Annotated in this window: 52 protein-coding genes and 3 tRNA genes (1 of these 55 cut by a window edge); 21 read left to right on the top strand and 34 right to left on the bottom strand. The window is 59.6% G+C overall.

Annotated features, from left to right (window positions below; translation table 11 throughout):
• Positions 1-25: the 5' portion of an ArnT family glycosyltransferase gene (locus AC5S27_RS02845; protein WP_493933069.1), read on the bottom strand. 1,985 nt of this gene lie to the left of the window's left edge; only the first 25 of its 2,010 coding nucleotides appear in the window; its start codon is at positions 23-25; the stop codon falls past the left edge of the window.
• Positions 26-275: 250 nt separating this feature from the next.
• Here AC5S27_RS02845 and AC5S27_RS02840 point away from each other — a divergent pair, with 250 nt between their 5' ends.
• The 4 genes from AC5S27_RS02840 (at position 276) to AC5S27_RS02825 (ending at position 5,130) form a co-directional block, all read left to right on the top strand.
• On the top strand, positions 276-776 hold the full coding sequence (locus tag AC5S27_RS02840; protein WP_493933068.1) for a DUF5818 domain-containing protein: 501 nt from the start codon (positions 276-278) through the stop codon (positions 774-776).
• A 562-nt stretch (positions 777-1,338) separates the two neighbouring features.
• Complete coding sequence (locus tag AC5S27_RS02835) at positions 1,339-2,229, top strand: ferritin-like domain-containing protein (RefSeq protein WP_493933067.1); 891 nt, start codon at positions 1,339-1,341, stop codon at positions 2,227-2,229.
• 12 nt (positions 2,230-2,241) lie between these two features.
• Complete coding sequence (locus AC5S27_RS02830) at positions 2,242-3,198, top strand: ferritin-like domain-containing protein (protein ID WP_493933066.1); 957 nt, start codon at positions 2,242-2,244, stop codon at positions 3,196-3,198.
• A gap of 258 nt (positions 3,199-3,456) precedes the next feature.
• Positions 3,457-5,130, top strand: a complete 1,674-nt coding sequence (locus AC5S27_RS02825; protein ID WP_493933065.1) for a Ppx/GppA phosphatase family protein — start codon at positions 3,457-3,459, stop codon at positions 5,128-5,130.
• On the opposite strand, the gene sixA is transcribed toward AC5S27_RS02825, so the two are convergent.
• Complete coding sequence (sixA, locus tag AC5S27_RS02820) at positions 5,082-5,630, bottom strand: phosphohistidine phosphatase SixA (protein ID WP_493933064.1); 549 nt, start codon at positions 5,628-5,630, stop codon at positions 5,082-5,084. The two genes, AC5S27_RS02825 and sixA, sit on opposite strands and share 49 nt — an antisense overlap.
• A 196-nt stretch (positions 5,631-5,826) precedes the next feature.
• Between sixA and AC5S27_RS02815 the strand changes: the two genes are divergently transcribed.
• Entirely contained in the window at positions 5,827-7,026 is a 1,200-nt protein-coding gene (locus tag AC5S27_RS02815; RefSeq protein ID WP_493933063.1) for a pyridoxal phosphate-dependent aminotransferase, read from the top strand.
• Positions 7,027-7,134: 108 nt separating this feature from the next.
• Here AC5S27_RS02815 and AC5S27_RS02810 read toward each other — a convergent pair whose 3' ends face one another.
• From AC5S27_RS02810 to AC5S27_RS02800, 3 genes are all read right to left on the bottom strand, one after another.
• Positions 7,135-8,013: an SCO family protein gene (locus AC5S27_RS02810; RefSeq protein WP_493933062.1), complete on the bottom strand. Its 879-nt coding sequence runs from the start codon at positions 8,011-8,013 to the stop codon at positions 7,135-7,137.
• Entirely contained in the window at positions 8,010-10,604 is a 2,595-nt protein-coding gene (locus AC5S27_RS02805) for an FG-GAP-like repeat-containing protein (protein ID WP_493937259.1), read from the bottom strand. The genes AC5S27_RS02810 and AC5S27_RS02805 overlap by 4 nt, the downstream gene beginning before the upstream one ends.
• 425 nt (positions 10,605-11,029) lie before the next feature.
• Positions 11,030-12,331, bottom strand: a complete 1,302-nt coding sequence (locus tag AC5S27_RS02800) for a GlcNAc-transferase family protein (RefSeq protein ID WP_493933061.1) — start codon at positions 12,329-12,331, stop codon at positions 11,030-11,032.
• 271 nt (positions 12,332-12,602) lie between these two features.
• Between AC5S27_RS02800 and AC5S27_RS02795 the strand changes: the two genes are divergently transcribed.
• Together AC5S27_RS02795 and AC5S27_RS02790 are read left to right on the top strand one after the other, a co-directional pair.
• Positions 12,603-13,604, top strand: a complete 1,002-nt coding sequence (locus tag AC5S27_RS02795; protein ID WP_493933060.1) for a ferritin-like domain-containing protein — start codon at positions 12,603-12,605, stop codon at positions 13,602-13,604.
• Positions 13,605-13,618: 14 nt separating this feature from the next.
• Complete coding sequence (locus AC5S27_RS02790; protein ID WP_493933059.1) at positions 13,619-14,611, top strand: ferritin-like domain-containing protein; 993 nt, start codon at positions 13,619-13,621, stop codon at positions 14,609-14,611.
• Between the two features lie 127 nt (positions 14,612-14,738).
• Here AC5S27_RS02790 and AC5S27_RS02785 read toward each other — a convergent pair whose 3' ends face one another.
• From AC5S27_RS02785 to AC5S27_RS02745, 9 genes are all read right to left on the bottom strand, one after another.
• On the bottom strand, positions 14,739-17,171 hold the full coding sequence (locus AC5S27_RS02785) for a hypothetical protein (RefSeq protein ID WP_493933058.1): 2,433 nt from the start codon (positions 17,169-17,171) through the stop codon (positions 14,739-14,741).
• Complete coding sequence (locus tag AC5S27_RS02780; protein ID WP_493933057.1) at positions 17,168-17,875, bottom strand: DUF3142 domain-containing protein; 708 nt, start codon at positions 17,873-17,875, stop codon at positions 17,168-17,170. The genes AC5S27_RS02785 and AC5S27_RS02780 overlap by 4 nt, the downstream gene beginning before the upstream one ends.
• 266 nt (positions 17,876-18,141) lie before the next feature.
• Positions 18,142-18,216: transfer RNA gene (locus AC5S27_RS02775), tRNA-Cys, on the bottom strand.
• A 79-nt stretch (positions 18,217-18,295) separates the two neighbouring features.
• Positions 18,296-18,370 (bottom strand) — tRNA-Gly (locus AC5S27_RS02770).
• 93 nt (positions 18,371-18,463) lie between these two features.
• A complete protein-coding gene (locus AC5S27_RS02765; RefSeq protein WP_493933056.1) occupies positions 18,464-19,198 on the bottom strand; it encodes an ABC transporter ATP-binding protein in 735 nt (244 codons plus the stop codon).
• Between the two features lie 77 nt (positions 19,199-19,275).
• The gene (locus AC5S27_RS02760) at positions 19,276-19,776 is read right to left on the bottom strand and encodes a hypothetical protein (protein ID WP_493933055.1); all 501 of its coding nucleotides are present in this window, start codon (positions 19,774-19,776) and stop codon (positions 19,276-19,278) included.
• 139 nt (positions 19,777-19,915) lie between these two features.
• The gene (locus AC5S27_RS02755) at positions 19,916-20,611 is read right to left on the bottom strand and encodes a hypothetical protein (RefSeq protein WP_493933054.1); all 696 of its coding nucleotides are present in this window, start codon (positions 20,609-20,611) and stop codon (positions 19,916-19,918) included.
• Positions 20,612-20,708: 97 nt separating this feature from the next.
• Entirely contained in the window at positions 20,709-21,962 is a 1,254-nt protein-coding gene (locus tag AC5S27_RS02750; protein ID WP_493933053.1) for a multidrug effflux MFS transporter, read from the bottom strand.
• A 32-nt stretch (positions 21,963-21,994) separates the two neighbouring features.
• Positions 21,995-22,492, bottom strand: coding sequence for a heme-degrading domain-containing protein (locus AC5S27_RS02745; protein WP_493933052.1), 498 nt, complete (start codon positions 22,490-22,492; stop codon positions 21,995-21,997).
• Positions 22,493-22,670: 178 nt separating this feature from the next.
• On the opposite strand from AC5S27_RS02745, the gene AC5S27_RS02740 reads away from it, so the two are divergent.
• Both AC5S27_RS02740 and AC5S27_RS02735 read left to right on the top strand, forming a co-directional pair.
• Positions 22,671-23,861, top strand: a complete 1,191-nt coding sequence (locus AC5S27_RS02740) for an ATP-binding protein (RefSeq protein ID WP_493933051.1) — start codon at positions 22,671-22,673, stop codon at positions 23,859-23,861.
• 38 nt (positions 23,862-23,899) lie between these two features.
• On the top strand, positions 23,900-24,805 hold the full coding sequence (locus AC5S27_RS02735; protein ID WP_493933050.1) for a metallophosphoesterase: 906 nt from the start codon (positions 23,900-23,902) through the stop codon (positions 24,803-24,805).
• A gap of 22 nt (positions 24,806-24,827) precedes the next feature.
• Here the strand turns inward: AC5S27_RS02735 and AC5S27_RS02730 are convergent, their stop codons facing one another.
• Complete coding sequence (locus AC5S27_RS02730) at positions 24,828-26,174, bottom strand: Gfo/Idh/MocA family protein (protein ID WP_493933049.1); 1,347 nt, start codon at positions 26,172-26,174, stop codon at positions 24,828-24,830.
• A gap of 934 nt (positions 26,175-27,108) precedes the next feature.
• Between AC5S27_RS02730 and AC5S27_RS02725 the strand changes: the two genes are divergently transcribed.
• The 3 genes from AC5S27_RS02725 (at position 27,109) to AC5S27_RS02715 (ending at position 28,551) form a co-directional block, all read left to right on the top strand.
• The gene (locus AC5S27_RS02725; RefSeq protein ID WP_493933048.1) at positions 27,109-27,555 is read left to right on the top strand and encodes a cytochrome c-type biogenesis protein; all 447 of its coding nucleotides are present in this window, start codon (positions 27,109-27,111) and stop codon (positions 27,553-27,555) included.
• A gap of 76 nt (positions 27,556-27,631) precedes the next feature.
• The gene (locus AC5S27_RS02720; protein WP_493933047.1) at positions 27,632-28,225 is read left to right on the top strand and encodes a c-type cytochrome; all 594 of its coding nucleotides are present in this window, start codon (positions 27,632-27,634) and stop codon (positions 28,223-28,225) included.
• A 23-nt stretch (positions 28,226-28,248) separates the two neighbouring features.
• Positions 28,249-28,551, top strand: a complete 303-nt coding sequence (locus AC5S27_RS02715; protein ID WP_493933046.1) for a hypothetical protein — start codon at positions 28,249-28,251, stop codon at positions 28,549-28,551.
• 6 nt (positions 28,552-28,557) lie between these two features.
• Here the strand turns inward: AC5S27_RS02715 and AC5S27_RS02710 are convergent, their stop codons facing one another.
• The 5 genes from AC5S27_RS02710 to trpB all read right to left on the bottom strand — a co-directional run bounded on the left by AC5S27_RS02710 (position 28,558) and on the right by trpB (position 33,077).
• Positions 28,558-29,448 carry a prephenate dehydrogenase gene (locus AC5S27_RS02710; RefSeq protein WP_493933045.1) on the bottom strand — a complete coding sequence of 297 codons (891 nt, stop codon included), beginning with the start codon at positions 29,446-29,448 and terminating at the stop codon, positions 28,558-28,560.
• A gap of 15 nt (positions 29,449-29,463) precedes the next feature.
• Complete coding sequence (aroF, locus tag AC5S27_RS02705) at positions 29,464-30,510, bottom strand: 3-deoxy-7-phosphoheptulonate synthase (RefSeq protein ID WP_493933044.1); 1,047 nt, start codon at positions 30,508-30,510, stop codon at positions 29,464-29,466.
• Positions 30,507-30,848 carry a chorismate mutase gene (locus AC5S27_RS02700; protein WP_493933043.1) on the bottom strand — a complete coding sequence of 114 codons (342 nt, stop codon included), beginning with the start codon at positions 30,846-30,848 and terminating at the stop codon, positions 30,507-30,509. Before AC5S27_RS02700 ends, aroF begins: the two co-directional genes overlap by 4 nt.
• A gap of 132 nt (positions 30,849-30,980) precedes the next feature.
• Entirely contained in the window at positions 30,981-31,829 is an 849-nt protein-coding gene (gene trpA / locus AC5S27_RS02695; protein ID WP_493933042.1) for a tryptophan synthase subunit alpha, read from the bottom strand.
• A 21-nt stretch (positions 31,830-31,850) separates the two neighbouring features.
• Entirely contained in the window at positions 31,851-33,077 is a 1,227-nt protein-coding gene (gene trpB, locus AC5S27_RS02690; RefSeq protein ID WP_493933041.1) for a tryptophan synthase subunit beta, read from the bottom strand.
• A gap of 141 nt (positions 33,078-33,218) precedes the next feature.
• Between trpB and AC5S27_RS02685 the strand changes: the two genes are divergently transcribed.
• Positions 33,219-34,175 (top strand): universal stress protein, encoded by a 957-nt coding sequence (locus tag AC5S27_RS02685; RefSeq protein WP_493933040.1) that lies wholly within the window; start codon positions 33,219-33,221, stop codon positions 34,173-34,175.
• A 90-nt stretch (positions 34,176-34,265) separates the two neighbouring features.
• Complete coding sequence (locus tag AC5S27_RS02680; RefSeq protein WP_493933039.1) at positions 34,266-35,288, top strand: zinc-dependent alcohol dehydrogenase; 1,023 nt, start codon at positions 34,266-34,268, stop codon at positions 35,286-35,288.
• Between the two features lie 9 nt (positions 35,289-35,297).
• On the opposite strand, the gene AC5S27_RS02675 is transcribed toward AC5S27_RS02680, so the two are convergent.
• From AC5S27_RS02675 to AC5S27_RS02645, 7 genes are all read right to left on the bottom strand, one after another.
• Entirely contained in the window at positions 35,298-35,960 is a 663-nt protein-coding gene (locus AC5S27_RS02675) for a phosphoribosylanthranilate isomerase (RefSeq protein WP_493933038.1), read from the bottom strand.
• Between the two features lie 20 nt (positions 35,961-35,980).
• Complete coding sequence (locus AC5S27_RS02670; protein ID WP_493933037.1) at positions 35,981-36,418, bottom strand: type II toxin-antitoxin system VapC family toxin; 438 nt, start codon at positions 36,416-36,418, stop codon at positions 35,981-35,983.
• 2 nt (positions 36,419-36,420) lie between these two features.
• Complete coding sequence (locus tag AC5S27_RS02665) at positions 36,421-36,636, bottom strand: FitA-like ribbon-helix-helix domain-containing protein (protein ID WP_493933036.1); 216 nt, start codon at positions 36,634-36,636, stop codon at positions 36,421-36,423.
• Positions 36,637-36,705: 69 nt separating this feature from the next.
• Positions 36,706-37,512 (bottom strand): indole-3-glycerol phosphate synthase TrpC, encoded by an 807-nt coding sequence (trpC, locus tag AC5S27_RS02660; protein ID WP_493933035.1) that lies wholly within the window; start codon positions 37,510-37,512, stop codon positions 36,706-36,708.
• Between the two features lie 182 nt (positions 37,513-37,694).
• A tRNA-Leu gene (locus AC5S27_RS02655) sits at positions 37,695-37,781 on the bottom strand.
• Between the two features lie 144 nt (positions 37,782-37,925).
• Complete coding sequence (locus tag AC5S27_RS02650; RefSeq protein ID WP_493933034.1) at positions 37,926-38,357, bottom strand: OsmC family protein; 432 nt, start codon at positions 38,355-38,357, stop codon at positions 37,926-37,928.
• 9 nt (positions 38,358-38,366) lie between these two features.
• Positions 38,367-38,582, bottom strand: a complete 216-nt coding sequence (locus AC5S27_RS02645; protein WP_493933033.1) for a hypothetical protein — start codon at positions 38,580-38,582, stop codon at positions 38,367-38,369.
• Positions 38,583-38,905: 323 nt separating this feature from the next.
• Here AC5S27_RS02645 and AC5S27_RS02640 point away from each other — a divergent pair, with 323 nt between their 5' ends.
• The gene (locus AC5S27_RS02640) at positions 38,906-39,688 is read left to right on the top strand and encodes a hypothetical protein (RefSeq protein WP_493933032.1); all 783 of its coding nucleotides are present in this window, start codon (positions 38,906-38,908) and stop codon (positions 39,686-39,688) included.
• A 4-nt stretch (positions 39,689-39,692) separates the two neighbouring features.
• Here AC5S27_RS02640 and AC5S27_RS02635 read toward each other — a convergent pair whose 3' ends face one another.
• On the bottom strand, positions 39,693-40,760 hold the full coding sequence (locus AC5S27_RS02635; RefSeq protein WP_493933031.1) for an A/G-specific adenine glycosylase: 1,068 nt from the start codon (positions 40,758-40,760) through the stop codon (positions 39,693-39,695).
• A gap of 323 nt (positions 40,761-41,083) precedes the next feature.
• On the opposite strand from AC5S27_RS02635, the gene AC5S27_RS02630 reads away from it, so the two are divergent.
• Positions 41,084-42,025, top strand: coding sequence for a hypothetical protein (locus AC5S27_RS02630; RefSeq protein ID WP_493933030.1), 942 nt, complete (start codon positions 41,084-41,086; stop codon positions 42,023-42,025).
• A 78-nt stretch (positions 42,026-42,103) separates the two neighbouring features.
• Here the strand turns inward: AC5S27_RS02630 and AC5S27_RS02625 are convergent, their stop codons facing one another.
• Both AC5S27_RS02625 and AC5S27_RS02620 read right to left on the bottom strand, forming a co-directional pair.
• The gene (locus tag AC5S27_RS02625; RefSeq protein WP_493933029.1) at positions 42,104-44,197 is read right to left on the bottom strand and encodes a radical SAM protein; all 2,094 of its coding nucleotides are present in this window, start codon (positions 44,195-44,197) and stop codon (positions 42,104-42,106) included.
• A gap of 342 nt (positions 44,198-44,539) precedes the next feature.
• The gene (locus tag AC5S27_RS02620) at positions 44,540-45,448 is read right to left on the bottom strand and encodes a hypothetical protein (protein ID WP_493933028.1); all 909 of its coding nucleotides are present in this window, start codon (positions 45,446-45,448) and stop codon (positions 44,540-44,542) included.
• A 184-nt stretch (positions 45,449-45,632) separates the two neighbouring features.
• Between AC5S27_RS02620 and AC5S27_RS02615 the strand changes: the two genes are divergently transcribed.
• The gene (locus tag AC5S27_RS02615; RefSeq protein ID WP_493933027.1) at positions 45,633-46,010 is read left to right on the top strand and encodes a hypothetical protein; all 378 of its coding nucleotides are present in this window, start codon (positions 45,633-45,635) and stop codon (positions 46,008-46,010) included.
• Positions 46,007-46,771, top strand: coding sequence for a septal ring lytic transglycosylase RlpA family protein (locus tag AC5S27_RS02610; RefSeq protein ID WP_493933026.1), 765 nt, complete (start codon positions 46,007-46,009; stop codon positions 46,769-46,771). Before AC5S27_RS02615 ends, AC5S27_RS02610 begins: the two co-directional genes overlap by 4 nt.
• A 35-nt stretch (positions 46,772-46,806) precedes the next feature.
• Here the strand turns inward: AC5S27_RS02610 and AC5S27_RS02605 are convergent, their stop codons facing one another.
• Together AC5S27_RS02605 and AC5S27_RS02600 are read right to left on the bottom strand one after the other, a co-directional pair.
• Positions 46,807-48,462, bottom strand: a complete 1,656-nt coding sequence (locus AC5S27_RS02605) for a metallopeptidase TldD-related protein (RefSeq protein ID WP_493933025.1) — start codon at positions 48,460-48,462, stop codon at positions 46,807-46,809.
• A complete protein-coding gene (locus AC5S27_RS02600; RefSeq protein WP_493933024.1) occupies positions 48,463-50,238 on the bottom strand; it encodes a metallopeptidase TldD-related protein in 1,776 nt (591 codons plus the stop codon).
• 101 nt (positions 50,239-50,339) lie between these two features.
• Here AC5S27_RS02600 and AC5S27_RS02595 point away from each other — a divergent pair, with 101 nt between their 5' ends.
• Positions 50,340-51,686 (top strand): M48 family metallopeptidase, encoded by a 1,347-nt coding sequence (locus AC5S27_RS02595; RefSeq protein WP_493933023.1) that lies wholly within the window; start codon positions 50,340-50,342, stop codon positions 51,684-51,686.
• Positions 51,687-51,741: 55 nt separating this feature from the next.
• A complete protein-coding gene (locus tag AC5S27_RS02590; RefSeq protein ID WP_493933022.1) occupies positions 51,742-52,080 on the top strand; it encodes a histidine triad nucleotide-binding protein in 339 nt (112 codons plus the stop codon).
• A gap of 68 nt (positions 52,081-52,148) precedes the next feature.
• Here the strand turns inward: AC5S27_RS02590 and AC5S27_RS02585 are convergent, their stop codons facing one another.
• Both AC5S27_RS02585 and mutM read right to left on the bottom strand, forming a co-directional pair.
• Entirely contained in the window at positions 52,149-53,129 is a 981-nt protein-coding gene (locus AC5S27_RS02585) for a response regulator (protein ID WP_493933021.1), read from the bottom strand.
• A gap of 1,237 nt (positions 53,130-54,366) precedes the next feature.
• Positions 54,367-55,206: a bifunctional DNA-formamidopyrimidine glycosylase/DNA-(apurinic or apyrimidinic site) lyase gene (gene mutM / locus AC5S27_RS02580; protein ID WP_493933020.1), complete on the bottom strand. Its 840-nt coding sequence runs from the start codon at positions 55,204-55,206 to the stop codon at positions 54,367-54,369.
• Between the two features lie 210 nt (positions 55,207-55,416).
• Between mutM and AC5S27_RS02575 the strand changes: the two genes are divergently transcribed.
• Complete coding sequence (locus AC5S27_RS02575; protein ID WP_493933019.1) at positions 55,417-56,751, top strand: adenylosuccinate synthase; 1,335 nt, start codon at positions 55,417-55,419, stop codon at positions 56,749-56,751.
• Positions 56,752-56,781: the final 30 nt, after the last annotated feature.

The raw sequence follows: 56,781 nt of genomic DNA, 5'->3' as shown, positions 1-56,781 counted from the left end.
AAACCGGTTTTGTCGTATCTGTCATGGGGTTTTGCTTGGTGAGGCTTAACGAATAAGGATATCAGCCCGCCAACTGGGGGTTTTCAGTGATTGGGAGGCGCGGATGCGGTAACAGGGAGTTCTTACACCCTTTGCTATGCAAAATCTTCGCATCGAAGACTGAAGTAGACGAGGGTTTGCCGTCTAACTGTTTGTTTTGGCGCAATTTGCGGTTCGGCCCACTGGTTGCAATGAGTTGTGATGCAAGAGATGTGCTTTTGCCGAGGTACGAGCCGATGCGAAATTCAATTGAGAATCGAAATCGAGTTCTTCGGGCCCAGGGCGCGACTGCACTGGTGACGTTCACACTGATGCTGGGGATGGCGGGCAGGATGCTGCAGTCTCGTCCGGCGGGTGCGGATGCGGCAAGTCATGATGCTGGGCTGGCGATTGCCGATCATGCGATCGAGGTTGCCAATCGCAGGGAGATGCCACGACCTGCTCAGGGCCCGTCAGCGATCCGGGCGCATGGACCTTCGGGGATCCGGGCAGATTCTGCTGGCGAGAAGGCCGCGGCTCAGGCCTTCCATGGAACGGTCGTGCGGGAGGGCTCGGACTATTTGTTGCGCGACACTTCGGGCGAGGAGTACCGGCTGGACGCGGTGAACAGTGCCCAGGCGTTCGAGGGGCGGCCGGTCAAGGTGAGCGGACAACTGGAGGAGTCGGCACGATTGATTCATGTACAGGAGATTGAAGAGCCGGGCCGCGATGGCGCAATGGCCTATCCGGCGCCGTAGCGGTAAGCATAGCTGGGGCTGCTTTCGAAGCGAGGGGCATTTGCCTCTCGCTTTTTTCGTCGTGCGGTGCACGATACTGCCTCGGATCGTAGGTTGGCGACGAATTTTTCATGGGTTAAAGTCTGATGTTTGACATGAGCGAAACAGAACAGCACGTCGCATGTTGGGGTGGTAACTCATGGCTAACGGGGTTCTTCCCCTATCAGGACCGTTCAAACAACGAATCTGAATCTGCAGTGGGTTGAAATCCATGTTGGGTAACTGTGCATGCCCCGATCAGAAACGCTGGTCAGGAAGGCTGGGCGAAATTTCCTGTTGGGGCAAATCTGAATCGGATGTAGCGGCGTATCCAGTAAATCGAAGTCAGTCCGGGCTGTGCCCGGGCTCAAATTTATCCCACACGAAGGCGAGGTTACTTAACGGAGGTGACAGAAATCATTTCTGTAGCTAAACTTCGTTCGCAACACAATTGGCCAAAACAGAGTTGACATGTCAGCAAAGGTCAGCGCCTGTCAGAAAATGCAATACCCGTTGAAACCCCCGAAATGAAAGAGGTGTATTGGTGCATAAGGCAAATGAATTGCTCAGCAGCGCGGTAACTCGGCGCAATTTTCTGGTAGGTGCCGGCTCAGCCGCTACACTTACCGCTGTGGGGTGTGGTCATCACGACACGACTAGCCTCCCCACAACTCCTCCCACCACTCCCGATATCACTGACACCGATATTTTGAACTTCGCCTTGAACCTTGAGTATCTTGAGGCGTCGTACTATCTTTACGCGGCAACCGGATCAGGGTTGTCGGCGGCGGATATGGGCTCCAACGCAGGAACGGTTACGGGCGGAGCGCAGGTTCCGTTTGCCACCAAGATCCAGCAGGAGTATGCGTACGAGATTGCTCAGGATGAGTTGAATCACGTGCGCTTTCTGCGGTCGGCTCTGGGAACGACAGCCGTGTCGATGCCGGATATCGATTTGAAGAACAGCTTCAACACCGCAGCTGCTGCCGCGGGGATTGGTTCGACATTCAATCCGTTTGCGAGTTACGAGACGTTCCTGCTGGGTGCGTTCATCTTTGAAGACGTGGGTGTAACTGCTTATACGGGGGCTGCGCCGCTTTTGACGGACAAGAATTTCCTCAATGCGGCGGCGGGTATCCAGGCAGTGGAGGCTTATCACGCGGGCGAGATTCGCACGCTGGTGCATGCGGCTGGACAGACGTATGTCAACCTGGCCAACAAGATCTCTGCGCTGCGCGCCACGCTTGGCGGCGGCAACGAGACGACGTTGTCGGGCACATCGATTGTGGCGTCTGACCCGACGAATGCCATTGCCTTCTCGCGCACGACAGATCAGGTTCTGCAGATTGTGTACGGCATGGTCGGCGGCAATGTGGCTTCGGGTCTGTTCTTCCCGCTTGGCTTGAACGGCACCATCAAATCCACCACCCCCTAAGGACGGAGAATCATGGCAACGACAGAGACTCAAATTCTAGATGAAGTAATCTCCAGCCGCCGCAAGATGATCATGACGCTTGGCGGCGCCGCCCTCGCGGGAGTGTTCCTGGCGGATACGCCGAAGGCCAATGCTGCGACGCTGACGGACACGGACATCCTTAACTTTGCGCTGAACCTGGAGTATCTCGAGGCGCAGTTCTACACGCTGGCGTACTCGGGCGCGTTTATTGATACGTTCCATGTCAGTAACGGTCCTGGAACGACCTCCCAGGGCGGCGGCACTGTGACCACCAAGCCGGGGGGTCCGGCAGCCTGCAAGGTTCCGTTCGTAAGTTCGAATGTGGCTGCGTATGCGTATGAAATTGCCGGGGAAGAGCGAAAGCACGTTTCCTTCCTGCGCAGTGCCCTGGGTTCTGCTGCGGTGGGGCAGCCGAACATTGATCTCTATAACAGCTTCAACGCAGCAGCCGCGGCGGCGGGCATTGGACCGGCATTCGATCCATTCGCCAGCGACGTGAATTTCCTGCTTGGTTCTTACATCTTCGAAGACGTGGGTGTGACGGCCTATCACGGAGCAGCGGGGCTGATTACCGACAAGTCTATCCTGGGCGCCGGAGTTGGCATCCACGCGGTGGAAGCGTACCACGCAGGCTTGATCAGGACGACGCTCTGGGCGATGGATCAGGCGGATCCAACGCTGGGGATTGCAGCGACGGCAACCAAGATCAGCAATCTGCGGGCGACGCTCGATGGCACCGGCAACGATGACATCGGTCTTACAACGACAATGGATAGTCTGAATGGCACTTCGGCGAGCTATCAGGCTTCGACGATTGTCAATGCTCCGCTGGACACCAGCATTGCTCCGGGCCGGACCGCGGCACAGGTGTTGTCGATTGTCTATGCCAATGCTGCAGGTAATCCGGGTGGATTCTTCCCGAACGGCTTGAACGGGACCATCAAGTAGTGTCGTCACGGAACCGGCCCGGGGCCAGGCATTAAGCCATCCGGGCCGAGGGGCTCTCCCCCAATTCTGCCCCAGGCCAGAGAACGGGCATGAGAACAGGCCAGGGGAATTCACGCAGGCTGTTCTGGCTGGACCTTATGGGCCCAGCCGGGGCGGCCTGCTTTTTCTTTTGGCGATCATCTTGGGCGATGCGGGTATTGTATTGTTGCCATAGGCTGCGTGATGGGTGCGATCTGAAAGCGCGGCGAGACTTCTTCCATGCCTACTCTTGCCGCTACGCTGGCTGCCATTGATATCGGTTCCAACTCCTGCCGCCTGAAGATTGCGCGGGTGGTTGCGCATCGTTTGAAAACGCTGCATGAAGACCGCGAGGTGACGCGGCTGGGATCAAGTGTCTTTCAGACCGGACTGGTTTCTCCGGAGGCGATGGCGCTGACGCTGAAGGCGCTGAAGCGATTTCAGCGGGCGGTGCAGGCGCATGGTGTGGACCAGATTCGCGTGGTGGCGACGGCGGCGATGCGCGATGCGCGGAATGCGCAGGCGTTTCTGACCTGGGCCAAGGCGGAGACAGGCTGGACGATCGAGATCATCTCCGGGCTCGAAGAGGGCCGGCTGATCCATCGCGGAGTGATGACCAACGAGCCAGGCACGAATGGCCGGGTGATCCTGGTGGATGTAGGTGGTGGAAGCTGCGAGATTACGCTCAGCGAGCACAAGCGTATCAAGGACACGGTGAGCCTGCCGCTGGGCGCGGTGCGGCTGACGCAGGAGTTTATTCCGACCGATCCGCCGACGGAAGAGGGATTGGCGCGGATGAAGCAGTTCATCGTGCGGGAGCTGAGGCGGGCGCATCGGCGGATACAGCCGGAGCATGTGCCGCTGGTGATCGCTACTTCCGGGACGGCGGCGGCGCTGGCTGAGGCGCATATGACGCTGGTGAAGCCGGAGACGGCGGCGAAGAGCCGCGGTGCGGCTTTGAAGGGTGGCGCAAAGGCCGGGATCAAAGCTGGTACGAGGGCTGCCGGGATCCGGCGCAAAGTTGTTGCCAAACCGATCGCCAAGTCAGCCTCCAAAGCTGCCGAGGTAACTCCGCTAGGGATTACGACGCAGCAGCAGGTACGGCGGCTGGCTACCAAGTTGCGCAAGATGACCATGGCACAGCGTTCGGCGGTTCCGGGGATTGGACCGAAGCGCGCGGAGATTATTGTGGCCGGGGCGTTTGTGTATGCGGAGCTGCTGGAGGTGTTTGATCTGGATGGGTTCCGCTATTCGGACCTGGGACTGCGGGATGGCATTCTGGCGCAGATGCTGGCAGAGCAGGATGATCGAGCGACCGCGCATCAGCAGTTTGAGCAGGAGCGGTGGGAGAGCGTGCTGGCGACGGCGAAGCGCTACGGCGTGAATCTGCGCCAGGCGGAGCCGGTGAGGGCGCATGCGGAGCAGCTCTTTCGCGACCTGGCGGCGCTGCACAAGCTACCTGCCGAGTATGAGAACTGGCTGGCTGCTGCGGCCATCCTGAATGAGACGGGCAAGTTTCTGAATCACCAGGGGCATCATCGTCACTCGCAGTACATTATTTCGAGCTCGGAGATTTATGGGTACACGCTGCCGCAGCGGACGATTATCTCTGCGATTGCGCGGTACCTGGGCAAGACGCGTCCGCAGCCGGGGGACCGGGCGATGCGAAATATTCCGCCTGCGGAGCATGCCAATGTGGCCAAGAGCGTGGTGCTGCTGCGGCTGGCGCGGGCGCTGAACCAGGATCGCGCTTCCGACGTGCTGCGAGTGGCGGCGCGGGTCTATCCCAAGCGAGTGCTGCTGGAGTTGGAGCCGGGGCGCACGGGTGCGGAGCTGGAGCTGTGGTCGCTGCGCAAAGAGGCGGCTTACTTCCGCGAAGTTTTTGGCCGGGAACTCTTTGTCACGCTGCTGTAGATGACGCGAGCCAGGCGCGGGTCGATCAGCCACTGCAATTGAGCGGGCCGTTTGGCCATGTCGATGCGCACCATCGCGCCTTTGCGCAGGCGGATGCTGCCGCCTCCCGTGGGAGCGTGCCCGTTGCCGTTGCCACTCACGAGGCGCGCGATGAACTGGTGCAGATTGGGATTGTGTCCGACGACCAGTACGCCTTCACGGTCATAGTGCTCGGAAATGAGCTGCTGAAAAGCTGCGAAATCTGCTTCGAATCCGAGTGCCGGTGAGGTGAGGATGGGAGCGTCAAAGGCGATCTCCGTTCCCACAAACTGGGCGGTCTGACGGGCGCGCTTGAGTGGGCTGGAGATGATGACATCGATCTGCGCCTTGAGGCCTGTGAGCACGCCGGCCATCAACATGCACTGTTGCTTGCCTTCTTTGATCAGACCACGCTTGGCGTCCAGAACGGGATTTTCGCGAGAAACGCCCGCGTCTGCGTGGCGCATGATGTAGAGGTTCATAAGGTTCTTTGCAGTGGAATGTTAGGGTTAAGACCACTCCATAACCGTTATTTTAACATGGTTGTAACAATGGAACACTCACGGGGCATCTGGTCCTGGAGAGTATTCTGCCCGGTTTGAGCCATTTCGGGATGGGCCTGGGCATGATATTTCTGAAGCTGAATCGATCCACTGGTATCTTTTTAGGATGGACACAATGAGTGCAACTGCGACGACGACCCAAGAACTACATCTGAGTGACCTTGCCCCAAGGGCTTTGCAATCCGAGATTCGCGCCATGAGCATGGAGTGTGACCGGATTGGCGGCGTGAACCTGGCGCAGGGCATTTGCGATACCGAGGTGCCGGCGGCGGTGAGCCAGGCTGCGATTGCAGCGATTCAAGCTGGACACAACATCTATACGCGGCTGGACGGGATTGCGCGGCTGCGGCAGGCGATTGCGGCGAAGATGCGCAGCTTCAATGGCGTTGAGGTCGATCCGGACCGGGAAGTGCTGGTGACAAGCGGCGCTACGGGCGGGCTGCATGCGGCGGCGATGGCCCTGCTGAATCCGGGCGATGAGGTGATCCTGTTTGAGCCGTTCTATGGCTATCACGCGAGCACGCTGAAGTCGATGCGGGTGGTACCCGTGATTGTGCCGCTGACGGCTCCGGCTACTCCGGAGGCCGATTGGACCTTCGACCTGGACGCTCTGAAGGCGGCACTGACGCCGCGAACGCGGGCGCTGATCATCAATACGCCGTCGAACCCTTGCGGAAAGATCTTTACGCGCGAGGAGCTGGAAGCGCTGGCGCAGGTGGCCATCGAGAATGAGCTGTTTGTCTTCTCGGATGAGATTTACGAGTATTTCGTGTATGGCGAAGCGAAGCATATCTCGCCGATTACGATTCCGGGGTTGCGGGAGCGGACGATCCTGATTTCCGGATTCTCAAAGACCTTTTCCGTGACGGGCTGGCGGCTGGGGTATGTGATCGCCGATGCGAAGTGGCTTGGAGCGATGAGCTACTTCCACGACCTGACCTATGTGTGTGCGCCTTCAGCGTTGCAGCATGGGGTTACGGCCGGGCTGGAGCAGCTTGGGCCGGAGTTTTATGCGGGGCTGGCCTCAGACCATTTTGACAAGCGGGCGCGGATCGTGGCAGCGCTGAACGATGCCGGGATGAAGCCGTATGTGCCGGCAGGAGCGTACTACATCCTGGCGGATGCGAGCGGAATTCCGGGCGAGAACGCGGCGAAGAAGGCGCGGAATCTGCTGGCGAAGACGGGAGTGGCTTCGGTGGCGGGATCGGCATTCTTCCGGGCGGGGCTGGGAGAGAATCTGCTGCGCTTCTGCTTCGCCAAGAAGGATGTGGATCTGGACGATGCGTGCCAGCGGCTGCGCAGCCTCACGCTGTAGCTGCCGGTCTTGGAGACTCACACGTCGAAGCAGCTTCGGGTAGACCGGTGGTTTGCAGGTTACGTCTCCGCGGAAGATGGCTAGGTTACCGCGCGCGGACACGAATCCTTACCGCCGGTCCATTACTGAGTTCACCAGATCCCCTAGCTCCTTGGCTGAAAACTGGTTGCCTTCCAGATTCGCCGCCAGCCTTCCTTTGCGATCGATGATCACCGTATGCAGCGGGTGCGTCAGCAGCCCTTCTACGCGCCAGAAATTCATGCCGAACATCGCTGCGATCTGCTGGATCTCCGGCCGTGGACCGGTGAGGAAATGCCAGGAGGCAGCGTCCGCCTTCCAGACTCCGGCATACTGCGACAATGCCTCGCCCTGGTCATGCTCAGGGTCGATCATGATGGTCATCAGCACCAGATCACGTCCCATACGATCGTGAAAGCGCTTCTCCACTTTCGCCAGGTTGTTCGACAGGCGGAAACAATAGTTGGGATTCGGGCACCGTGAATATCCAAAGGTCAGCGCCACCACCTTGCCCTCGGATTGTGCCAGGTGAACCGTCGCTCCGGACTGATCTGTCAAAGCGAAGTCGGATACATGTTCCCCTACTTTCAGCGCCTTCGTGCCCTCTAGCATTTCGCTCATTGCGGTGAGCTGACCCGCCTGCATGGGCTCGGTTTCATAGGTCGCAGTTGCGCCCACGTGAATACCCGTCGCATACATCTTGCTGCCCTGCGCAATCATGGTGAAGCTGATGCCTTCACCTGGCTTCAAGGCAGCCAACGCCTTCGCGTCCCGCACTGTAAACGGCATCTCCATCGCATCCATGTATCCGGGAATTGCCTCGCATGATACCAGCAGCTGATGGTGAGCCACATCCACTTTGAGCACTACGCCGCGCACCGCATGATGCTCGTCCGCCCAAAGTGGAGCGGATGCCATCATCACACCGGCGATATGTGCCGCAACCCATCGCGTGATTCGGTTCCTCATCGCGCAGCTACCGTTCCGCCAAGCCGGTAGGGGCGCCGGTCGAGCTTGGTATATTCCTTTGCGAATTCCTGGATGCTGATGTACTGGTCTTTGTCCACTGCGGTGAAGTGTTGCCGCGTGTTAGTTGCCGGCCACCACACTTCCAGGGCCACGATTTTCGCCGCGTGGCCCAGCCCGATATGCTGCTCCGCCGGATTGCCGCCAAACGAGCTGGTGTCGCCAACCGTGCGATAGATCTTGCGCTCAGCGTGTCCATCGTTCTGTACCGTTACTTCGATGCGAGCGCCGACCGCTGACCGGTTGCTCTTGACGCCAGTCAGCCGGACATTGACCCAGTCGTTGTCGTTTCCTGGATTCTCGAAGACTCGCATGGCGTGTTTATCCGATGGCACTGCGCCGCCCAGCCCTGCCAGAATGTCTTCGTGTCCGCTGCGGGCCAGATCAGCAAACGCGACGCCATGTCCCTTGTGTAGTTCGCCCATGCCGGCGGCAGTGGTGACATCGGAGAACTTCTTTCCCTCTTCATTCCGCAACAGCACATGCGGCATCATTGAGGCCAGCGATGGCTGTCCCATGCCGAGATACATATCCAGAAATCCATCGTTGTCTGCGTCGCCAAAGTTTGCGCCCATCGGCATGTAGACCTTGTCGAGACCCACTTTCGCTGTCACGTCCTCAAACGCGCCGTTGTGCAGGTTGCGATATAACTTCACCGTTTCCGTCATATACGGACGCCCGAGGTAACTCCGCATCACATCGTCCATCGAGCTGAAATAGCAGTTCACAAACAGGTCTGGCCAACCGTCGTTGTCGTAGTCAAAAAACCAGGTCGCGAAACTGAAGTACGGTGCCTGTACACCCGCTTGCAGACCCACCTCTGTAAAGGTGCCGTTATGGTTGTTGTGATAGAGGAAGTTCGCGCCCGTTACGTTCGACACATAGAGGTCCACATAGCCATCGTTGTCGTAATCCGCAGCTGTCACGCCCTTGCTGAAGGCGACTTTATCGACTCCTGCTGTGTGCGAAATATCTTCAAACGTGCCATCGCCCCGGTTATGAAACAACTGGCCTGGCGAATTCTCATTGCCCACGAACAGGTCGAGATTCCCGTCGTTGTCAACATCCGCGAAGACCGCGGTTTGCGTTGCTGTCGCTCGATTCGCCAGGCCGCTTGCCTCCGTCACGTCGGTAAATGTTCCATCGCAATTGTTGCGCAGCAGAGACTTCCTCTGCGGAAGCTGCCATCCTCCGCGCAGAACCAGCAGGTCCATGCAGCCATCGTTGTTGTAGTCGGCCTTGACGATGTTCAACCCGCCCATCTGCTTCGCCAGACCTGCCTGCTCCGTCCTGTCACTGAACGTGCCGTCACCGTTGTTGTGAAAGAGATGGACCGGCTCGCACATATCCATGCTGGAGGTGACGACATCGAGCAATCCGTCGTTATCGAAGTCGTCCACGATCACTCCGCCTGCTCCGTTAAGCACATTCAATCCTGCCGCCGGAGCCACATCGCGGAAGCGTCCGATCTGGGCGTCCGCGCCGTGTGCGAATACCTTCTCGGGAATCAGATATGCGGCCGGAACCTCCGCCGGATATCCGCCCACCGTCGTGTAGGCCACATTCAGCAGCCACCTTACCTCGAGGCTTGCCGGCTGCTGCTGCAGATACTTGGTGAAGTACTCAATCGCCAGCTTGCCGTTCTTCTGCTTCTCGAAATGCGTGCCAGCGTGCAACGGCGGAAAGATACCCAGATCGCCAGGGTTGCGGTAGACACCATTCTCCATCTCCGCGAGATGGAGATAGCTTACTCCCAGCGCCTCTTCGAAATACGGCATCGCGCCGGGCACATGCGCCTGCGCCATCTGGTAAGCCTTCTGCCACTCGGCAATCGACTTCTCCATCTCACCCATGTAGGAGTAGAGTTGCGCCAGCGTGGCATGGCCCTGCATGAGCTTGCGCGGCTCAGCCTGGCTTGCCGGGTCGGCGTCGGCCTGCGGCAGAATCTGCTCGATTCGTTTCACCGCCGAGGCATACGAATCCTTCCGGATCGAGCAGGCCTCGCTTGCGTCGCGCTCCCATCCTGCCGGCTTCGCGTAGATCTTGAAGGCCGCATCGGCCTCCGCCATGCCAGAGATGTCGATGGTGTCGCGCACCGCGCCCTGCGAGGCCAGATTGAGAATCCTCTGCCCATCCAAGTCCTGGGTCCGCGGCCTGGAGGCAAACACCGTCAGCACCGCGTATCCCGATGGAACCTGAATAACTTCGGTAAACTGCCCGGCTTTCAAGTCCTTCAACGCAGCCTGCAGCGCCGGGCTCAGCTGCGCCCTCTGCTCAGGCCCCAGGTAGCCGCCGACTTTGGACGTTGCATCGGTGGATTTCTCCCTTGCCAGGACTGCAAAATCCATCCCCGCATGAAGCTGCGCCAGCGCCTCCTGCGCAGCCTTCTCTGTAGGTACTACGAGCATGCCCAGATCTTTCGTACCGGGCTCTTTCTTAGCTGGAGCCACGCGATGGGGACTTGGCGCAGTCTGCGCCAGGAGCCGCGAAAACAACCCTGCCGGCGCACAGTTCATGATGAGCAGTAGTGTCACTGCCAAAGGCCAATTGGATCTTTGAGATTTGAAGCCTGGCATCACTTCCTCGGCAGTCGCAACAATCGTTAAGAGGTCGGTGCTCGAAGGAGCCGTTCAACAGGAAGTCTCGTTTGGAAATCTAGTTCGGGATCTCCGTCCGGAAAAGTTCAGGACCAGTCTATCGATTGGCGTAGAAATTCACCAACCGCGCCCTGACTGCAACGAGGCAACATCGATACCTGTCCGCCAGTTACGACCGTTTTTCTGAATATCACCTTATTGCCATTCCTACCCTGAGCGACGCATCGCACGAGCGTGAGGCCTTAGACCACACCCGTGTGATGAAGGTGATTTTGAGCAAATCCAGCCGCGACGTCTTTGTTGAGACGCGCTTGCGAAGCCATTCGCTTCAGCGCCCGGTCACGATGACCTGACACATCCAGTCAGCCCAGGGGTAGATCAGTAGCTTCCGGATTGTCCTCTTCGCGGAGAATGGCGAAGTCGCTCTCGGCGAAGTTGCCGCTGAATTTCTGTAGCCACCCTCTGCTGCGGCTCATGGGCCAGATGATCCAGCGTGCTGGGACGGTCTCAGAATGAAACTCGCAGACCAGAGCGAGGGTGTCTCCTTCCCCCCGGAGCGGTGCCAGCTCGTTTGGGGTGAAGTCTCTCCTGCAAATTTCGAAGCCTTCGTCATCGAAGATCGTTATGTTCCAGAGATTGGGGTCGACCAACGATCCTTCGGGAAGTTGTGTGCGATGGAAGCCTATGCGTGCGATGAAGGGATAGATGTCCTGCTGCCAATCCTCGTGCGCAGCGGGGTTGGGTGGCTCGTGGCCGCGAACGGTATCGAGCTGGGCTTTCCCGTGTTTGAACGATAGTCCGGCGTAAGCTTCGTACTGCTCGAGGGAACGCGCTGAGCCGAGCCCGAAGCTCTCGACATGCTCACCGAGGAGGAGGCGACGAACTTTGTCGCGGCTCTTTTCGTCGAGTTCGCTCCAGTGTTTTGTGACGAGCGTAGCTTCGGTATGGTCGCCCCAGTGCTTCTTCGCGTCAGCACGGATGTAGTCGTGCCAGAGGACGGTTTCAGAGGGGTGGAAGAGATCGTAGCCGTGGGTGTAGGCACGGACGGTCATGGCGGACTCTTCACCCATGAAGTAGAGCTCGGGGTCGTATGGGACTTCTCGCACAAAGCTGCCTGGGGCGAAGAGAAATCCGGCGGCGAGGAAGCGGGCGCGCAGCGGTGCTTTGCCGATGCGCACATATGGAATGTTGCTGGGGCGAAGTTGCGGGATGCCTTCTTTGGTGAATGCCTGAAACAGCATCTGTAAAGGCGGCCCTTGCAGTATCTCCCTTTCGCCGGGTGTGAAAGCGGTGGCGTAGGTGCTGAGGATTGGCTTTGGGCTATCGGTTTCAGCCATCATGCGTAGCAGGGTCTCGTCCCACCCTGGTGCGAAGCGGCAGTGAGAATCGATCTGAAGGAACCACTCTTCGCCCTGCCATAGCTTCATGGTTTCAGCGCGTGCCCAGCAGGCGCCTCTGCTGTCACGCCAATGGACATCGAGGATGCGGAAGCGTGGATCGTCGAAGAGGGTTGATGGAGATTCGTCTTTGCCGTGCTGCCAACAGATCCCGAAGCGGAGTTGCTGTGGGTGACTCGCCTTCGCAAGACAGTCGAGCAGCGTCGGCATGAGTTGCGGATCACGATAGGACGCGATTGATACGAAGATGAGGTTTTCTGCAGTCAACCGTTAGCACCGTTGCCTCAGGTTATCAGCCGTTTATGTGCCAGGTCACCAGGACAGACCAGCAAATATACCAAGAGCGGGAAACCGTTGGTTTCGTCCATGTTGATCAGAACAAGATGAATGAATCAAACATATTCGTTCTGCCACCAATCCGGCGTGCACTCTTGCGCGTTACCTTGACGTTGTCTTTGTCCCACACAAGCAAGAATGACTACCGCGATATACGCAATTGTCGCGTACGACTCCGCACGTTCCAGAAAAGAGGTAATTCGTGAACAGCAAACTGGTAGGCCTGATTGACAAGGCCCTCACGCGACGAAATTTTCTCGTCGGCACCGGAGCCACCGCGGCAGTGACGGTGATGGCGGGATGTGGAAGTAGTTCGACACCTACGCCAACGCCGACTCCTACAACAACTCCGTCTCCTACTGCGTATACGGATGCCGACTATCTCAACTTCGCACTCAACCTTGAGTATCTGGAAGCTGAGTTTTACCTGCGTGCCGCAACGGGCGCGGGGCTGTCGGCGACCGATACCGGCAGCAGCTCGAGCATGGTTGTCGCGCCGTCGACGACGCTGGTTCCCAACTTGACCACGGTTCAAAAGAACTACATTTACGAGATTGCGCAGAACGAGCTGGACCATGTCCGCTTCCTTCGTTCGGCGCTTGGAACTTCAGCTGTGGCAGAGCCAATGATCGATCTTGTCAACAGCTTCAATGCGGCTGCTTCGGCGGCTGGCATTGGTTCGGCTTTCAATCCTTTTGCCAGCTATGAGGCTTTCCTGGTTGGCGCGTTTGTGTTTGAGGATGTGGGCGTGACTGCTTATCATGGCGCTGCGGGATTGCTCACGGACAAGGGCCTCCTTGCTGCTGCGGCGTCGATCCTGGCTGTTGAGGCCTATCATGCTGGGGAGATTCGCACACTACTGATAGCCGACTCAGTCGCAACGGCAACGAAGACCTCGACGTCCGTTACACCGACCAACACCTACATCGATTACGCGAACAAGATCAGCGACCTTCGCGCAACTCTGGGTGGCGGAAACGAAACTCAGCTGACGCCGCTTCCCGCTTATTCGCTTCCATTTGATCCGACCAAGTACACACCGGCAAGCACGATCGTGGCCGCTGATGCGAACTCGATCGCTTACGCACGCTCTGTCGACCAAGTGCTACATATCGTTTACGCGACTGGCGGCGCCGCGGGTGTGTCCAAGGGTGGGTTCTACCCGAATGGAATGAACGGCAACATCAAGACAACCAACAGCTAAGGAAGGAGAATCTCATGGCAACCTCTGAAACACAGCAACTGGACGAAGTCATCGTAAGCAGTCGCCGCAAGATGCTCGCCCTTGGCGGCGCAGCAATTGCCGGTCTGGCATTTGCAGGCGTGAAGGCTGCGAGCGCGCAATCAGCGCCCGCGTACACCGATGCTGACATTCTGAACTTCGCACTCAATCTTGAGTACCTCGAGGCGCAGTTCTACACGCTTGCTACCGCAGGCAAAACAATCGACCAAGTCGGCATTGGTATTGGCGCGGGCACGGCCACAACCGGCGGCGGATCGGTCGTTACTAAGTCAGGTGGTCCGGCAAGCTGCCTGGTGCCATGGACTATTCCCGCCATTCAAGCCTACGCGACGGAAACAGCTATGGAAGAACGCAATCACGTGACCTTCCTGCGTACGGCGCTTGGCTCTTCAGCGGTAGCTCAACCGAATCTCGACCTGTACACCAGCTTCAACACGCTGGCGAGCGCGGCCGGGATCGCAAGCTCCTTCGATCCATTTGCAAGCGATGCCACGTTCCTCATTGGCGCTTATATCTTTGAGGATGTCGGTGTGACTGCCTACAGTGGCGCGGCTCCTCTGATCACCACGCCGGCGTATCTGGGCGCGGCAGCGGGCATCCTTGCTGTTGAGGCTTACCATGCTGGCCTGGTTCGCACTTCGATCTTCGGGCTTGACCCGACCGGATCGCTCGGACTGCAGGGTTATACGCAGAAGGTTTCCGCAACGCGTATGGCGCTGGATGGGAGCACCACAGTCGATGACATCGGTGTGGGCTTCCAGACGGTCTCGGTCGAGCCTGCGAACACGACCAATGGCGCATCGACGATCGTCGATGCTCAGACGGGTTCGCCCAACTACTCGAAGACCTACAGCCGCTCCACGACGCAGGTTCTCAAGATCGTTACCGGCAACCCGACTACGCTGGCGAGCGGAGTGAAGTACAAAGGCGTGTTCTATCCGGATGGTCTCAATGGACTGTTCAGTTAGTCACGCTTGTTCTTGAAGCGATGAGAGCGCATGCATGAATTACCTGCTTAGGAATTTTGCATGCGCTCTCTCTGCAATAGCGTCCCATCTTTGGATGGGACGGTTTTTGCTTTGGAACTTCAATTCCCTACCCCGCAATCGGTCCGGCCTTCTTTGTCCATGGCGAGCTAGTGTAGCGCTGGCGGAGGAGCCGGGCAGCGCCCTTGCGCAGGGCATCGACGCGGGCGTTGTGCGCCTTGCCAGCGGCTGAGTCGTCGTAGCTGTAGGAGTCGCATGCGTAGCGGATCATCCTGAGGACAAGGTAGAGGGACTCGGCTACGTCGGGATCATCTGCGTGGTCTTTTGCATACGCGAGTACCTGTTCGCCGAGGTACAGGTTGGCATTTTCCTGACGGTTGAGAGCGTCGATTTGCTTTGCCGCTTCGGCGCGCTGGGTGGCGGTGAGAAACGCGGCCTTTTCGCCGGGCATCATGCCCGGTTGGTTGCTGATGGCTGGCGTGTACTCGCCGCCCTGCCAGTTGGCACACCACCAGTTGTCGCGATAGCTCTCGACAAAGTCATAGGAGTAAGAGCGCTGGATGCCTTCGTCGAGGAATGGACGTAGGCCGGGGTTGCGCACCAGTGTCACCAGCGGGCGGAAGCCGGTTCCGGGGCCTGCTTGTTCCTGGAGCTTGGCGGGCAGCAGCGGAAAGAGCTTTGCTGCGGCTGCGTCGTCATGCAAGAGCACGGCGCGCGTCCAGGCCATCATGGCTACGGACTGGCGCAGACGCTCAGGGAGAAGAGCTGAAGTGGCGGATTCGACCAGCATGCTCAACGGTGCCTGCGTGTTGAAGAAGACGGCTGCGTCCTGGCTGAACTGGTCGGGACTCTTGTCATCCCTGCAGTCGTATTTGCGCTTCGGGTCTTTCATCACTTCGAGACACTCGCCGACGGCGCTGGCGGCTTGCGAGTCACGCAGAAGCAGCTTGTGCGGGGCGTAGGTGAGCAGGTCGTTCAGATCGCTGGCGGCGTACATGCGCAGGCCGAGGTAGGCGTTGGCTGCTGAGTCGCGGCCAGAGGCGCGCAGGGTGGGGAGTAGATGGTCGAGTTCAGCGCGGGCTTCGGCAGCTTGGCCCTGCGCGATCTGCAGGCGCAGACGATGGTAGGTGAAGGACTCCAGGGCTGGGGTGCCGGGCTTGAGCGTCGCCGCTGCATGGATCAAGTCTTCAGCAGCGGGGCCGGTCGCTTTGGCCTTGGCGATGGCGGCCAGCAGCCAGTAACTCTCGTGTGTCTTTCGCCACTGGGAAAGAGCGTGTGCGGAAGCTTCTTCCGCGGGCGACTGGAAGGTGAGAAGCCAGTCGATGAGGGGAACGGCCCGGATTTCGCTGAATTGTTTGTAGGTGGTACTGAAGCCGGCGGCGCGCTGTTCGGCAGTCAGGTTAGGCAAGCCGTTGGCGCCCTTTGCTGCGGGGAAATTGAAGTCGCTGGTATCTTCGCGCAACGGCAGCTCGTCAAGGTGGGAGTCGAGGTACCAGGTGAGGTCGATGAGGTTCTGGCTATAGTCCGGGTCGGGTTTCGGGCCGGAGAGTGCGGTCGCGATCTCGCGAAGCCGGGCTGGGGCGTCGATACGCAGGCGGACTAGGTTCAGCTCGTTGAGGATAGCCTGCCTGGGCGCTCCTGGCTTATTTTCCTTGAGCTGCGCCGTGAGCATATCCGCGGCCTGCTTCATGACAGAGGGGTCGAAGGAAGCTACATCTCCCTGATCGTTTGATTGGGGCGCGCTGAAAGCCTTTCGAACCAAGGATCGTGCTGCCAAAAAGGGTGCGATGGAGCGCCAGGGAGAGTTGACGTCCTGGCTGACGGCAGTGAATTCAGTGACGGCATCGTCGTATTTCTTCGCATAGAAAAAGGCGGCGGCAATCTGATATGCGCGGTCCGCACGAAGCAGAACCGGGAAGGTTGCAGATGGGCGGGCAGGGACGGCGTGTGGATTGCCATTGCAGTAGGCAAACACGATGTCTTGAGCGCGCAGCCACTCGGCAAGCTCAGGGCTTTTCTCACCCCAGGTCTTCGCGCGAGCAAGAAGGGTGTTTGTGGCAGTGATGTAGGCATCGGCGAGGCAGTTTGCATATGGGTCTATGTATGGCTCGTAGTGACCAGGCTCCGGCTTCTCTGGCACGTTGGGATTAGCAACCAGTGAGGAGAAGCTGTTGCGCCTGGTGGTCCAGTCCTGGAAGGGATCACCAGCGGCGTCGTCCGACTTTGCCTCTCCGCTCTTGCCTTCTAACTGAGCATCCCCTTCTGGGTCGGAATAGGAGTAGGTCGGCTCGTAGGCTTGCCGTTCAGCGGTGGTCAATTTGCCGCCGTTGAGGTAGCGGTAGGCTACGATGAGGTCTTTGCGTGGATAGGTTGGCAGGAGTAGACCTAGTTGACCCTGTGCGAACTTCTCTGGCTGGTCCGGGCGCAGCTTACGCACGAAAACATCGAAGCCGAAATCCGGGCCGCATGCTTGCGCGAGGAAGAACGGCATCGCGGTGAGTGCGGCGAAAGTGACGGCGATACGGAGGGATTTCGGCTTCATGGTAGGTTCCTGTCGGCTAAGAGGTTGAAGTCGTTGCGCCAGCCGCGGTCGGGGAATATGTAGATGCGTTTGCCGGTGAGGGCTGCACGGTCGGACGGCCAGCGTTCGCGCGTGGAGAGGCCGATGCTGCTCTGGCAGAGTGGTTCGCGGATGCGGAAGGCGTCGAGATCGGCGGGAGCGCGGCGGCGGTCCGGCTCCATCCGGAAGAACATTGGGACTGCCTCATCGATTGGGAGGCGGGCGATCCAGTCGTCGTAGCTGCACCAGGAGGCGAGCGCGGTGATCGAGAGCGGCAGGTCGGCGGGCATCTGCGTGCGTAGCTCGCGCAGGACGCGCTTGTAGAAGCCGCGTTGGGAGCGGGTGGCGTCGAAGTCCACCTGCAGGGCGGCGATGCCCGGGCGGTCGGCTGAGCGCAGCAGTTGGGCGACAACACTAGATGCCGTTGTGTCGAAGGCCTGCCGTTGTTGGCTTGACAGCGAGTCTGCATCGAGACGGGTTCCGGCAGCGACTTCGATGCGGACGACTGCGATCTTTGTGGCTGCAGCTGGATACAGAATGGGCTGGCGGCGTGGGACGACGTGGATTTGTGAGCCAATGAGAATCGTCTGGTCGAGCCATGCGATTGCGGTGGTGGCGGGATCTGTCGAGCGCAGATCTTCGGGGCGTTCCCAGGCCCAGAGCGTGCGATGTGGCAAATGCGCCATGCGCCTCGGCGGCAGACGCGATGGGAGCAGAGCTGCATCGGAGCTGAGAGAGACGCACAGAGCGGCCATCATCACCAGGAGGGTGATTTGGCTTAGCCGTGGAAAGGACCGGGGTTGCTGCGGGAGCATGGGCGTAGAGTCAGCTCCACAATGGGGCAAATCGGAACGCAGGTCAAGGGTGCGGACGCAGACTCTGAACCATCCTCGCCATGGAGACGCGACGAGTGGCCGAAAGGACCTTAAGCAAGACTGAAATTTGAAGGAATTGGAGGCGCGGGTCGGGATCGAACCGACGCATAAAGGTTTTGCAGACCTCTCCCTTACCACTTGGGTACCGCGCCCTGGCAAGGCTGATTTTCAGAGGGGTTTGTTACTATCCATTCCTGCCGTAGCCTGCCCGGCTGGCGCCGGAGGGCGGAATGGAGCGGGAGACGAGATTTGAACTCGCGACCCTCGCCTTGGCAAGGCGATGCTCTACCACTGAGCTACTCCCGCTTGTTACTTTTCAAGTATATCGGGTGGGGTGGGGTTGGTCAAACGGCTGACAGAGATCAGAGAACAGCTGACAGAGAGCAGTTTGGGAACGACTTAGACAGAGACGGCGGCGGCCGGGGTGTTCATGGTGTCGGCTACAACCTGGCCGTCGCGGACCTGGAGGATGCGGTCGGCGATGGCTGCTGCTTCGAGATTATGGGTGATCATCAGGACGGTCTGGCCGAGCTCCTTGTTGGATCGGCGGAGCATGGCTAGCACGGCGTCGGAATTCTTTGTGTCGAGGTTGCCGGTGGGTTCGTCGGCGAGGACGATGGCGGGGCGGGTGATCAACGCGCGGGCGATGGCGACGCGCTGCTGTTCTCCGCCGGAGAGTTCTGACGGACGGTGATCGAGGCGGCCCTTGATGCTGAGCAGATCGCTGAGGTGATCGAGGTACACCTTGTCGAGTGGCCCCTTCTGGCCGCTGATCGTATGGGCGATTTCGATGTTACCCATGGCGGTGAGCGTCGGCAGCAGGTTGAAGCGCTGGAAGACGAAGCCGATACGCTGCTTTCGCAGCCGGGTGCGTTCCGCGTCACTGAGGGAACCAAAGTCGATGCCATCGATGACAACTCGGCCTGAGCTGGCATGGGTGAGACCACCCAGCAGATAGAAAAGCGTCGATTTTCCTGAGCCCGAGGGTCCCACGATGGCGACGAATTGGCCGCGCGGGACGGCGAAGGAAACGCCACGGACTGCTGGTACTTCGATACGGCCGGAGCGGTAGACCTTGGTGAGGTTCTCGGCGCTGATAATGGGCGGTTGCTGTTCAGTCTGCACGAGTTCCATTGTAAATGGCTCCGTTGTTCGTGCCCTTCGACGGATGGTCAGTCTGAGCCTCGTCAAGAACTGCCGTATCTTTGCGCCTAGTTGCTGTCCTGAGCGGCGCCGTACTTCTTCTGCAGTTCTTCGAACTCCGCTTTATGCTGCTCCATGAAGGCGACGTTGGCAGGATTCACATGTCCTTCAACGACGAGCTTGGGGGAGTCCGCGCCCTGTTGTTTCGCTGCAGCGGCCATGGCGGCCTGGAAGATCGTGACCTCGAGAACGACGAACTCGTGCGTGGTGAAGCCGTGTTCTGTGATTGCAGTGATGATTGGAGGCTCGGTAGAGATGCGCTTTTCAATCCCGGCGATAGACTCATGCCCATCAGCACTGCTCTCCATGATTGCGGTGAGCTGCGGGTTGTCCTTGGCTAGTTTTGCCAAGTCTCCAAAAACTTCAGCGAAACGCGTGACCTTATCCATGGTCAGCGTATATTGCTGAATTTCGGTCGCATCCTTGTCTGCTTCCGATTGCGAGAACGAGGTAACCGGGGCGATCGAGAGACCTAGTACAAGAACAACAATACGGGCCGGAGATTTCATGCAGTTTTCCTTTGAGGCAAGGCTTGCGGCAACGAAATAACCTTCCTCTGCTGCTCGAAATCATACGGGCCACGCTACCGGCAGCGTGTGCGATATGCATCACTCTTGCATGGCTCGATACGAATTGGTTTTCTGGCCGCTATTGCTGGCCGGTGAAGACTTCGTAATCACGGCCGTCGTTTGGCGGATTCGGCGAGTCGCTGCCGATGATCTGTCCGCTGGCCCGGTCGCGGAAGTAGTAATTGCGCGTGGGCAGTTCGTGCTGCTGGCCGCTTTCGTCAACATACAGTGAGTTGCCGCGGATGGCCTGGCGGTCCCAGTTGTCGACCGCGTCGGTGCCGCCGTCGGACGATGTGCCCGGGCGGTCGGGAGTAGGGCCGGTGATGCCGGTGATTTCGCGGACGGAGGAGCGGTGGTCGCCGGTCTGGATGCGATAGATTTCCGTTTCGAGGTAGGCTTCCTGCGCGGTCCACTGCGGCATGTACTGCTCGCATTGGGGGCGGTTGTTCATCATCTGGCCGTTGATGGCGGCCTGGGCCATCTGCTGCGTGGCCTGATTCATCTCGGCCTCGCACTGGTATACGCGGGACATGAGCTGCTGTTGCTGGGCTTTGAACTGGGCTAGCGCCTGGTTGGCATTGGCCTCAACACGCTGCTCTGCGGTGTCCGACGCAACGTCCTCGCTGCCCTGGCGATCGAAGCGGGGCAGGGAGGATGAGCCCGTGCGCCGATGAGACGCTCCGATTGCATGACTGAACTGGTAGACGGTGACCACGATCAGAAAGGCGACGAACAACTTGGCGAAGAGTGGGATTGCTTTGAACCTGGCGCCCATGGAAGTTCTCCTGGTGAATCTTTGGCTTCTCGATGTTGGAGAAGCATTCACCAGAGAGTGCGGAAAGAGGTGTCGAAACGCCTCAAATTTCAGGGGATTAGTGGATGACGATTGCGTCTGTCGCATCCGCCTCGATTGGCTTGCCGAGGAATGGTTTGCTGGCCAGCAGCATGATCAACGCCGTGGCGGCGGTGCCGGAGAGCAGCGAGATCACAGCCTTGACGCCGAGCAGGCCAATGGCCATCGAAATGGCCGCGCCGGTGCCGGTCTGGAGGAATCCCAGAAGTGCAGACGCGCGGCCGGCGTCGCGATGAAAAGGCGCGAGGGCGAGGGCTGCGCCATTGGGGTAGGTGAGGCCGATGCAGGAGAGGAAAGCGAAGAACAGCGCCATCATCGAGTACATGCCGAGCGCGTTGGCCAGCGTTCCGGCGAATAGCATCGCGCCTATTGCGGTTTGCGCAACCAGCGCCCATTGAAAGAGTTGCTGGCTGGTGTAGTGGCGGAGCAGGATGACGTTGGCCTGATTGCCGCCGATGAATCCGAGCACAAGCACGGCGAAGACGATACCGAAGGTGCTGGAGCTGATGTGAAAGCCATCCATGAACAGGATGGGCGAGCCGGAGACGAAGCCCAGTAAGCCAGCGAAAGAGAAGGCTCCCGCGAAGGTGTAAGCAAGGAACTGCGGGTTGCGAAAGATGCTCCAGAAGCCGGCGATGATGGGGCCGGGGCGCAGGATCACGGAATGGTCCGGCTGATGGCCTTCGGGGAGCAGGAGCCAGACCAGCATCAGGATGCAGAAGGCCATGGTGGCGAGCACGCCGAAGATCCATCGCCAGCCGAGACCCGCGACGATCGCGCTGCCGATGGTTGGCGCCAGCAGCGGTGATGTGCCGATCATGAGGAAGAGGAGCGAGAAAACTCTTGCGCTCTCTTTTACGGGAAAGAAGTCGCGCACCATGGCGATGGCTCCGACCTGCGCGACGCATCCGCCGAGTGCTTCCAGAAACCTCATCGCGACGAGGCTGCGCAGGTCAGGAGCGAGAGCGCAGCCGATCGAGCAGAGCACGTAGGCGGCGAGGCCCACGTAGAGCGGGCGCTTGCGTCCGAAGCGGTCGAGTAGCGGGCCGTAGAGCATCTGCCCCATGGCGAAGCCGATGAAGTATGTCGAGAGTGAGAACGAGATTTGCGACGTGCTGTGGCCGAACTCCCGCCCGATGGTGGCGAACGCGGGTAGGTACATATCCACCGCAAATGGTGTGACGACGCAGAGAGCGCCGAGCAGGAGAAGGATCAGCCGCGGGCTATGCGGGTGGACGGAGCCTGACTGGGTATTCGGGTGCGCTTTGGGCATCCTTGGGGGCCTTCGCTTGAAATGCCGTGATGTTATGCCGGGAGGCGGAGTGTTTGGTAATTGTGGGCGAGTTCGGCGCAGAGTGCTTCGACGGCGAGTTCATGATCGGCTCGCTGCGGCAGGCCAGAGACGGTGACTGCGGCCACAACGCCGGTCCCCGTGACGCGGATGGGAAAGCAGCCGCCGTGGCCTGCGTAGTCGCTGATGGGCATGGCGTAGCGGTCGAGGAGCGTGGAGTGCTTGGCTTCTGTTTCAAGGCCGACCGCGTAGGAGCTGCGGTGCAGGCGCAGGGTGACGTTGCTCTTGCGGCGCACCCATTCGGCGTTGTCGGGCGAAGTGCCGGCGAGGGCTGCGTAGAAGAGCGGGTGGTTGCCGGGGCGGCGGATGTCGATGACTACGCCAAGGACGCGATCGGTCGCCAGTGTGTGGAGGCGGCTGCCGAGCTTCCACGCTGCTTCTTCATCGAAGACGGCGTACTGGAGCGTCTGCTCCTGCAAGGCAATGCGGGCTAGGTCTTCGGGGATGGACATGATGGGTGCTCGGAGGAAGGCTTCAGGTGCATTCCGGTGGTTTCACTGTAGCATCCTGGCTGAAAGTGGCACGCCGATAAAGAGAAGATCAGACCATTGAGTAAATTTAGTGTCTTTATTGAGTAAAATTACTCATTGTATTGAGTAATTTTACAAAAAGTGCGTATAATGCTTATATATGGGCACTTACAGACGTACAGTACTTGACGGAATTATCCAGAGGATGGCTGAGCCACGGCAGTTTTTGCAGGTTTTAGCAGGAGCCCGGCAGGTGGGAAAGACGACGCTGGCGCGGCAGATGATGGCAGCGTTTGGGGAAACCTCGACCTATGCGACTGCCGATGGGGCGTCATCTGAGGATGGCGTCTGGATCGAGCAGCAGTGGGAGGCGGCGCGTTTTCGTTGCCGCGAGGCGGGACGCTGGCTGCTGGTGCTGGACGAGGTGCAGAAGATTCAGAACTGGTCGGAGACGGTGAAGCTGCTGTGGGATCGAGACACGGTCGATGGGCTCGATCTGCGGGTGGTGCTGCTTGGCTCGTCGCCTCTGCTGGTGCAGCAGGGGTTATCGGAAAGTCTGGCCGGGCGGTTCGAGATTATGCGCATCGGGCACTGGAGCTTTACGGAGATGCACGAAGCATTTGGGCTGACGGTGGACCAGTACATCTATTTTGGAGGCTATCCGGGGGCGGCGAGCTTGATCGGGGATGAAGACCGCTGGCGGCGTTACCTGCTGGACTCGCTGATTGAGACGACCGTGTCGCGGGATATCCTGCTGATGAACCGCGTGGACAAGCCGGCGCTGCTGCGCCAGCTCTTCCGGCTTGGCTGCATCTATTCGAGCCAGATTCTGAGTTATCAGAAGATGCTTGGGCAGTTGCAGGACGCAGGCAATACGACGACGCTGGCGCACTATCTCGACTTGTTCAGCGGGGCGGGGATGCTTTGCGGGCTGCCGAAGTTTTCCGGCGAAGTGGTTCGGCAGCGCGGGTCGAGTCCGAAGTTCCAGGTGCTGAACAATGCCCTGATGACGGCACAGTCAGCGACCTCGTTCCTTGAAGCGCGGCGCGATCCGGAGCGATGGGGGCGTATTGCTGAGTCGGCGATCGGCGCCCATCTGGCCAACGGCGCGCAGATGGGCGATTACGAGCTTTTCTACTGGCGCGAGGTTTCAAAGGAAGTTGACTTCGTGCTGCGGCGGGGCGACAAGGTGCTGGCGTTGGAGGTGAAGGCTGGGAACCGGCGGACTTCCCTACCCGGCATGGCGGCATTTGAGAAGGGGTTTGGGCCGGCAAAGAAGCTGCTGGTTGGGACGGGCGGAATTCCGTTTGAGGAGTTCCTGCGGATCACGCCTGTCGCTCTGCTGGGCTGATTTTTTGCGGTTTCGCGTTGGCCGGATACGATGAGTGCATGGCTTCACTTGAATCGCTGAAAAACTTCCGCATCAGCAGGCGGCACCTGCTGCTGGGTTGCGGGGGAGCTGCTGCACTCGCTCTTTATGCCGGCGAAGTCGAGCGCCACTGGTTTGGGATTACGCAGACAGATGTGCGCTTGAGTGGGCTGCCGGAGGCATTCGAGGGCATGCGCGTGGTGCAGCTGAGCGACATTCACCTGGATGCTTATTCCGAGCCAATCTATATCCGCCATGTCGTGGACAAGATCAATGCGCTGAATCCGGATATGGTCTTGCTCACGGGCGACTTTGTGAGCGAGTGGCCGGGCTCGCCAAAATACGCGATTGGCGCAGCCTGGCAGTGCGCGGAGATTCTGAGCGGACTCAACTGCCGCGAGCATTATGCGATTCTCGGCAACCATGATGTGGCGGTAGGTTCGGACGAAGTGACTGAGGCGTTAATGGCGCATGGAATCACCGTGCTGAATAACGACTATCTCCCGATTGAGCGCGGTGGCGGGCGCATGTGGCTGTGTGGGCTGGATGATCCTTTGAACGGCGCGCCTGATCCAGATGAGGCGATTCCGGTATCGATTCGGAACATTCCGAATGAGCCGGTTGTGCTGATGTGCCATGCACCGGATTATGCGGATACGCTGATGGCGGATGGGGCGGGGCGGGCGGTTTCGCTGATGCTGAGCGGACATACGCATGGCGGGCAGGTGCGGGTGCCGTTTGTCGGGCCGCTTACGCTGCCTGGGTTGGGGAAGAAGTATGTCGAGGGGTGGTTCCGATTCGGGGCGAACTCCGACCGGCCCGGCGGCATGCAGCTGTATGTCAATCGCGGGATCGGAACGGTGGGTGTGCCGTTCCGCTTCGATTGCCCGCCGGAGATTACGGTCTTTACGATACGGCGCGCGTAAGCGGCTATCTCGATCGTTGGGCTCAGTATTCGCGCGAGGTCACGATTCCCGGTTGCGGCACTGGATAGCGGCCGTTGGCATCCGCAACCAGTGGCGCTGCGGAATCCATGGTGAACTTGTCGGTGTTCGGCGACATTTCGAAGTCGCTGTTGAGCAACTGGTCATAGGTCACTTCGCGCCCGGTGTGCGCGGCCATGCGGCCCATGTTGCAGACGAGGCTCGCTTCTACCCCGCGCTGCACCTCGTTGTACGGCTTATCGTCGCGAATGGCGTCCACCAGATCATTCCATTCATTCTGATAGGGGTCCTGCTCGTCGGGCTTGACCTTGGATTCCCAAAGCTGTTTGGCACTTACGTCCTGGCTTGCATACAGGCTTGATGGCTGCCCGCAATCGCCATGTTTCGAGGAGATGCCGGACCCTTTGGTGCCGTGCAGGTAGCTGGAATAGATCTCTTCGCAGCCGGCGATGGTGCGCCCATCGAAGAAGAACTTGGTGCCGTCGGCATACGTATATTCCACCGAGTATGTGTCGAAGTTCTGATCCACATACGTTATCCCTTCAGGACTGGTGCGGTAATGGCGGCCGCCCAGCGCCTGCGCCTTTACGGGCCACTGGTTCTTCATCCAGCCTTGCTGATCGATGATGTGGATGTAGAAGTCGTTGAAGCAGCCGCCGCTGGCCCAGATGAAGCTATGGAAGCGCTGGATCTGGTAGAGGAGGTCGGTAATCCCGGCCGGTTTTGGAAGCGAGCTGAAGTATCCGCCGGGCCCGTGCATCCGGTAGCCGCGTTGCAGAATGATCTCGCCAATCTCGCCATCGTGGACACGCTTGGCCAGTTCCTGCATCGCGCGGTTGTGGCGTGACATGAGGCCTACGCCGACTTTCAGATTCTTGGCCTGGGCTTCCTGCCCCAGCTTGAGCATGCGCTTACTGGTGGGTCCGTCCTGCGTAAGCGGCTTCTCCATGAAGACGTTCAGACCCTTCTGGATCGCATAGGAGAAATGCACCCAGCGAAAGGCCGGCGGCGTGGCAAGAATGACGATGTCGCCCGGCTTCAGGCAGTCCATGGCTTTCTGATACGCGTCGAAGCCGAGGAACTGGCGGTCCCTGGGCACGTCCATCTGGCTGGCAAACTTGGCCTGCAAATTGGTGAGGTCCTTCTGGAGACGATCGGGGAAGATGTCGGCCATGGCCACCAGCTTGATGGGGCCGCGCTTGACGGAAAGAGCGTTGGCCGCCGCGCCGCCGCCGCGCCCACCGCAACCGACCAGGGCGATCTGGATCTCATCGCTGCCGGCAGCGTAGGCGCCGGGAATGGACACGTTGGCCAACACCAAAGCTGCGGCCAGTTTGCCCGTGGTTTTCATGAATTCGCGGCGTGACTCCGAGGCTGGCCCGGACGAGTTCAATGACGATTCCATGGTTGCGTATTCCCCCTGCGAAGATGGCTAACGGTTCGAGGGCCTGCAAAAGCATCGAAGACGCAGTGCGTCGTTCCAGCTCCAGTTCCTCGTCGCCAAGAATAATCTCACGCGCCGGGAAGAGTGGTCGAACTGCTGAGCAGAACTCGCCAAACGGTGCTGCGGCGCAATGTTCCTGAGCCGTTCAGCTTTCATTGCCCGCGGTACATCCCTGTGTCATCTTGCGGCGTACCTGAACACTAGGTCCTTCGAACGTCGATGTCGGTGCTGCTGCAATTGCTTACTTCGGGCAACCTCGTTTACTCTTCCGACATGCGGCGACTCACAGCAGTCCTCATCCTCGGGATGATCGGCTTGTTTACCGGGGTCCCGCTGTTGGCCTTCTCGCGATCCGCTCAAGAGGCAGCGCTTCCTGCATGCTGCCGAAGCCACGGCAAGCACCATTGCATCATGATGGATGCATCCTTGAAGTCAGCTTCGAGCGGGACCTTTCAAGTCGCGGCGATGCCCAGGAACTGCCCGTTCTACCCGAAAGGCATCGCTGCCGCAGGCATCACGCTTCATGCCGCTACGCGGTCATGTGCGGTTTCCTTTTCACGCTCGATCCGTGTCCCTTCGATTCATCCTCAAACCATGGCGTTTTACAGGCTCTCTCTGGATCGAGCCCGGCAAAAGCGTGGCCCACCCGATTACACCTCTCTGGAATTCGTGCTCCAACCCCGCTAACCGATTGCCCTTTCCACCCAAGCTGATCGGGCCTACCCGATCCCATCAGGGAGTTAGCGGGCCGTCGGTAGGTTGCCGTCGGACTTCATAGACACGCAGGACGGTGGCCGGCAAAAGAACGGACCTACGGTCGTTCGACCAGAAGGACACACCTATGCGCCTTGCTATCGGTCTCATACTCACTCTCAGCGTTGTCTCCCCGACATCGAACCAAGCCCTGGAAATCAGCCGGCTCGAAGGAATGCTGATGGCCCCATGCTGCTACACGCAAACCATTCGCGATCATATGAGTGATGTTGCAGCGCAGATGCGCCAAGAGGTCACTGCACTCGTCCTCGATGGACAAACAGAGCAAGCTATCCTCCGCCACTACAAAGCCATCTACGGAGAAGCCATTCTGGCAGTGCCGGATGGCCTCGATGGACAAATCGCCTTCGGCGTACCGCTTGCCGTCTTTCTTGTATCAGGGGCACTGCTCGGCTTCATCCTTGTGAAATTTCATCGGCCCGCTGCCCAGACATCCATGGTTTCCCGGGCAACGTTGCCTAGCACCGAATGGCAAGCCATTCAGGCAAGGATTCGGGCAGAACTCGGAGACTGACACAAGTCACCCTCGACCCTCAAGCTGTACCCCATACGGTACGACACCATAGACGCGTCCGCGACGGAGGTCGAATATGCCGCAATCAACATGGTTTTCCTGGAAGAGCTGCTTCGCCGGTATGCTCTCCGCAGTCATCGTGGTGTTGGCTTACGCGGCTTGGCTCATGCATAACGGCTTTTCGGCACGCGACAAGCCCGGCCACGCGGAGGCCGCCCTGGCTGCTTATGCACTGTATGCTTCCACATCTGCGGCTCAGCGTTCGCTGGTCAACCCAATTGCGCCTTCACACGCTGCTTTACAAGAGGCCGAGGAGCATTTCGCAGACCACTGCGCAGCGTGCCACGCAAACAACGGCAGCGGCCATACCATGTACGGCGACGGAATGAATCCAGCTCCTCCCGACATGCGTCTGTGGGCTACGCAGAGTAAGTCCGACGGAGAGCTCTACTCGATCATTCAGAATGGGATACGCATGAGCGGCATGCCTGCATTTGGCACTCCGCGGACCGATGATCCCTCCACATGGAAGCTGGTTCTCTTCCTGCGCCATCTGCCATCGCTCACCCCTGAAGAGGATCTGGCTATGCGCAAAGCCAATCCGATTTCTCCCAGTGAACTCAAAGAAGAGCAGGATGAAGACGAGTTCCTGCACGGAACCAAACCTTAACCGCAATCGAAAGGAACGCGCGAATGAACCGTATCTCCCGTATCACGATTCTCAGTCTGTTGTCGACCAGCATCACCGCTCTTGCCCATGGCAACATGGACCACATCCTGGGCAAAGTTACCAAGATCGCCGGCCAGATCGTCAGCGTGGAAAAGGATGGCAAGACAACCGATGTCGTCTTAACTCCAACCACCGAATATCTGGTTGACGACAAGCCTGGCAAGGCTAAGGATCTGCGGGTCGGAGATCGAGTTGTCATCCACGCCATGAAAATGGAAGGGAAAGAAACGGCGCACGAAGTGAAGCTCGTACATCCGACGAAGTAGTCGCGCTCATTTGCCCGATTCGTTCTTGCGGAACTTGTTGGCGAGTTCGAATTCGTTGCGGAGTTCGGGGGTGCGGAGGTTTTCGCGGAGGTGGGCGAGGCGCTGCTCGAGGGCGTGGATGGAGGCTGCGATGGCTTCGGTGTTTGTGTAGGCTACGTCGCGCCACATGCTGTAGGGGCTGGAGCCAAGCCTAGTCATTTCGCGGAGGGCGCGGCCGCCTACGTCTCTTAGCTCGGGGGCATCGCCGAGTTCGGTTTCGAGCAGCGCGGTGAGGGCGGTGGAGAGGAACTGTGGCAGGTGGCTCACCCAGGCGACCAGCTCATCGTGGCGGGCTGCGTCGAGTTCCAGCGTGCGACAACCAAACGCGGCGGCCCATTCGCGCCAGCTCTTCGCGAGGACTGCGGCTTCCGCAGAGATGGCCGGGTCGGCGCTTTCATCCGGTGTGAGTTCAGTGGTGAAGATCCAGACGGCGTTCTGGAAAAGCTTGCCGTCGGCGTCGGCGGCGCCGCCGACTTCCTTGCCTGCCATGGGATGGCCGGGAAGAAATCCTGCCTTGCCGGGCTGGTTGAAGAGGCGGTTGCCTGCCGCTGTAATCATGGCCTTGGTGCTGCCTACGTCCGTGACCAGGTGGCACTCCCCGAGGACGCCGCTAAGCTGCTCCATCCAGTCGAGGATGGCGTAAACCGGCGTTGCGAGCAGGACCAGCTGGCTACTCTTCGCTTCGACCAGTGGTTCAGACGCAACAGAGTCAATCGCGCCCATTTGCAGCGCCGTTGCGGACTGCTTCGGGTCCTTATCCCAGCCGGTAATCGTGCCGGAGAAGCCGGCTGCGCGCAGGGCAAGGCCTGTCGATGTTCCGAGCAGGCCTGTTCCCAGAATGAGGACGCTTTCGATCATCTTCTCCGAAGCAAGTCAGGCGGTGGCAGTGGCGGGAACTCCAGTGTAGACGCTGCGATCGACAGCCTGCGCGATCAGCTTAAGCTCGCCGACCAGCTTGGTGAACTGATCCGGGAAGAGCGTCTGCGCGCCGTCCGAAACTGCCTTGTCCGGGTTGGGGTGAACTTCGACGATGATGCCGTCGGCGCCAGCCGCAACCGCAGCCCGCGCCAGCGCAGGCACCATATCGCGACGGCCGGTGCCGTGCGACGGGTCGCCGATGATCGGCAGGTGCGAGAGCTTCTTGATGACCGGGATGGCCGAGATGTCCATCGTGTTGCGGGTGTAGGTCTCGTAGGTGCGAATACCGCGCTCGCAGAGGATCAGGTCGTAGTTGCCGCCGGCGAGGATGTACTCGCTCGAGAGCAGCCACTCTTCAATCGTTGCCGAGATGCCCCGCTTGAGCAAGATGGGCTTGCGGATCTTGCCGAGTTCGCGGAGCAGGTTGAAGTTCTGCATGTTGCGCGCGCCGACCTGGAAGCAATCGACGTAGGGCAGCATGGGCTCGATCTGAGAAATCTCCATGACTTCGCTGATGGCCAGCAGGCCGTACTCGTCGGCTGCTTCGCGCATGAGTTTGAGGCCGGGGATGCCCATGCCCTGGAAGGCGTACGGCGAGCTGCGAGGCTTGTAGGCTCCGCCGCGGAGGAAGGTCGCGCCTGCTTCCTTGACCTGCTTGGCGACGAGGAAGATCTGCTCCTTGCTCTCGATGGAGCAGGGGCCGGCCATGATTGGAATCTCATCGCCGCCGACGCGCACTCCGTGGTTGAACTCGACGATGGTGCCTTCGGGGCGGAAGGCGCGCCCGGCCAGTTTATAGGGCGAACTGATGCGGTGAACGCTCAGCACGCCGGGAAGCAGCTTGTACTCCTCAATGTCGATGGAGGCAGTGGGGCCGACACCGGCGAGGATGGTCTGGGTTGCCCCGGTGGTCTTGTGAACATTGACGTTGGCTTCGATCATCCGTTCGATGATGGCGTCAATCTGCTCTTCGGTTGCGTGTTCCTGCATTGCTACGATCATTGGTGATTCCCCGTCTCGGGCGACTGCACGCCTGCTGCATGGCCCGCGGCAAGTGCCTGGGCGTTCCTCTGGCTGGCCAACTCATTTTTCTGGAGGGAGCGCATGACGTCGATGATGCGCTCGAAGATATGCGTCAGTTCGATATCCGGCAGGGGTCCGCTGTTGACCGCACGAATGTTTTCGTAGATGGTCTTTTCGCGTGCCGGTTCGTAGATGGGCAACGAGGTTGCCACCTTCAGCCTGCCAGCCTCAAGAGCCGTCTCAGCACGTTTGCTGAGCAGGGCTACCAGTTGGCGGTCGAGCTCATCAATCTGTGTCCGCAATTCTTCTAAAGTCATAATTCCTCATCCTGTATCTGGCGGAATTGACTGCGCGCCAGTTGAAAAATGGTAAGCCGAACTACGCGATGACCGGAGTGGTGCGGCGGCCTATCGCCTGCGAGGGTTCGTCAGACGGAAGGTTTCTCCGTCCTAAAGGGCCTGCGCCAAGTGCGGCTGGCGCAGACCCTTGGTAAAGAGGTCCTGAATAAATCGCGCCACTGCCTCTGGAGCCTTCCCCGGAGCCGACTTTTCGATCAGCTCCACAATCGCGCTGCCGATAACCGCCGCATCCGCGAACTCTGCGACCTGCGTCACATGATCCGCATTGGAGATGCCGAACCCAACGGCTACCGGCAGCTTTCGCCAATGCATGGCCTTGCGGATGCGATTGACCAGCGCCTCTGCGTCCGAGGCGACATTCTGCTGCTGGCCGGTGACACCGGTGCGGGAGATGGCGTAGATAAAACCTTTGCTGTGCTCGGCGATGGCGGCGAGGCGCTCGTCCGAACTGGTGGGCGCTGCGAGGAAGACCGGGGCCAGACCCACCCGTTCCATCTCGGCGATGTACTCCGCGCCTTCTTCCACGATCATGTCGGTGAGCAGGACGCCGTCCACGCCGGCTGCGGCTGCTGCGTCGGCGAATTTTGCCATGCCGAAGCGCAGAACCGGATTCAGGTACGTGAAGATCACGAGGCCTGCCTCGGGGCGGGCTTGGCGGATCTCTTTCGCCAGCGCGAGAACATCAACGAGTCGTGTGCCGCGGGCTACGGCGCGTTCGCTGGCTCGCTGGATCACAGGTCCGTCGGCAAGCGGGTCGCTGAAGGGCACTCCCAGCTCGATGACATCCGCACCGGCGTCGATGGCGGCCAGGGCGATGTCACGCGACAGGCTCAGGTCTACCGTATCGCCCGCGTTGGCAGGCGATTGGGATGACAGGCCATTGTCTCCTGCAGTGAGGTAGACGACGAGCCCGGGATGTTGCTGGAATTGGATAGCCATCGGCTTGCTATAGCGGGTCTGCTAGAGACCCTTTGCTCCCTCGATCTTCAGTTCGCGAGCAAGAATTCCCATATCCTTGTCGCCGCGACCGGAGAGGTTGACTACCAGTATGTCATGCTGCGGCATCCCTGGGGCAATCCTTAAGCATTCCGCGACAGCATGGGCGCTTTCGAGCGCGGGGAGAATGCCTTCGGTCCGGGCCAGCCGCACGACAGCTTCGAGCGTGTGGGCGTCGTCGGCTGAGACGTATTCCGCCCGGCCGCAGTCGTGGAGCATGGCGTGTTCCGGGCCGACGGAGGCGTAATCGAGACCGGCGGAGACGGAATGCGTCAGCGATACCTGACCGTCGTCATCCTGCAGGACGTAGGAATACGTTCCTTGCAGAACGCCGGGCAGGCCGCCTTCGAAGCGCGCCGCATGGTCGCCGAGCTTCTTGCCGCGGCCGCCCGCTTCGACGCCGATCAGGCGCACGCTGCGGTCGCCGAGGAACTGATGGAACGCGCCGATGGCATTCGAACCGCCGCCGACGCAGGCAATGATGGCCGTGGGCAGGCGGCCCTCTTTTTCGAGGATCTGCTCGCGCATCTCAATGCCGATGACGCGGTTGAAGTCGCGCACCATGGTTGGATACGGATGCGGCCCGAGCGCCGAGCCGAGAATGTAGTAGGTGTTGCGGACGTTGGTGACCCAGTCGCGGAGAGCTTCGTTGACTGCGTCCTTCAGGGTTTTGGAACCGGAGGTGACGCCGCGGACTTCGGTACCGAGCAGGCGCATGCGCAGGACGTTCAGCTCCTGGCGCTTCATGTCCTCCTCGCCCATGTAGACGATGCACTCCAGGCCGAGCAGCGCACAGACGGTTGCCGTGGCCACGCCATGCTGGCCTGCGCCGGTTTCGGCAATGATGCGCTTCTTGCCCATGCGCTTGGCGAGCAGACCTTGCCCGAGGGCGTTGTTGATCTTGTGCGCGCCGGTGTGAAGGAGGTCTTCGCGCTTGAGATAAATCTTTGCCCCTCCGAGCTGCTCGGTCAGGCGCTTGGCAAAGTAGAGCGGCGTAGGGCGTCCGGCGAAATCGCGGAGCAGCGTTTCGAGCTCAAGGTTAAAGGCTGCGTCTTCTTTGGCTTCGCTGTAGGCGTGTTCAAGCTCGGTGAGAGCCGCCATCAGCGTCTCTGGCACGTAGCGGCCGCCGTAGATACCAAAGCGTCCGGGGCGGGTCTCGGACGGCGCTGCTGGAAGGATTACCGATGCCATTGCCTGTGCTCCTGCACACCGAATGGTGTGGTTGACCCTCTAGTGTACAAGGCAATTGGCGGATTCCGAACACCAGTGACAGCCGTCACTGCAAACTCCTTTCCTCAGGCGCACAGTAGCAATGTCACAGGAGGAAGCTCCATGAATACCTTCCGTTCCAATTCGACTCCCCACAACAGCTTCGCTGCACCCAAAAACATCCTCGTTGCCACCGACTTAACGGATGGTCAGTTTCTGGTTCCGCACGTGATCGCCCAGGCCCGGGCGACCGGTGCGCACGTCACCCTGGTACATGCCATCGCGCCGTTCACTTCGTATGCGCTGGACGGCGGCGCCATAACCCACATCGATTCTGTTCGCATTGAAGAAGACGTGCGTGAAGCACTGTCTGGCATGGCCTGCGAAATCCTGCAAGAGGGCATTTCCTGCACCGTGATGGCGCACGACGGCATTCCGGCGCAGATCATCGAAGAAGCGATTGCATCGACGCAGGCAACGCGCCTGATTATGGCCACGCACGGCCGTGGACGGCTGGGCCAGCTGATTCTTGGGTCGGTCGCCAATCAGCTGCTGGGAACGGTGACGATACCGGTCTTTGCTATCGGCCCACATTCGCACAACGCGGGCAGCCACCTTAGCCCGCGAAGGATTCTGCATCCCGTCTCATTGACCGGCAACTACCGGGCGACTGTTCGGGTCGCACTGGATCTGGCACAAGCCTACGATGCTGAACTGACCCTGCTGCATATTCCTGGGCCCGAGGCAGAACGGAGCATTCACCCTGGGTGCACGCTCTCCTGGGCGGAGAACCTGGCGGCCCTGCTGATCCCGGAGACGGAGGAATTGCAGACACCGATTCATTTCAGCGTCGCCTTCGGGAATCCTGTCGAGGAGATTTGCAAGGAGGCGGCAAGCATGAAGGCCGACTGGATCGTTGTTGGCGTGGACGAGAATTGGTCATCCTGGCCCTTTACCGAGACCACTGCGTACAAAGTCCTCACCGCCGTGGATTGTCCTGTCTGTGCCATTCCGCACGGCCTGCGCGTCACTGAGAGGCGTACGTTTGAGCCATCGCAACAAGTAGCCGTTCTCGGCTAAGCGAATGCCGGCGAGGCGAACGGTGCTCCGCCAGCTATTGCAGCGCTTTTTTCACTTTGTTGTTCGCACAGCGGTTGGAAAGGTTCTCACATGCCAGTCCTCGGTCTCGGCGCAGTCGCCCACGAAAGCCACAAGCCACTGATTCTCGAACAGGTCACCTTCCGTGACCCCGAACCGGAGGAAGTGCTGGTGAGGCTCCACGCCAGTGGAGTTTGCCACACAGACATTCACGCTATCGACGCGGACTGGCCGATCAAGCCCAGCTTCCCGTTTATCCCGGGCCACGAGGGCGTGGGCATCGTGGAAAAGATCGGCAGGGCTGTCAACGGAGTGAAGGAAGGCGACCGCGTCGGGCTGCCTTGGCTGCGCTCCGCCTGCGGGCACTGCGAATGGTGTCTGAGTGGCTGGGAGACGCTTTGCCCAGCAGCAACCTACGGTGGCTACACCGCCAACGGCAGCTTTGCGGAATACGCGCTTGCGCCCGCAGCCTATGTTGGCCACATCCCGGAGAAACTTACGGACGCCGAAGCCGCGCCGCTCCTTTGTGCTGGCGTGACAACCTGGAAAGCACTCAAGGAAACCGAAGCCAGAACCGGCGAATGGGTTGCGATTTTAGGCGTGGGCGGTCTGGGCCAGATGGCTGTGCAGTACGGCCGGGCCATGGGCCTGCATGTGATCGCCATCGACATTGACGCGCAAAAGCTATCGCTGGCCAAAGACCTTGGTGCGGAGATCTGCCTGAATGCCCGCGATGCGGACCTGGCGCAGCAGGTACAGAAAGCGGTCGGCGGCGCGCATGGCGTGGTGGTGACGGCAGTCTCGCTCGGCGCGTTTCGTCAGGCAGTCGACATGACCCGCCGTAAAGGAACCTGCGTATTGGTCGGTCTGCCGCCCGGTGAATTTCAGATTCCGCTCTTCGATGTCGTGCTCAAGCGGCTGACGATTCGCGGCTCCTTTGTCGGCACTCGCGAGGATCTCGCGGAGGCGCTCGCAGTCTCTGCCGATTCCGGCATTCGCTCGGTTATTGAGACGCTGCCTCTGAACCAGGTCAATGAGGCCGTCACTCGCCTCAAGGCAGGACAGGTGCCCGGGAGAATTGTGTTGACGATGTAGGCGAGGGCTCTACAAGAGCGCTGTGGCGGCCCGCGCGTTGGCGATAAAGGCGCGCACCTTGTCCGCATGCTTGCGCCCTGGAGCGCGTTCGACTCCGCTGACTGCGTCCACGCCCCACGGGCGCAGCGTGTTGATTGCCTCGGCTACGTTGTCTGGATTGAGGCCGCCGGCGGCGATAAGCTTCAACCCGCTGTCACCGGTGAAGATAGAGCTACGCGCGGCTTCCCAATCGAAGGCTATGCCGGTCCCGCCAACTGCGGTCGCGGTGCGGGAATCGACCAGGATGCCGTAGATATCTTTAACTCCGCTGACCGCTTCCAGTTGTGACGCCGCATCCTCTCCGAAGTGAATCACGCGCAGAATTCGCAGGGCCGGGCCAAAGCGCTCGCGAAGCTGCTGTGGCAGGCCGCTGTCTCCAGCCGAATGCAACTGAACCCCGGTTAGCCCGGCAATCTCCACGGTTTCGGCTATCGTGGGGAAATCCGCATCGACGAAGACGCCGATCTTTTCGATGGCAGCGGGCAGATGCGGCTTGATCGACGCGACTTGCAGTGCTGTGACGCGGCGCGGACTTGGGGCAAAGATAAAGCCCAACGCGTCCGCACCAGCCTCCGCTGCGAGTAGAGCGTCTTCCACTGAAGTATTCCCGCAGATTTTGACCCAGAGATTCATGGTCTTCTCGTTTCACTTATCTACGGGGTTGAAGGCGAAGCAACTTGTATTCCGGAAAACGGATTTAGAATCTGCACACCGAGGGCGGAGAAATGGCTGACGTTGCGAGTAACAAGCGTCAAACCGTAAACGAGAGCAATGGCAGCGATTTGCTTATCTATCAGATTCTGTTCATTCAGACCCGCCAAATGGCCCCAGCTCTGCGCGCAATCGAGGTCAAAAACAAGAATTCGTTTGGAAAAATCCTTCAATACCTTCTGAAACCATGTATCCAGCATCTCTGCCTGGACAATATCGCCCTTGCGCAGGACATTTTCTACCCCACGCTTGAGTTCGCCGATTACCTGTACTGGAATGAAAATTTCATGATCTCTGTCGCGAAGAAACTGAATGGCACCACTGTCCGCTCTTGGACCCTTACGGATCTCGCTGATGACGTTGGTATCGACGAGAAACAAAACTAGCCTCGCAGTCCTTCGAAATCGGCATCCTCACCTACTTGCGGCATGGAGAGCAAAACCTCGTTCAAAGATCGCTTGCGAGGGTGGCGGCTTAGTGCCTCTTTCAATATCTCCCGATGCTCAGCTTCAGCACTACGGCCATTGCTCGCGGCTCGCTGCTTAAGCAATTGGACGACTTCTGCATCGACATTACGAACAATTAAATTTGTGGCCATGATGCACCTCCACCACAGGATTGCAATGATTCCATTCTAAGCCAATCTGCAATCATTGCAATCAACCTACTACGCCAAAACAGGCGCACCGGTCAAAAGTGTCTTAAGGGCGATGGCCGGATCAGGTTGGCGCATCAGGGCTTCGCCAACGAGGAAAGCATCGAAGCCGGCTTTGCGGAGCTTCGCGATGTCGGCGTGGGTGGTGATGCCGCTTTCGGCGATACGCACACGGGTGTTGGGGATGCCGTCTATCAGCTCAAGTGCGGTTTCCAGGCGAACCTCGAAGGTGCGCAGGTCGCGGGTATTCACGCCAATCGCCTCTGGTGGTTCGGCGAGGGCGACCACGCGGTCGAGTTCGATGTGGTCGTGGACTTCGCAGAGCACATCGAGTTCGAGATCGTGGGCGAGAGCGATGAAGTGCTCCATTTCCGCATCCGATAGCGCTGCGGCGATGAGCAGGATGGCATCCGCCTTGTGAGCGCGGGCTTCGACGACCTGGTACTCGTCGACGATGAAGTCCTTGCGCAGGCAGGGCAGCGGAACCGCTGCGGAAGCCAGTTCCAGATTGCGCAGGCTGCCCTGGAAGAACGGCTCGTCGGTCAACACAGAAAGCGCAGCCGCACCGCCTTCGGCGTAGCGCTTGGCCAGCCAGGCGACATCAAAGTCTTCGCGGATCAGACCCTTCGACGGCGAAGCTTTCTTGATCTCGGCAATGATGGCTGGCGATTTCTTCGAAGCTTTGCGAAGAGCCTGCACCCAGCCGCGCGGCTTATGTTCGTCGGCGCGCTGGTCAAGCTCGGCGAGGGAGATGTGTGCCTTGTTTGCTGCAACGGTGGCGCGCGTCGCGGCCAGGATTGTTTCGAGATGGGTAGACATTCAATTCCAGTATAAATTCGCGGAGCTCGCGGGATGTGTCCGCTGCCTCATCTTTCGGTGAGACGGCTTGTTTGGACTGGCCCAAATTGACCAGTAGGGGGGGTGGGGTATTTATTTTTTCCCTGACGCAACAACGCCCCGTCCGGGAGTTCCGATTCGGGGCATCCTATTGCCAAATTGTTTGGTGCCGAAGAGAGGACTTGAACCTCCACACCCTTGCGAGTACATGGACCTGAACCATGCGCGTCTGCCAATTCCGCCACTTCGGCACGGTACTTGCATCTGGCCTAAACCAGTCTGGCAGCAAGTTCGAGTTTCGCAAATCGCGGGCTTAGTGTCAACTTCTGCCCGTCTGAGAGAGCCGGGACGGCGTGCGATTCAGGACGACCGCCCCGGCAATCGAAACGAAGACCTTAGACCAGGGTTGCGTCCAGGGTGATCTCAGTGTTGTTGGCGAAGAGCTTGGAGATCGGGCAGCCTGCCTTGGCACCGGCGGCGGCGGCGTCGAAAACTTCCTTGGTCGCGCCCGGAACGTCGGCAGTCGTGGTCAGCGCGATCTTGGTGATGGCGAAGCCGCCCTCGACCTTGCCCAGCGTGACAGCGGCGTGGGTTTCGATCTTGGTGGGGGTCAGGCCGGAACCGCCCAGCTGTGCGCCCAGGGCCATCGAGAAGCAGCTAGCGTGCGCCGCTGCGATCAGCTCTTCGGGAGTGGTGCCGCTGTCCGCGCCTTCAAAGCGCGTCTGAAACGAGTAGTTTGCATCCGAGAGAACGCCGGTTGCGGTGCTGATGGTGCCTTTGCCTTCCTTGAGGGAACCGGTCCAAACTGCGCTTGCCTTGCTCGCCATAATTGCTCCTTAGTCGATGTTGAGGTTGAAGTTGTGGTCCAGAATCTTCGGCGGCGGGCCCATGGATTCCATGGAAGCCGCGCTGCGTTTCGCGGACTGCGTCGCGCACTGTTTCACGCACCAGTCCATGCTAATCTCTTGGACATGCTTCCGGAGCGCCCTACCGCCCTCAATGCCGACTTTGCGCCTGATTTTGACGGCGAATTTCGCGGGAAATTGTTGCAAAAGGACCACTCCTCCGTATCGTCGAACGATCCTCACGCTGAGGCGCAAATGCATCACCAGCAGATCTGCCCCAACTGCAGCGATCAACTCACCGGCCATCACTGCAAGCTGGTTTGTCTGCAGTGCGGCTATTATCTGAGCTGCTCAGATTACTACTGAACCTGCTAAACATATCTAACAGTAATATGTCTTAGTTACGTTCGTACACGCTCGTAACTTATTCTTAGACAAGCACTAACAAGTTAAAGAAACCATCTTCAACCCGAGAATCTTTCATGCTATGGTTGGCCCTGTCTGGAAACCATGGCGGGAGATGGGGCTGCATGAACGGTAGGTGGGGAACGGTCGTTGTCTTACTTGCTTCCGCTCTGTCGTTCCATGCACCGGTTTGCGCTGCGCAGGCCTCCGTACCCCATACCGGTTCGCAGTCCAAGTCCCCAACCAAGGCACTGACCAAAACCTCCACAGAGGAACAAAGTGCGGCGCAAGCCACCGCCCAGCCAATGACACCTTCTCCTGCGCCACCGGTTCCCGTGGAGAATGGACCGACACTCGCGGAGACGACGCAGTGGATCGAAGGACATGTTGTCGGCATGATGCATGGGAGCAGCCGCACGATTGTTACTTATCACTTGAAAAAGGGAAAACCGCCAAGAGAGGACGGGCGACAGAATGCCAGTTCGAATGAGTCAGTTTCCGTTGCCAAGTTCGACGGCTGCTCACTGATGCTCGGCCAACTGACCAAGGGCGACGATTACACAGTGGTTACGGTGAACACGGTGCCCTTTGACCGGTTGATGAAGGCTTCCTGGAAAGTGGCAAAGCAGGAGTCCAGCCGGAGCGAGACGAAGGACGAGGTGACCGAGACGACCATCGTGCCTGACACTGTTGTCTTGCTCACGCTTGAAGGCTCAGCGAACGTCATCTCCTACAGGCGGAGAAGCACAGGGAGCATTCCACTGGAGTGGATCAAGATGCCTTTCGAGGGTGTACAGTCAACGCTGGTGATCCGCGCGGACGATCAAGAGATGGCTCCGCGGCTGGTCAATGCGTTTAACCACGCGATCCAGCTCTGTCACAAGAACGTGAAGCCGGAGCCGTTCTAATTGCTCAATCGATCGCCGGAAGCATGGGAGTGAGCTCTGCCAGCCGTGAGCGGATGAGAACTTTCCGCGCCAGACCGGTAAGCGGCAGCGAGCCCAGTTCCTGTAGACGGACCCATTTGCGCGTCTCCGCCGGGACAATATGGGCATCGGCTTCCTGCTCCTCAAGACTACGAATGCGGACGTAGTAGTTGACCTGCATGATGGCGTGGCGGACGGCCATTTTGAGCTGTGGTCCGGCGACTTCGGTGCTGCGCAGAGCGGGCAGTTCCCACATGCCGGGCATGACGGTCTGATCGGCGGACCGCTGGTGCAAAAGGACTTCCCTGCTCTTGCGCCGGTCGCGGCCGCTGCGGGCGGTGCGGATGACCAGCGCGTAGGCTGCATCTTCACTGCGCATGGGAGCGCGAGCTGGGGTCGGGTGTTCTCCCTGGGTCTTGCAGAAATCCTTAAGGGGACAGGCGAGGCAGAGCGGGCCGCGGGGCAGGCAAACCGTGGCACCGAGCTCCATCATGCTCTGGTTGAAATCGCCGGGGCGGGCAGGGTCGAGCAAGCTGGTGGCCATCTGCTCTGTCCTGCGCGCGAGTTCGGCCTGGCCGCTCCGTTCCTCCGAACCCCAGCCGGCCAAGCGCTGAACGACGCGCTCTACATTGCCATCGACGACCGCGACCGCTTCCCCGTAGGCGATGCTGGCGATGGCAGCGGACGTGTAGGCTCCGATGCCGGGCAGGTCGCGGAGACCGGCTGCAGTCCGCGGCATTACGCCTGCGTGCTCCCCGGCAACAACTTTTGCCGCCTTGTGCAGCATGCGCGCGCGGCGATAGTAGCCAAGGCCGCTCCACTGGGCGAGAACGTCGGGCTCCGCCGCATGCGCCAGCGCCTCCACAGTCGGGAAATTGCGCAGGAACGATTCATACCGGCCCAGCACGGCGGCGACGCGCGTCTGCTGCAGCATGATTTCCGAAACCCAGATCGCGTAAGGGTCGCTGGTGCGCCTCCAGGGCAGATCGCGGCGGTGCAGGTCATACCAGGCAAGCAGGCTCGAACGCAGGTCGGATATTGCTTCCCTGGTCATCGAAGTCTCTTGTGTCGAAGTGCTCGGACTTTCCTGCATAGAACGATTCTAGTGGGATTACTAGGATTTCCGGGGATGGAATTCGGCGTTGGGCATCAGCCCGATCTGCGAAATTACACGGAAGCCCCGCATCGTTTCCCTACCACCTGCCTGGTCGCGGAGGAGCTCATTCGAGAGTAATGTTACGATAGAATCCAAAAGTAACCATACGTGTATTCCTCGTAACTGAGCCGATGCCTTGCGACATATCCCCGATGCGCAGACGCTACCAATCGGCAATGGTCACTGCCGGGGCAATTCCGTTGCGATTTGGAGACCTCCCCTTGAAGATTCAGTGTGTACGCCTTTCGCTTGCCCGGAGAAATCCGCGCCTGCTCTCTTTTTCCTTACCAGCTATCTTGATACTGGCGGCCTCGGTTTCAGTTTGCGCTCAACGCGAGGAAGGGGCGGCAGTCGGCAGCAGTTCGAGTCTCGATTCCGGCATTGCCGGCCCGATCCGAGAGACGCTGGTGGCGCCGGAATACAGCATCTTTGCCGCCGGTGGCGGCGCCTGGGAGAGGTCGCACACAGCGCCAGCCAGCAATGTGGTGCGACCTTTCTCGCGACTTGCACTGAGCGTGGGCGTTTCGCCGCTGGGCGTTGGCCTGGAGGTAGCGACCAATATCAATCGCCACTTCAACATCCGCGGAACGGGCAATCTCTTCAATTACAGCGACGACGGAATCACCACGCAGGGATTTAACGTGACGGCGAAGGCGAACTTCGCTTCTGCAGGTGCGTCGGTCGATTACTACCCGTTCCACAACGGATTCCGGCTGAGTCCCGGAGTCTTGTTCTACAACCAGAACAAGGTCGACTTTGTCTACACGGCACAGGCGGGCACGAGCTTCTCCCTGGATAACCACAACTACTACTCTGCAAGCGGAGCACAGGCTGTGGTGGGTACTGGCAGCTTCGGGTTCGGTAACGGTCAGCCGGCCTTTACCGCAACAACTGGCTGGGGCAACGTCATCCCTGCCTCCGGCCGGCACTTGACCTTCCCGGTGGAGGTTGGCGTGGCCTTCATCAAGCAGCCGACCGCGTCGCTGAACCTGACCGGGTACGTCTGCGACTCCAATGGACAGAACTGTACGGATGTTGCCACCGATCCGATGGCGCAGGCCGACCTGGCAGCGCAGGTCAAGAGCTATGCGAACGACATCAACCAGTTGAAGACCTACCCGATTGTGAAGTTCGGTGTGGCGTATAACTTCCGGATTCGCTGAGCGGGCGAGCGCCAATCCCCCAACGTCAAAGGCCGCTCCCATGGGAGCGGCCTTTGACGTTGGTGTTGCGTTGCTGAATTAGTCTCCGGCAACGGGCTCTTCGGTACGGGCAGCTACCGGCTTGGCGGGAGCGATGGAGTCCAGACGAACCAGGCCTTCGACCGGCTTTTCGCCGAGAACGTGCTCGCGATAGAGCTTGGCCATGCGGGCATTCTCCGCATCGCTCTTGATCTTCTCGTCGCGGGCGCGAATCTTCTCTTCGCGGGCGTTCTTAGCGATGCCAAGATTGTCCAGCGTGTGATTGGCTTCCGAGTTCACGTGCTCCTGGTTGAGGAGCAGCTTGTGACCCTGCTCGGCCATTCCTACCTTCTTGCCACCGGCGAAGATTTCATGACGCCCGTGCTCTTCGTACCACTTGGTAAGAGTCGCGGTCATGTGCATCTTCTCGATGATGTTGCGCCAGCCTACACCGGTGTTGTACGCGCAGAAGCTGATTTCGCCTTCCTGCGTGGCGTAGGGAATGATGCACTGCTCGGTACGACGGAAGTCGTAGTTGAACAGATCCTGGAACCACATACCGGCGATGAAGAGGAAGTTCCACCGATCGGCGCGGCGCTTCTTGATGTCGTCCAGAGTACGGTCACCCTTGACGCTGCCGTAATCCTTGCCGGAGGCGCCGAAGGTCTTGTCCATCTTCTTCATCATGTCGCTGATCTTGAAGTGGGTCGGAGCCTGGAACGGATCGTAGTTGCGCAGCAGCGCGAGGCCGATGCCGAGGATCGAGAGAAACTTGCCACGAGCCGCGTCGTTGACCTTGGCCGTGTCGCGGGCCAGACGGTCCACGTTCAGGAAGGCGCTTACGGGAGCCGCTTCCTTGGTTTCCTTATCGATCATCAGCGCCATGCCGATGCCGCAGTTCGGGTGGCAACCGCAGGAGAGTTGACCCCACTCGTTGTTGGGTCCGTGAACGTTGTCGGCCCAGTCAGAGAAGGTGCTCATGAAGCTGATGGGGAACCAGTCACGGGTCGGCTCGCCGAGTCCGGTCTGGTTCTTGACATCGTGCGCGAGGTGGCTGAGCGTGTAACGCTGCGCCAGACGGCGGTCGTCCGAGATGTCCTCATCGCGGCCAGTGAAGGAAACCGGCTGGAAGCTGAGGAAGCTGATGGTCTTCGGATTGTCGAGCGCGAACTCGACGATGCGGCCGACCTGCTCGTTGTTGATGCCGTTGATGATGGTTGTGACGGGCACGATGTCCACACCGGCTTCATGCAGGTTGGCAATGGCCTGGAGCTTCACGTCGAACAGGTTGCCGACCTTGCGGTGCGAGTTGGCAGCGTTGCCGATTCCGTCGAACTGCAGGTAGACGTAGCGGAGACCGGCTTCCGCAGCGGCGCGGCAGAGCTCCTTGCTCTTGGCGAATTCGATACCGTTCGAGGCAGCCTGAACGCTGTTGTAGCCAACCTTGCGGGCGTAGGAGACGGCGTCGAGGAAGTAAGGCGACAGGGTGGGCTCACCGCCGGAGAACTGGACCGACATCTGGCGACGCGGCTTGATGGTGATCGCGTTGTCCAGCATGGTCTTGATTTCGTCCCACGTCAGTTCGTGGACGAAGCCAACCTGGTTGGCGTCCATGAAGCAGGGATCGCACATCATGTTGCAGCGGTTGGTGAGATCGATGGTGAGAACCGAGCCGCGGCCGTGGGTGACGGTCGAGGTGCCGTGGTTGTGCAGCTTCTCGTCGTTGTGGGCGCGGATATCGCGGCCGGGGAAGGTCTCTTCCAAGTGGCGGAAAAAAGCTGTGTCGTGGGACATCAGATCTTCGAAGTGGCCATGCTTGGGGCAATCCTTGACCATGTAGATGGAGCCATCGCGCTCGATGATCTGGGCCTTGATTTCACCGACCTTCTCATTGAGGAGGACTTCGTGGGGCAGCTTGCCGTCGAGGATCTGCTGGCGAATCTCAGGAACGCACTTCGGACAGAGCGAGTCGGTGGAGCGGGGCCAGCCGAGGGGCGGCTTCTCTTTCTCCCAGCTCTTGAGCAGCGGCTTGTCGCTCCACTTGGGCGTGATGGATGCGTTGGGGCTGATCCGGTTGAGGCGCTCGAATACTTCCCACGCGCCCTTGGCGGCGTAGACTACTGCTTTCTCTGCGTATTTCGTGGCTTTGGACATCGTGTTTCGAGTCTCCTTGGTCAGACTTTGGTTCTCGATATGATCTGGTTCCGGTTGCTTTGATGCTGGTTTGATCCAGCTCTCACAAAATCAGGTGCAAAAACTTTGCCGATTCCGGCATAAGCAATTTGGATATCCGCACCCTTCACTTTGGTGTCAGGCATGAAGGGGACAAGAAGGTCTAACTATCCACTTCAATGGTACTTGGGTCTGCCGTCCAGCCCAACGAGCGACCAGTGAACGGGGAATTCTCCGGGGTTAAGCGACACCAGCGCACGGCGAATGGATGTTGTTGAGCCGATTACGGTAATCCTCCAGGAACGGAAAGAAGGACGAGGCGGCCTAGAAGGCGCCGCCTGAATCCTTGTTGGCTACCTGGTTGATGATGCGCTGGACGACGACCACCTGCACGTGGATGTGCTTGGCTACGTCGGGAAGAAATTCGGAGATGAAATTGTCGATGGGGGCTGTTGCGAGCCCAATGGCATAGCGCTGGGCAGTGGCTCCGGCGTTGGTTTGGCGGCCGGGGACGTACAAGTTGCCGATCTCATCGTCAATGGCGAAGCCGACAAGGTTGCCGTAGTTGAGCATCCCCTTGCCGTTGTCGCCCTGGGTCCAGGCAACCTGCGAGATCGCATGAAAGATACGGCGGGGATAGGAGGCCTTGGGCATGCGGTGATAATGAGGATCCTGGTGGGTGATGGAGGGGATCAGAAAGGTATTGAAGAACTCTCCCGTCATGTCTTCTGTAAACGTGACGCCGACGTAGCGCCCGAAGCCTGGGAAGCCCGGGCCGTACGCGGAGTGAGAGTCTGCGGCGATGGTGATGCCCGCTGTGCCGACGATGGTCAGCAGATTAAAGGGCTCAATCAGATTTCGCGCGGCCAGCCAGCCTTTTTCCTTGGGCGTCATGGGCTTGACCTGCGGACCATCTTCAAACCGCATGTACCAATTGATGATCGGTTTTGCCGCGCAGGGGCGGAGCTTGCAATCCTTCCTGCTGGCGTCTTCGGCTGCGGCATTGGACGAAGTGTCCGGGTTTGCAGACTGGGCGGGAGCCTGCGGCATCGACTGCCCTTCAGCCGGAGCCTGCGGATAGAAGCCAGCCGGCAGAGGGCTGTCGGGAAGATCTGCTTCCGACCGCACTGAAAGCGGCGCTGCTGAAGAATCCCGGAATGCAGCATCCGGTGGCGCGCTGGCGATCAGCGTGTTGGCAGTTCCGTGATCCTGTACAGGATCTTGCGCAGTCAAGGGAACTGCTGCTGAAAGAAGCAAAAATACCGCAGCCCAGGCGGCGTTCCCGTTGCAAAGTACGCGGAGATTCCAATGCCTTCCATCACTCATGGTCACAATATACTTTTTCCTTAAGTACTGATCACTTCGACGCAGACTTTTCAAAAAAGGTCGCCTAAACCGGCGCAGTCTGCAGGATGGGATGCGGCAGAACAGCTCGGGTATCCCAGAATTTGGGAGTAATGTTCGCGGCACCTTGCAGTCAAGTTCGCCGTTTGCGCCGTTGACTCAGCGGAATCTGGTGCGCACACTGGAAAACAGGGGTGGTTCGGATATGCCAGGATATGCCTCGTCTCAGTACCGTGCATCGGCTTTCAGCGATTTGGTAGAGGACTGGATGGATCGCGCCGGCGCGGAGGTTCGTCACGCCGTCGGATACGTGGATGCGGTTGTGATTCCCGAAGTACGCCGCGAGGCCGCCGTGGGAGCACGCACATTGGCGCGATATCTCGACCGGTTTGCGGAAAAGCTCGATCCCGCAAACTCCGCTTCGCAGCAACAGCAGGGCGGCAATCAGTGAATTGCAGGTACATCTCCGGATTGACTGCCGCGGCATTGACCACACTGCTGGCCGGCTGCGCTCATCATCGTCCTCAACCTGTGGCCAGCGCACCGCCTCCGCCGCCGATGCGTGCTCCTTCAAGGCCCGTGCAGGGCAATACACCAAGGCCAGTTACACCACCGCCGCCAAGCGTGGTTTCGGACGATGACACCGCATTCATTGCCAGCCACAAACCGATCTATTCTGAGCAGGGCGTGGCGAGCTGGTATGGACCGCCGTATCACAATCGCCAGGGTGCCAATGGGCAGATCTTTGATCAGAACGCGTTGACCGCCGCGCATCGCACGCTGCCGATGGGTTCGCTGATTGTGGTCACGAATGAGAAGACCGGGCAATCGGCGACCATGCGCGTGACAGACCGCGGACCGTTTGTGCAGGGACGTGTTCTGGATCTTTCGATGGCTTCAGCGAAGGCGACGGGCGTCTATCGAGCCGGACTGGCTCCGGTGCGCATCGACGTCTACCAGACGCCGCATGCCATGGAAACCGGTGGCCGCTGGTGCGTGCAGATTGGCGCCTTCGAGCATGAACACAAGGCTGAGAAGCTGCGCGATGAACTGGAGCGCAAGTATGACGACGCCAAGGTCATCGACTTCAGTGGCCCTACGGGATACTGGGTTCGCATCCGGCCCGCAGGCGACAACCGCGAGCAGGCCGAGATGATTGCCCGCCAGCTGAGGCCTGCGGAAGGCGATGCCTATCTGGTCAGGCTCGACTAAGTCAGGCTTGATTCAATCAGCCTCGACTCGAATGACTAGTCTGGTGGAGGGTAGAACGGCAGCTTGTCATTCTTCTCGTTGGCACGGCGGATAGTCACATCGTCAAACAGCAACGCCGGAGCCAGGATCGTCTCTGGAACAGCCCCGTCATAGTTCGCGACGTAGGGTTCCTTGCCGGCGGCGAGAATGCCCGTCCGCATGGTCCGCTGATCGAGATCGTCGAGTGTTGCGCCTCGGACCAGTTCCCGCTTGCCATCGGTGTTGATACGGTAGAGCAGGCGCGGAGTCAACTCCGGCCCCAGCGTCTGCACATAGTAGGCGCTCTTCAGGCCGCGATCCTTGGCCTGGGTGAGCAGCTTCTGGTTCAGCTCTTCCTCGGTGAAGCCTTCCCGCGCGGTGATGTTGAGCACGCTGATCGCGGGGCGCGGAGCGCCGGTCAACGCTGCGCGGCCGTGGCCGTTGGACTTGGGAAAGTCTCGTACAGGCTCGCGGCCGATGAGGTAGTTTTCGAGCTTGCCATCCGCCACCAGCTTGACCGTCTGCGCGGGCACACCTTCGTCGTCGATCTTGTAGGCGCCGACCAGGCTCTTACCATTCAGCTCGGTCAGGCCTGGGTCATCGACTACGTCCAGGAATTCAGGCAACACACGCGCGTGGAAGCTCGAAGCAAACGGGCCCTTCGTGCGCGCTTCGGTGCCCATATCCGGGCGTATGGCGAGGACCGCCGGTGCAACGAGTTCATGGATCGTGTCGGATGCGGCGTCGGCTGAGAGCAGAACCGGACCGTGGTATTCCTCTTCGACGAGCGGCGCATTGCGCAGGTCAGCAAGCGAAGCAACGAGGCTGACCACGTGCTTGTTGAAGGTCTCCGGTGAATCCAGGTCCTTCTCCGCGAGACCGTTCGTGCCATAGGAGCGGTCGAGGTGCATGCCGTCCGCTGCCTGCGTGCCGGCGGCGAAGGATTCCTCGTAGGAGTTTGCCCCCTTGCGCAGAATGGTGCCTTCGCTTGAAACCATATAGGTATTGATCGAGCGCGCGTGAAAGATGGCTGTGGCGTATTGCACGTCGTGCTTGACCGCCTTCAGAGACGCGTCCGTGCGGTAGAGCCCGCTGGCATCCGAGACACGCTTGCTCCATTCGGCGCCATCGATTTGCAGATGCCTGGTTGGCTCGAGTGAGACGACCGGAGCTTCCTGCGAGAAATCATCCTGCTGCGGCGGTGTCTGCACCTGTTTTAGCTGCGACTGCTTCTGCGCGTAGGCCTTGAGCGCGGCTTTATAGGCCTGATCGGTGGCTTGCCAGAGCGTGGCCCGCAGAGCCAGGGGGTCATCGTCGAGCGCCGCTAACTGCACGGAACCATCACCACGGGCGGTCGAGCTGTCGAGCTTGTAGTCGCCGACGCGAACGGTGACTCGGGCCAGCCGCTGGCGACGGTTTTCGTCGCCCACACTGGCGCCAAAATCGGCCTTGGTCTGGTAGTCCTCGATATCTTCAATGCGGTACTGGATGAAGAAGGGTTTTGCGAAGCCCTTGAGCTGGAGCTCGTTCTTACTGCGGTCGAGCTCGGCCAGCATGGCTTTCAGGACCGGGTCCTTTTCAGCGTCGGCGCGGGTTTGCTGGGCTACCGATGTCAACGGCAAAGCGGCCAGGGCGAGTGCAGCAAGAGAAACGGCAAAGCGGTTGCGGGTCATCTAGTTTCCCTTTCCCTGGGCAATTGTGTTGGCGCTTGGATTCGAAAGGATCGGCACGCGTTCTGTTCCCTGCTGCTGCTTCTGCGTTTCGATTTCGGTGAGCAGCATGGCCGGGGCGACCGCAGACACGGGAATCGAACCAGACTCGGCGCCGCATTCGCCGTTGAAGACTTCGCTCTTGTCGCCGGTGGCTAGGATGCGTTTCATTGCTGCCAGCGGGGTGCCGACAATACTCACTCCGCGGACAAGTTCGTCAGGGCGGCCATCGACATACACGCGATAGACGACCAGCGGAATCACGGAGAAAGCCTGCGGCGAATTGCGCGTGGTGACGGCGAAGCCAGAGGAGATGTCTTCAAAGTAGAGGCCGTAGGGCTTGCCCTGCTTTTTGGCTTCCTCGATGAGCATCTTGCGCAGTTCCGGCTCAGGTACCGACTTGGTCGAGGTGACGATCAGGTTGCCCTGGCGGCCGTTTGGTACGCGACCGGTCTGGCCGCGACCGTGGCCGTTCGAGTTCGAGAAGCTGGCGATGGGCAGCCGCGACATCAGGAAGGTCTTCAGCACGCCGTCCTGGATGAGATCGACCTTCTTGGCCTTCTGGCCTTCGTCGTCGAACTCGTAGGTGCCGCTGAGCCAGGTGTTTCCGAACTTCTCACGGGTCGGATCATCGGATACCGAAAGGAAGCTGGGCAGGACGGGCTTGCCAACTTCCTTGGTGAAGGTCTGGCCTTCCTCGTCGCCGCGCTGGCGCTGGCCTTCGAGACGGTGGCCCAGGACTTCGTGGAAGAAGACCGCAGCGGCGCGGCCGGAAAGGATCGCAGGGCCGTTGAATGGCTCGGTCAGGGGAGCTTTGCGCAGTGCTTCGAGGCTTTCCCCAAGCTTGCGGAAGGCAGCTTCCAGCTCCTTCTGGGAGGGTAGCCCAGCGACCGTTTCCGCCTCAAACGTCTGGGCGCGGAAAAGATCCATGCCGTCCTCGGCGCGGCTTACGGCAAAGACGATCAGGCGGGCCGACTGGTGCGGCGTGGCAAGACGCGAGCCTTCCGATGAGGTGAAGTAGTCATTCTCGGTCTGCGCGGTGAGCATCACCAGGTTCTGGTTCACGTCTGGAAATTCGCGGAAGATCTTGGACAGCGAGCGAACCCGGTCTTCCCAGGCCGCTTTGTCCACGACCGGTGCCGGGGCAGGTTTGCCGATCGAGACCTGCGGCGCCTCGGTTGAGAAGTCTCCCGACGCATCCTCTTCCTTGGCGCGAACCTCGGCTTCGGTCTTGACGCGGAGGAAGTTGTCGAGCGCGGTGCCGTAGCCGCTGTTCGTCGCCAGCCAGAGCGAACGCGAGAGTGCCTCGCGGTCATCGGTCAGAGGCAACTGCAGCGTATTGACTGCCGAGGAACGGTGCGTCCCGTGGGTATTGTCCAGCTTCGGATCGCCGACGCGAATCTGCACATCGACGACACGCTGATGGGTGCTGGCGGAGTCCACCAGCGCGCCGTACTGGGCGCGGATCGAGATACCGGTAGCATCGGCTACCGAATAACTCAGGAAGTAGGGTGGAACCTGTTTGTCGGTTGCTTTTTCGGAACTAGACTTGCCAAGCGTCGCCATGGCGCGGGTCAGCTCCGCGGTCATGGTGTCCAGCACCGGCGGGAGCGGCGCGGCCTTTTGCGCAGACAGGAAGGTGGGCGCCAGGACAGGCGAAAGCAGAAACGAGGCGCAGAAAAGTGCTGTACGCTGGACCCGGGTGCCGCTGGGAGAAGTCCGTCGAAAAACTGGTAACAATGGTGATCTCATAGTTTCGCTGGGAAAGAAATCGTGAACCGATTCTGTTGAGTTATTGTCGCAGATAGCGCGGCAAGCAGGGCGGCGGGAACGGATGTGGCATGCAAAATCACGTTGATGGTAGCAAGCGGCCTAAGCGGAACTGGTTCCGTAATTTGATATGGACGTTCGGCCTTGTCTTTGGTTGCTTATCGACTGCTCCTTCGATTCTGGGGCAGACTCCTGCCACTCCGACAGACCTGGCAAAGGCATATCAATTGCCGCCGGACAAAGCGGCCAAGGCGGAGGCGCTGGGCAACATCCGCACGGCAATCCATTTCGGCTCCGAGATCTGGGAGCTGGGGGTAGTTGGAGTGCTGCTTGCGAGCGGTGCGGCGGCGAGGGTGGCCAGGCGGATCGAGGCGCGCATCCACAAAGGCTGGCTGCAGGGTCTGGTCTACTCTGCCCTGCTGACGACGCTGCTCTACCTGATTGCAGAACTCCCGCCCGGAGCCATCGGCCATGCCTTCAGTGTGAGCTACGGCATCAGCGTGCAGAGTTGGGGGTCCTGGCTGGGCGATCAGGCGAAGACATTTGCGCTGCTGGTGGTGCTTGCCGCGCCGACACTGACGCTGATCTTCGGCCTGATGCACTGGCGCTGGTCACGGGAGCGCTACTGGTTCTGGCTCTGGATCGGCGCCGTCCCGGTGATCCTACTGACAGCGTTTGTCGAACCGCAGGTGATCGAGCCGATGTTCGACAACTTTACTCCGCTCACGCAGACCCACCCGGCGCTTGTCCAGGAACTGGAGCGCGTAGTGGCCCGCACCGGCACCAGCATTCCGCCGGAACGCATGTTTCTGATGCAGGCGAGCGCCAAGAGCAATGGCTTGAACGCATACGTTACCGGCCTGGGCGCAACCAAGCGCGTCGTAGTCTGGGATACCACCGCCGATCGCATGCCGTCGGATCAGATCCTCTTCACCTTTGGCCATGAGAGTGGACATTATGTGCTCAACCATATTCCAAAGGGTCTAACACTGGCCTGCCTGGGCTTACTGGTGCTCTTCTGGGCCTCAGCGATGCTGGCTAGCTGGCTTGTGCGCCGCTTTGGCATGCATTGGCGAGTGAATTCCGTTCGCAGCCTGCCGGGACTGGTGGTCTTGCTGCTGGCCGTTGCGATTCTGCAGGTGGTGAGCGAACCGGTTCAAAGCACTGTCAGCCGCTACTTCGAGCATGAAGCGGATATTTACGGGCAGGAGGCGATGCATGGCATCGTACCCGACCCGCAAAAGACCGCCGTTGACGCCTTCAACTCCCTCGGTGCGGCCTATCTCGACGATCCGAATCCCAACCCGTTCGTAGAGTTCTGGACCTACGATCATCCATCCATCCAGACCCGCGCCAGGTTTGCGGCCCATTACGATCCCTGGGCGCCAGGCCAGAATCCAAAATTCTTTCCCAAATGACCCGAAGCCAAAGCTAAGCCGATCAGGCACGCCGAGGCGCTACACTGGTGCAGTTATGTCATGCCTCTTCTGCAAGATCATCGACGGTAGTATTCCATCGACGCGCGTCTACGAAGATGCCCAGTGCATCGCCTTCGCCGACATCCACCCCCACGCCGCCGTACACGTGCTGGTTGTCCCGCGCAAGCACATTGCATCGCTGGCCGAGGCTGCGCCGGAAGATGGCGCGCTGCTCGGCCACCTGCTGTTGACTGTTGCCGAAATTGCTCGCCAGAAGGGCCTGATCAACGGCTACCGTACCGTGATCAACACCGGCGAAGACGGCGGCCAGACCGTCGATCACCTGCACCTGCACCTGCTGGGTGGACGCATCATGCACTGGCCTCCGGGATAATCCTGATTTGCTGCAAACGCAAAGGGCGCTCCCAATCGGAAGCGCCCTTTGCAATTGATCCCAGTTAGCTACATTGGCTGCGGATAGTAGTCTTCTTCCTCTTCCATACCGTAGCGGCGGAGGAGGTTGGGAAGGCTCTGCGAAAACGCGGAGCGCGGCATCACAGAATCGCAACCGGCCTCGGCGGCCTTCATCTTCAGGTCACCCTGCAGATGCGACAGGAAGCCGATGATCGAAACCGACTTCTTCAGCTTGGCCTTGAGCTTCGGGATGACCGTGAGAGGCTTGGCTGCTGCATTATTCAGGTCGAAGACCAGTAGCGCAGGACGTTCCGCTTCGGGAGCGTCCGTGATGCGCGCCAGCACGTCCTTATCGCCCTTGACGAACTCGACCTTGACGCCCAGCTTGCGGCTGGCTTCCTGGATCTTGGCCAGGAAGAAGAGATCTTCAATGAAGAAGAAGATCTTGGTCGGGGCATCCGCGGCGATGGTCGGCGTGGCCGCACCGCGCGCTGGCGAATCGTTGTAGTATGCGCCGTGGCCGTTGCCGGTAAACGGAATGGTGCTGGGAGGGCCGTCCGCGATGTTGCCATTGGCAACGCGATAGCTATGGTCCATCGGACCCACAAACTGGCGCGGACCCTTCTGCTGCTTACGCTTCTTGCTGCCGCCGCCACCGTTGCCATTCCCGTTGCTGCCATTGAGGCTGTTGCCCGGCGAAGGCTGGAAGCTGGGCTGCTTGTCCCGATCGCGATCGCGGGACTTCTTCTTTTTTCGTCCGGCACCCTGTCCCTGACCGGGTTGTCCGCTTTGCTGCTGACTCGCAGGGCGGGGTGCCTGGGGCTGCGCGGGCGGGCCGGACTGAAGGAGAACTGTTGGGGGCTGGGGTTGCACCTGACCGTTCGGGCTTTGGGCCGTCTGAACCTGTGCGGCTAAACCACCCTTGGTCTTGCGGCGGCGACGGCGACGCCGATGCCCCTGCGCTTGCCCGGGCACGAGAGCCTGGGACTGCACCGCCTCGACTGGCGGCTGCGTTGATTCTGTCGTCATGCTTGCACTTCCTGGTGCTTTTTCACGAATTCTTTGTACTCGGTCCTGTTGTTGCTCAACCTGATATTCCCTGACTTTGCGCGAAGTGAACCAATTTTGCCCAGTGGTTTACTGTGCAGCGTTTACCTGCGGAGGCGCTGCCCTCCCCGGAAATGCAGCTGGCTTTAGCCATCAGCTTTCCTGCCTTCGAGATACCGGTTCGATTTTCCGAAAGGTGCAAGATCGATGCCTCGAAGTGGAACTGACCGGCAACGCCAGGCGATGCAGGGTAGCTCGGGATAGCCCGGACTAGCTCAAATGCAGGAAAAAACGCGTCCCGTAGAGCCCGGATACTGGCTCCTCTCGCCTCGAGCTCACGCTCGAAGCCTTGACGGATTCTCCTGAAGCGGGTCAGAGAAATCGGAAATTCTCCACGATACTGACTGGGACCGCTAAAAACTCGTACTTCGATGAGTTCTCCCGGATCACCGTTTTCCGCCACTGGCGCGAGATCACTTCTTTCGCGGTGTGCGGCGTACTCACGTACTACGCAGCCTTGCAGCTCTACCCTGACGGTGTTTTCCAGTTTTGGGGAGGCTCAAAATCGCTGCGCGATAGGGGCAAGTTCGATACTACAGCTAAGTCTGGTAGCTGGCAAGAACGCTATCGTGCCTTGACGCTTCCCAGACCAATCAGGCCGGAACCCCTCTTGAGCACTTTTCAGGCGTTGCGCTCAAATCCAGACCCGTTGCGCCTGAGTATTGCAGCAAAATGGCATTCCGCGCAAGTACCTCACTGATTCCGGTTCATTCCTGACTGATGCCTGATCAGGCCTGCGACCTAGCGATGAATGGACAGTGTGTTTATCGGGAAAGCCACAACGCCAAAAACGCCACCCGCTGGGCGGTGTGGCGTTTTTCTGGACTTTCTTGGGCACTGGCCTCCCAAGATGTGTGAGCCTTGACGGTCCTTTTCGGTTCCATCTGGCTTCTATTGGAGTGACTCCACCGGGGAACGCTCATTTGTTGGCGTTCTTCTCAAGTTGGAGCCCTCGCATGCTGTCAACCGGAATGAATCACGATTGCAACATGTCACTGGCACACACGTAATAGCAATCGCGGGGCCAATCGTCCGACGTATTGTTTTGAATTACTTACGATCAAGCCAACCCTGAGAATCTTCTAAAAACGGAATATTTAAAGGACCCAAATGTTCTAAATATGGAAGGGCGTACGTTTGTTGCAGCTCTTTGACGACTTTATTTCTGACACACAGGACAGAAATGCGTACCCCGGCCAGCCAGCAAAATGCGCTGGATCGGCGTGCCGCAGACCAGGCAGGGCTCGCCGGTGCGCATATAGACGCGATGCTCCAGCTGGAAGAATCCCTTCACGCCGTTCGCATCCACATAGTCCGATACCGACGATCCGCCGAGCTGAATCGCGTGCTGCAATACGTCCTGCAACGCAATCCGCAATTTCAGCAGTTCCGTTTTCTTGAGTCTTCCCGCCATGCGCTTTGGGCGGATCCCGGCGCGGAACAGGCTTTCGTCGGCATAGATATTGCCAACGCCGTGCAAAATCGACTGATTCAGCAGTGCTGCCTTAATTGCCAGCTTGCGGCCTTTGAAGAGTCTGGCGAAAACCTCCGGCTCAACCGTAGTCGGTTCCACTCCGGGTCCAAGAAAGCCTTTTGTCTCCGCGAGCTCCCGATATTCCAGCCTTCCAAAGCGTCGCGGATCGACAAAACGAACTTCCCGTCCGCTCGCCAGCTGCAGCCGCGCATGGGTATGAGGTGCTAAGTCACCATCCGGAGTGGTCACCAGCAGCCGCCCGGTCATGCCAAGATGCACAATCCACTGTGCTTCTGGCTGCTCATCCTGGGCAGTTTCACCTCGGCCGCCCAGATCGCAGACGATATGCTTCCCCACCCGGCGAACGGCCAGAATCTTCCGCCCCTCCAGCCCCTCAGCCTGGTTGGCGGGGGACGTCTTGAAGGGCTGCGTGTGCGAGCTGAACCACACCTCCACGATGCGATCGCCGTGGATACGCTCGTGAACTCCGCGGGCAATCGTCTCGACTTCAGGCAGCTCAGGCATCTCTTCATTTTAGTCTTTGCCTGCCATCCCGGCGCCCGAGAGCTTTTGTCCCGTGACGCGATGGGTTCCCGGGGCAAAGGCGGTATATCATAACGAGTGGTGCGGACTTGCGTGGTTGCCTCCGGGCACCGCACCCAAAGCTAAAGACCCACCCCCAGCCAGCCAGAATCAGCCCAAAACGGCATACCGGCGGCCCAGGAAATGGAAATCATGCGAGCGAAGACAGCGGTAGTGCTTGGCGCCCAATGGGGCGACGAAGGCAAAGGCAAGATTGTGGATGTACTCAGCGGGCGCTTTGCCGCCGTGGCTCGCTATGCCGGCGGCCACAATGCCGGACACACGGTCATCATTCACGGAAAGAAATTCGTGCTGCAGCTCATTCCCTGCGGCGTTCTTCGCCCTAACTGCAAGGGCGTGATCGGCAACGGCGTTGTCCTCGACCCCATCGCCTTCCTTAAGGAAGTCTCGAAGCTGCGCGACCTCGGCGTGGATGTCGACGGGCAGCTTTACGTCTCAAACCGCGCCCAGGTCATCCTGCCCTACCACCGCATGATCGAGCTTGCCGCCGAGAACGCACCGGGCCGCCAGAAGATCGGCACCACCAGCCGCGGAATTGGACCGGCTTATGAAGATAAGATGGCCCGCAGCGGCCTGCGCATCGTCGACCTGCTCAACCCCAAGATTCTCCAGGCCCACATCGAAAGCGCCTGCGCCGAAAAGAACGCGATCGTCAAGGCTCTGTTCGGCAGCGAGCCCATCGATCCGGCCAAGATGTTTGACGAATATGCGGCGGCCGCCGAGCTGGTGCGCCCCTTCGTCACCGACACCGGCAACCTGCTGAACAAAGTCATTGCTGCGGGCGGCAGCGTCATGTTCGAAGGGGCCCAGGGCACCATGTTGGACATCGACCATGGCACCTATCCGTTCGTGACCTCTTCCTCGGCAACCGCCGGCGGAGCGGCGACCGGTACCGGCGTCGGTCCGACCAACATTGGCACCGTCATCGGCGTTACCAAGGCCTATGTCACCCGCGTCGGTGAGGGACCGTTCCCCACCGAGATTCACGACAGCTCCGCCGATATTCTGCGCGCCCGCGGCAACGAGTATGGAGCAGTCACCGGACGTCCGCGCCGCTGCGGCTGGCTTGACATTCCGCTGCTCCGCTACTCCAATCAGGTCAACGGCACGGAGTGGCTCGTCGTCACCAAGATGGACGTCATGGACGAGCTGGCGGAGATTCCGGTCTGCATCGGCTACGAGATCGACGGCAAGTTCACCGACATCGTTCCCGCCGACGTACAGGGCCTGGAATCGATCGTTCCCAGGTACACGACGCTCAAGGGCTGGCAGCAGTCTACCGAGGGAATTGTCGAGTTCGATCAGCTCCCCGTGGCGGCCAAGGAATATCTCCGCTTCCAGGAGCGCGAGAGTGGCGCTAAAATCGGCATGGTCTCTACCGGTCCCGACCGTGACCAGACGATGGTTCTGCCCGAGTTCGCCGAAACACTGGCCGAGCTCAGCGTGGATGCCTCAGCCATCGCGTAATTGCATTGAACCTCAGCGAGTAAGAAGGAA

The organism is Acidicapsa borealis (genome assembly GCF_059115245.1).
The sequence above is the reverse complement of the archived record's forward strand: the minus strand, read 5'-3'. Positions and strand labels throughout refer to the sequence as shown.

Excerpts from the sequence above, each read along its gene's own strand:
- AC5S27_RS02840 (WP_493933068.1), top strand. The coding sequence starts at position 276 with ATGCGAAATTCAATTGAGAATCGAAATCGAGTTCTTCGGGCCCAGGGC.
- AC5S27_RS02830 (WP_493933066.1), top strand. The coding sequence starts at position 2,242 with ATGGCAACGACAGAGACTCAAATTCTAGATGAAGTAATCTCCAGCCGC.
- AC5S27_RS02825 (WP_493933065.1), top strand. The coding sequence starts at position 3,457 with ATGCCTACTCTTGCCGCTACGCTGGCTGCCATTGATATCGGTTCCAAC.
- sixA (WP_493933064.1), bottom strand. The coding sequence starts at position 5,630 with ATGAACCTCTACATCATGCGCCACGCAGACGCGGGCGTTTCTCGCGAA.
- AC5S27_RS02815 (WP_493933063.1), top strand. The coding sequence starts at position 5,827 with ATGAGTGCAACTGCGACGACGACCCAAGAACTACATCTGAGTGACCTT.
- AC5S27_RS02810 (WP_493933062.1), bottom strand. The coding sequence starts at position 8,013 with ATGAGGAACCGAATCACGCGATGGGTTGCGGCACATATCGCCGGTGTG.
- AC5S27_RS02790 (WP_493933059.1), top strand. The coding sequence starts at position 13,619 with ATGGCAACCTCTGAAACACAGCAACTGGACGAAGTCATCGTAAGCAGT.
- AC5S27_RS02785 (WP_493933058.1), bottom strand. The coding sequence starts at position 17,171 with ATGAAGCCGAAATCCCTCCGTATCGCCGTCACTTTCGCCGCACTCACC.
- AC5S27_RS02780 (WP_493933057.1), bottom strand. The coding sequence starts at position 17,875 with ATGGCGCATTTGCCACATCGCACGCTCTGGGCCTGGGAACGCCCCGAA.
- AC5S27_RS02765 (WP_493933056.1), bottom strand. The coding sequence starts at position 19,198 with ATGGAACTCGTGCAGACTGAACAGCAACCGCCCATTATCAGCGCCGAG.
- AC5S27_RS02760 (WP_493933055.1), bottom strand. The coding sequence starts at position 19,776 with ATGAAATCTCCGGCCCGTATTGTTGTTCTTGTACTAGGTCTCTCGATC.
- AC5S27_RS02755 (WP_493933054.1), bottom strand. The coding sequence starts at position 20,611 with ATGGGCGCCAGGTTCAAAGCAATCCCACTCTTCGCCAAGTTGTTCGTC.
- AC5S27_RS02750 (WP_493933053.1), bottom strand. The coding sequence starts at position 21,962 with ATGCCCAAAGCGCACCCGAATACCCAGTCAGGCTCCGTCCACCCGCAT.
- AC5S27_RS02745 (WP_493933052.1), bottom strand. The coding sequence starts at position 22,492 with ATGTCCATCCCCGAAGACCTAGCCCGCATTGCCTTGCAGGAGCAGACG.
- AC5S27_RS02740 (WP_493933051.1), top strand. The coding sequence starts at position 22,671 with ATGGGCACTTACAGACGTACAGTACTTGACGGAATTATCCAGAGGATG.
- AC5S27_RS02735 (WP_493933050.1), top strand. The coding sequence starts at position 23,900 with ATGGCTTCACTTGAATCGCTGAAAAACTTCCGCATCAGCAGGCGGCAC.
- AC5S27_RS02730 (WP_493933049.1), bottom strand. The coding sequence starts at position 26,174 with ATGAAAACCACGGGCAAACTGGCCGCAGCTTTGGTGTTGGCCAACGTG.
- AC5S27_RS02725 (WP_493933048.1), top strand. The coding sequence starts at position 27,109 with ATGCGCCTTGCTATCGGTCTCATACTCACTCTCAGCGTTGTCTCCCCG.
- AC5S27_RS02720 (WP_493933047.1), top strand. The coding sequence starts at position 27,632 with ATGCCGCAATCAACATGGTTTTCCTGGAAGAGCTGCTTCGCCGGTATG.
- AC5S27_RS02715 (WP_493933046.1), top strand. The coding sequence starts at position 28,249 with ATGAACCGTATCTCCCGTATCACGATTCTCAGTCTGTTGTCGACCAGC.
- AC5S27_RS02710 (WP_493933045.1), bottom strand. The coding sequence starts at position 29,448 with ATGATCGAAAGCGTCCTCATTCTGGGAACAGGCCTGCTCGGAACATCG.
- aroF (WP_493933044.1), bottom strand. The coding sequence starts at position 30,510 with ATGATCGTAGCAATGCAGGAACACGCAACCGAAGAGCAGATTGACGCC.
- AC5S27_RS02700 (WP_493933043.1), bottom strand. The coding sequence starts at position 30,848 with ATGACTTTAGAAGAATTGCGGACACAGATTGATGAGCTCGACCGCCAA.
- trpA (WP_493933042.1), bottom strand. The coding sequence starts at position 31,829 with ATGGCTATCCAATTCCAGCAACATCCCGGGCTCGTCGTCTACCTCACT.
- trpB (WP_493933041.1), bottom strand. The coding sequence starts at position 33,077 with ATGGCATCGGTAATCCTTCCAGCAGCGCCGTCCGAGACCCGCCCCGGA.
- AC5S27_RS02685 (WP_493933040.1), top strand. The coding sequence starts at position 33,219 with ATGAATACCTTCCGTTCCAATTCGACTCCCCACAACAGCTTCGCTGCA.
- AC5S27_RS02680 (WP_493933039.1), top strand. The coding sequence starts at position 34,266 with ATGCCAGTCCTCGGTCTCGGCGCAGTCGCCCACGAAAGCCACAAGCCA.
- AC5S27_RS02675 (WP_493933038.1), bottom strand. The coding sequence starts at position 35,960 with ATGAATCTCTGGGTCAAAATCTGCGGGAATACTTCAGTGGAAGACGCT.
- AC5S27_RS02665 (WP_493933036.1), bottom strand. The coding sequence starts at position 36,636 with ATGGCCACAAATTTAATTGTTCGTAATGTCGATGCAGAAGTCGTCCAA.
- trpC (WP_493933035.1), bottom strand. The coding sequence starts at position 37,512 with ATGTCTACCCATCTCGAAACAATCCTGGCCGCGACGCGCGCCACCGTT.
- AC5S27_RS02650 (WP_493933034.1), bottom strand. The coding sequence starts at position 38,357 with ATGGCGAGCAAGGCAAGCGCAGTTTGGACCGGTTCCCTCAAGGAAGGC.
- AC5S27_RS02640 (WP_493933032.1), top strand. The coding sequence starts at position 38,906 with ATGAACGGTAGGTGGGGAACGGTCGTTGTCTTACTTGCTTCCGCTCTG.
- AC5S27_RS02635 (WP_493933031.1), bottom strand. The coding sequence starts at position 40,760 with ATGACCAGGGAAGCAATATCCGACCTGCGTTCGAGCCTGCTTGCCTGG.
- AC5S27_RS02625 (WP_493933029.1), bottom strand. The coding sequence starts at position 44,197 with ATGTCCAAAGCCACGAAATACGCAGAGAAAGCAGTAGTCTACGCCGCC.
- AC5S27_RS02615 (WP_493933027.1), top strand. The coding sequence starts at position 45,633 with ATGCGGCAGAACAGCTCGGGTATCCCAGAATTTGGGAGTAATGTTCGC.
- AC5S27_RS02605 (WP_493933025.1), bottom strand. The coding sequence starts at position 48,462 with ATGACCCGCAACCGCTTTGCCGTTTCTCTTGCTGCACTCGCCCTGGCC.
- AC5S27_RS02595 (WP_493933023.1), top strand. The coding sequence starts at position 50,340 with ATGCAAAATCACGTTGATGGTAGCAAGCGGCCTAAGCGGAACTGGTTC.
- AC5S27_RS02590 (WP_493933022.1), top strand. The coding sequence starts at position 51,742 with ATGTCATGCCTCTTCTGCAAGATCATCGACGGTAGTATTCCATCGACG.
- AC5S27_RS02585 (WP_493933021.1), bottom strand. The coding sequence starts at position 53,129 with ATGACGACAGAATCAACGCAGCCGCCAGTCGAGGCGGTGCAGTCCCAG.
- mutM (WP_493933020.1), bottom strand. The coding sequence starts at position 55,206 with ATGCCTGAGCTGCCTGAAGTCGAGACGATTGCCCGCGGAGTTCACGAG.
- AC5S27_RS02575 (WP_493933019.1), top strand. The coding sequence starts at position 55,417 with ATGCGAGCGAAGACAGCGGTAGTGCTTGGCGCCCAATGGGGCGACGAA.